This is a genomic window from Kaistella gelatinilytica, assembly GCF_015679325.1.
In the GTDB taxonomy this organism is placed as follows: Bacteria; Bacteroidota; Bacteroidia; order Flavobacteriales; family Weeksellaceae; genus Kaistella; species Kaistella gelatinilytica.
Window position 1 is genome coordinate 346,028 of record NZ_JADPVI010000003.1, and the last position, 47,496, is coordinate 393,523.

46 protein-coding genes (1 of these 46 running past the window's edge) are annotated in these 47,496 nt (G+C 35.9%); 20 read left to right on the forward strand and 26 right to left on the reverse strand.

The window, feature by feature from the left end; genetic code table 11:
* The 4 genes from IV494_RS12455 to IV494_RS12470 form a co-directional block, all read right to left on the reverse strand.
* A protein-coding gene (locus tag IV494_RS12455; protein ID WP_196080460.1) for a protein adenylyltransferase SelO crosses the window boundary here: on the reverse strand, positions 1 to 1,070 show its 5' portion. 475 nt of this gene lie to the left of the window's left edge; 1,070 of the gene's 1,545 nt are visible here — the first part of the coding sequence; the start codon lies at positions 1,068 to 1,070; its stop codon lies beyond the left edge, outside the window.
* A gap of 75 nt (positions 1,071 to 1,145) precedes the next feature.
* Positions 1,146 to 3,524, reverse strand: coding sequence for a penicillin-binding protein 1A (locus IV494_RS12460; RefSeq protein WP_196080461.1), 2,379 nt, complete (start codon positions 3,522 to 3,524; stop codon positions 1,146 to 1,148).
* An 8-nt stretch (positions 3,525 to 3,532) separates the two neighbouring features.
* Entirely contained in the window at positions 3,533 to 4,003 is a 471-nt protein-coding gene (locus IV494_RS12465; RefSeq protein ID WP_394368408.1) for a gliding motility lipoprotein GldH, read from the reverse strand.
* Entirely contained in the window at positions 3,990 to 5,354 is a 1,365-nt protein-coding gene (locus IV494_RS12470) for a PSP1 domain-containing protein (RefSeq protein WP_196080463.1), read from the reverse strand. Before IV494_RS12470 ends, IV494_RS12465 begins: the two co-directional genes overlap by 14 nt.
* A gap of 387 nt (positions 5,355 to 5,741) precedes the next feature.
* On the opposite strand from IV494_RS12470, the gene IV494_RS12475 reads away from it, so the two are divergent.
* The 7 genes from IV494_RS12475 (at position 5,742) to IV494_RS12505 (ending at position 12,208) form a co-directional block, all read left to right on the forward strand.
* On the forward strand, positions 5,742 to 6,980 hold the full coding sequence (locus IV494_RS12475) for an OmpP1/FadL family transporter (RefSeq protein WP_196080464.1): 1,239 nt from the start codon (positions 5,742 to 5,744) through the stop codon (positions 6,978 to 6,980).
* A gap of 15 nt (positions 6,981 to 6,995) precedes the next feature.
* Complete coding sequence (locus tag IV494_RS12480) at positions 6,996 to 8,465, forward strand: SGNH/GDSL hydrolase family protein (protein ID WP_196080465.1); 1,470 nt, start codon at positions 6,996 to 6,998, stop codon at positions 8,463 to 8,465.
* 88 nt (positions 8,466 to 8,553) lie between these two features.
* Complete coding sequence (locus tag IV494_RS12485) at positions 8,554 to 9,492, forward strand: ribose-phosphate pyrophosphokinase (protein ID WP_196080466.1); 939 nt, start codon at positions 8,554 to 8,556, stop codon at positions 9,490 to 9,492.
* 45 nt (positions 9,493 to 9,537) lie between these two features.
* Positions 9,538 to 10,194 (forward strand): 50S ribosomal protein L25/general stress protein Ctc, encoded by a 657-nt coding sequence (locus tag IV494_RS12490; RefSeq protein ID WP_196080467.1) that lies wholly within the window; start codon positions 9,538 to 9,540, stop codon positions 10,192 to 10,194.
* 267 nt (positions 10,195 to 10,461) lie between these two features.
* Positions 10,462 to 11,091, forward strand: coding sequence for an energy transducer TonB (locus IV494_RS12495; protein WP_317193010.1), 630 nt, complete (start codon positions 10,462 to 10,464; stop codon positions 11,089 to 11,091).
* Entirely contained in the window at positions 11,091 to 11,702 is a 612-nt protein-coding gene (locus IV494_RS12500; RefSeq protein WP_196080468.1) for a hypothetical protein, read from the forward strand. Before IV494_RS12495 ends, IV494_RS12500 begins: the two co-directional genes overlap by 1 nt.
* Positions 11,703 to 11,776: 74 nt before the next feature.
* Positions 11,777 to 12,208 (forward strand): nucleoside deaminase, encoded by a 432-nt coding sequence (locus tag IV494_RS12505; protein ID WP_196080469.1) that lies wholly within the window; start codon positions 11,777 to 11,779, stop codon positions 12,206 to 12,208.
* A gap of 142 nt (positions 12,209 to 12,350) precedes the next feature.
* On the opposite strand, the gene IV494_RS12510 is transcribed toward IV494_RS12505, so the two are convergent.
* From IV494_RS12510 to IV494_RS12530, 5 genes are all read right to left on the reverse strand, one after another.
* The gene (locus IV494_RS12510; RefSeq protein ID WP_196080470.1) at positions 12,351 to 13,112 is read right to left on the reverse strand and encodes a type III pantothenate kinase; all 762 of its coding nucleotides are present in this window, start codon (positions 13,110 to 13,112) and stop codon (positions 12,351 to 12,353) included.
* 72 nt (positions 13,113 to 13,184) lie between these two features.
* Entirely contained in the window at positions 13,185 to 13,505 is a 321-nt protein-coding gene (locus IV494_RS12515; protein ID WP_196080471.1) for a hypothetical protein, read from the reverse strand.
* A gap of 79 nt (positions 13,506 to 13,584) precedes the next feature.
* Positions 13,585 to 15,429, reverse strand: coding sequence for a M1 family metallopeptidase (locus tag IV494_RS12520; protein WP_196080472.1), 1,845 nt, complete (start codon positions 15,427 to 15,429; stop codon positions 13,585 to 13,587).
* A gap of 206 nt (positions 15,430 to 15,635) precedes the next feature.
* On the reverse strand, positions 15,636 to 17,315 hold the full coding sequence (locus IV494_RS12525; RefSeq protein WP_196080473.1) for a DUF6909 family protein: 1,680 nt from the start codon (positions 17,313 to 17,315) through the stop codon (positions 15,636 to 15,638).
* Between the two features lie 141 nt (positions 17,316 to 17,456).
* Positions 17,457 to 19,892 (reverse strand): toxin-antitoxin system YwqK family antitoxin, encoded by a 2,436-nt coding sequence (locus IV494_RS12530; RefSeq protein WP_196080474.1) that lies wholly within the window; start codon positions 19,890 to 19,892, stop codon positions 17,457 to 17,459.
* 216 nt (positions 19,893 to 20,108) lie between these two features.
* On the opposite strand from IV494_RS12530, the gene IV494_RS12535 reads away from it, so the two are divergent.
* The gene (locus tag IV494_RS12535; RefSeq protein WP_196080475.1) at positions 20,109 to 22,307 is read left to right on the forward strand and encodes a glutamine synthetase III family protein; all 2,199 of its coding nucleotides are present in this window, start codon (positions 20,109 to 20,111) and stop codon (positions 22,305 to 22,307) included.
* Between the two features lie 311 nt (positions 22,308 to 22,618).
* Positions 22,619 to 23,308 carry a C40 family peptidase gene (locus IV494_RS12540; RefSeq protein ID WP_196080476.1) on the forward strand — a complete coding sequence of 230 codons (690 nt, stop codon included), beginning with the start codon at positions 22,619 to 22,621 and terminating at the stop codon, positions 23,306 to 23,308.
* 378 nt (positions 23,309 to 23,686) lie between these two features.
* On the opposite strand, the gene rodA is transcribed toward IV494_RS12540, so the two are convergent.
* The 5 genes from rodA to IV494_RS12565 are packed head-to-tail and all read right to left on the reverse strand — an operon-like array spanning position 23,687 to position 29,335.
* Positions 23,687 to 24,916, reverse strand: a complete 1,230-nt coding sequence (rodA, locus tag IV494_RS12545) for a rod shape-determining protein RodA (protein WP_039350303.1) — start codon at positions 24,914 to 24,916, stop codon at positions 23,687 to 23,689.
* Entirely contained in the window at positions 24,913 to 26,931 is a 2,019-nt protein-coding gene (locus IV494_RS12550) for a penicillin-binding transpeptidase domain-containing protein (RefSeq protein WP_196080477.1), read from the reverse strand. Before IV494_RS12550 ends, rodA begins: the two co-directional genes overlap by 4 nt.
* Positions 26,928 to 27,434 (reverse strand): hypothetical protein, encoded by a 507-nt coding sequence (locus IV494_RS12555; RefSeq protein ID WP_039350307.1) that lies wholly within the window; start codon positions 27,432 to 27,434, stop codon positions 26,928 to 26,930. Before IV494_RS12555 ends, IV494_RS12550 begins: the two co-directional genes overlap by 4 nt.
* Positions 27,431 to 28,282: a rod shape-determining protein MreC gene (gene mreC / locus IV494_RS12560; RefSeq protein WP_196080478.1), complete on the reverse strand. Its 852-nt coding sequence runs from the start codon at positions 28,280 to 28,282 to the stop codon at positions 27,431 to 27,433. The genes IV494_RS12555 and mreC overlap by 4 nt, the downstream gene beginning before the upstream one ends.
* 27 nt (positions 28,283 to 28,309) lie before the next feature.
* Entirely contained in the window at positions 28,310 to 29,335 is a 1,026-nt protein-coding gene (locus IV494_RS12565) for a rod shape-determining protein (protein ID WP_039350310.1), read from the reverse strand.
* A 248-nt stretch (positions 29,336 to 29,583) separates the two neighbouring features.
* Between IV494_RS12565 and hemA the strand changes: the two genes are divergently transcribed.
* The 4 genes from hemA to hemE are packed head-to-tail and all read left to right on the forward strand — an operon-like array spanning position 29,584 to position 33,518.
* A complete protein-coding gene (gene hemA, locus IV494_RS12570) occupies positions 29,584 to 30,858 on the forward strand; it encodes a glutamyl-tRNA reductase (RefSeq protein WP_039350315.1) in 1,275 nt (424 codons plus the stop codon).
* On the forward strand, positions 30,845 to 31,756 hold the full coding sequence (gene hemC, locus IV494_RS12575) for a hydroxymethylbilane synthase (RefSeq protein ID WP_196080479.1): 912 nt from the start codon (positions 30,845 to 30,847) through the stop codon (positions 31,754 to 31,756). Before hemA ends, hemC begins: the two co-directional genes overlap by 14 nt.
* 33 nt (positions 31,757 to 31,789) lie before the next feature.
* Entirely contained in the window at positions 31,790 to 32,464 is a 675-nt protein-coding gene (locus IV494_RS12580) for a uroporphyrinogen-III synthase (RefSeq protein WP_196080480.1), read from the forward strand.
* 25 nt (positions 32,465 to 32,489) lie between these two features.
* Positions 32,490 to 33,518 carry a uroporphyrinogen decarboxylase gene (gene hemE / locus IV494_RS12585; RefSeq protein WP_196080481.1) on the forward strand — a complete coding sequence of 343 codons (1,029 nt, stop codon included), beginning with the start codon at positions 32,490 to 32,492 and terminating at the stop codon, positions 33,516 to 33,518.
* Positions 33,519 to 33,569: 51 nt separating this feature from the next.
* On the opposite strand, the gene IV494_RS12590 is transcribed toward hemE, so the two are convergent.
* Positions 33,570 to 34,097: a GNAT family N-acetyltransferase gene (locus tag IV494_RS12590; RefSeq protein WP_196080482.1), complete on the reverse strand. Its 528-nt coding sequence runs from the start codon at positions 34,095 to 34,097 to the stop codon at positions 33,570 to 33,572.
* Positions 34,098 to 34,181: 84 nt separating this feature from the next.
* Between IV494_RS12590 and IV494_RS12595 the strand changes: the two genes are divergently transcribed.
* The 4 genes from IV494_RS12595 to IV494_RS12610 all read left to right on the forward strand — a co-directional run bounded on the left by IV494_RS12595 (position 34,182) and on the right by IV494_RS12610 (position 37,671).
* A complete protein-coding gene (locus IV494_RS12595) occupies positions 34,182 to 34,613 on the forward strand; it encodes an META domain-containing protein (protein ID WP_230380136.1) in 432 nt (143 codons plus the stop codon).
* A gap of 101 nt (positions 34,614 to 34,714) precedes the next feature.
* A complete protein-coding gene (gene hflX, locus IV494_RS12600; protein WP_196080483.1) occupies positions 34,715 to 35,947 on the forward strand; it encodes a GTPase HflX in 1,233 nt (410 codons plus the stop codon).
* 97 nt (positions 35,948 to 36,044) lie between these two features.
* A complete protein-coding gene (locus tag IV494_RS12605) occupies positions 36,045 to 36,959 on the forward strand; it encodes a glutaminase (protein ID WP_196080513.1) in 915 nt (304 codons plus the stop codon).
* A gap of 1 nt (position 36,960) precedes the next feature.
* The gene (locus IV494_RS12610; RefSeq protein ID WP_196080484.1) at positions 36,961 to 37,671 is read left to right on the forward strand and encodes a DNA alkylation repair protein; all 711 of its coding nucleotides are present in this window, start codon (positions 36,961 to 36,963) and stop codon (positions 37,669 to 37,671) included.
* Between the two features lie 44 nt (positions 37,672 to 37,715).
* On the opposite strand, the gene IV494_RS12615 is transcribed toward IV494_RS12610, so the two are convergent.
* Entirely contained in the window at positions 37,716 to 38,093 is a 378-nt protein-coding gene (locus tag IV494_RS12615) for a group III truncated hemoglobin (protein ID WP_196080485.1), read from the reverse strand.
* 211 nt (positions 38,094 to 38,304) lie between these two features.
* Here IV494_RS12615 and IV494_RS12620 point away from each other — a divergent pair, with 211 nt between their 5' ends.
* The 3 genes from IV494_RS12620 (at position 38,305) to IV494_RS12630 (ending at position 40,120) form a co-directional block, all read left to right on the forward strand.
* The gene (locus tag IV494_RS12620) at positions 38,305 to 39,249 is read left to right on the forward strand and encodes an ion channel (protein WP_196080486.1); all 945 of its coding nucleotides are present in this window, start codon (positions 38,305 to 38,307) and stop codon (positions 39,247 to 39,249) included.
* Positions 39,249 to 39,740, forward strand: coding sequence for a YkgJ family cysteine cluster protein (locus IV494_RS12625; RefSeq protein WP_196080487.1), 492 nt, complete (start codon positions 39,249 to 39,251; stop codon positions 39,738 to 39,740). The genes IV494_RS12620 and IV494_RS12625 overlap by 1 nt, the downstream gene beginning before the upstream one ends.
* A gap of 110 nt (positions 39,741 to 39,850) precedes the next feature.
* Positions 39,851 to 40,120, forward strand: a complete 270-nt coding sequence (locus IV494_RS12630; RefSeq protein WP_196080488.1) for a hypothetical protein — start codon at positions 39,851 to 39,853, stop codon at positions 40,118 to 40,120.
* 118 nt (positions 40,121 to 40,238) lie between these two features.
* Here IV494_RS12630 and IV494_RS12635 read toward each other — a convergent pair whose 3' ends face one another.
* From IV494_RS12635 to IV494_RS12680, 10 genes are all read right to left on the reverse strand, one after another.
* Entirely contained in the window at positions 40,239 to 40,655 is a 417-nt protein-coding gene (locus tag IV494_RS12635) for a hypothetical protein (protein WP_196080489.1), read from the reverse strand.
* A gap of 166 nt (positions 40,656 to 40,821) precedes the next feature.
* Positions 40,822 to 41,544: a YARHG domain-containing protein gene (locus IV494_RS12640; protein WP_196080490.1), complete on the reverse strand. Its 723-nt coding sequence runs from the start codon at positions 41,542 to 41,544 to the stop codon at positions 40,822 to 40,824.
* A 186-nt stretch (positions 41,545 to 41,730) separates the two neighbouring features.
* Entirely contained in the window at positions 41,731 to 42,396 is a 666-nt protein-coding gene (locus tag IV494_RS12645; protein WP_196080491.1) for a hypothetical protein, read from the reverse strand.
* A gap of 183 nt (positions 42,397 to 42,579) precedes the next feature.
* Positions 42,580 to 42,930: a hypothetical protein gene (locus tag IV494_RS12650; RefSeq protein ID WP_196080492.1), complete on the reverse strand. Its 351-nt coding sequence runs from the start codon at positions 42,928 to 42,930 to the stop codon at positions 42,580 to 42,582.
* A 300-nt stretch (positions 42,931 to 43,230) separates the two neighbouring features.
* Complete coding sequence (locus IV494_RS12655; protein WP_196080493.1) at positions 43,231 to 43,719, reverse strand: hypothetical protein; 489 nt, start codon at positions 43,717 to 43,719, stop codon at positions 43,231 to 43,233.
* Between the two features lie 77 nt (positions 43,720 to 43,796).
* The gene (locus IV494_RS12660) at positions 43,797 to 44,345 is read right to left on the reverse strand and encodes a hypothetical protein (protein ID WP_196080494.1); all 549 of its coding nucleotides are present in this window, start codon (positions 44,343 to 44,345) and stop codon (positions 43,797 to 43,799) included.
* Positions 44,346 to 44,502: 157 nt separating this feature from the next.
* Complete coding sequence (locus IV494_RS12665; protein WP_196080495.1) at positions 44,503 to 44,955, reverse strand: DUF5063 domain-containing protein; 453 nt, start codon at positions 44,953 to 44,955, stop codon at positions 44,503 to 44,505.
* Positions 44,956 to 45,113: 158 nt separating this feature from the next.
* Complete coding sequence (locus IV494_RS12670) at positions 45,114 to 45,821, reverse strand: hypothetical protein (protein ID WP_196080496.1); 708 nt, start codon at positions 45,819 to 45,821, stop codon at positions 45,114 to 45,116.
* A gap of 146 nt (positions 45,822 to 45,967) precedes the next feature.
* Entirely contained in the window at positions 45,968 to 46,624 is a 657-nt protein-coding gene (locus IV494_RS12675; RefSeq protein ID WP_196080497.1) for a hypothetical protein, read from the reverse strand.
* 37 nt (positions 46,625 to 46,661) lie between these two features.
* Positions 46,662 to 47,327, reverse strand: a complete 666-nt coding sequence (locus IV494_RS12680; RefSeq protein WP_196080498.1) for a hypothetical protein — start codon at positions 47,325 to 47,327, stop codon at positions 46,662 to 46,664.
* Positions 47,328 to 47,496 lie beyond the last annotated feature (169 nt).

Consider the following 47,496-nt stretch of genomic DNA (forward strand, 5'->3'; position numbering starts at 1 on the left):
TTTTTCGCCATCATGACGTCATGTTTCGTCCAGAACATTTCGGTGAAATCATTTAGGATTTTTTCTAAGACTTTTTCGTCTTTAATTAAAGGAAATAAAGCATTTGCGAGTTGCCAAAGATTCCATTGCGCAATTTTTCCCTGATTTCCGAAAGCGTATCTCCGACCGGGTAAATCGGTTGTATTTGGTGTGAAATTTAAATCATATTCATCGAGGAAAGAAAATGGCCCGTAATCAATGGTTAAGCTTAAAATTGACATGTTATCGGTATTCATAACGCCATGAACGAAACCGACGCGATACCATTCCACCATTAAATCGTCAGTTCTTTCGGAAATGGTTTGAAATAAATCGGCGTATTTATTTTCACTTTGAGAATCAATTTCAGGGAAATAATTCTCGATGGTAAAGTCGGTGAGTTTTTGTAAAGTCTCAATTTCTTTTTGGGCTGAAATCAGTTCGAAGTGTCCGAAACGCAAAAAGCTTTCGGCTGTTCGAAGCATTACTGCGCCTTTTTCGTATTCCGGATTTCCATCATACATCATATCCCGCATCACATTTTCCCCCGTAAGTGAAAGAGAAAGTGCTCTGGTCGTGGGAATTCCTAAATGATGCATCGCTTCACTCATCAAATATTCACGAACGGAGGAACGCAAAACTGCTCTTCCATCTGCGTGTCGGGAATAAGGAGTTGCGCCGGCTCCTTTCCATTGAATTTCGGTTTTTTTGCCGTCTTTGTTCTGAATTTCTCCGGCGTAGATCGCTCTTCCATCGCCTAATTGTCCCGCCCAGTTTCCGAACTGATGTCCAGCATAAGCGGTAGCGTAAGTTTTTATATTTTCGGGAAGAGAAGCTGCATTAAGAAAGGCAAGATCTTTATCATTTTCTATTTTTCCCAAACCGATCTCTTCGGAAAGTTTTTCATTAAAGGCAATCAGTTCAGGCTTTTCAAAACCCATTATTTCGATCGTGGAAAATAATACTTTCGGAGTTTGTCGCTGTCTTGCATTTCCAGAGAAATCGCCGGGAAACTGTTCTAAAAAAGGCTGGGTAATTTGATCCAAATTCATGGGTCAAAGTTCGGCAAAAAAAACATCCTTCCAAGGGTTTGAAAGGATGTTTTCGATTAATATTGTATATCGGAGTTACTTGTTGAAATCGATATCGTCTCCGGTATTAAGGTTTTCGTTGACGTTTTCTTCTTTGGTCCCCGATGATTTTTTAGGACCCGATGGAGTTGGGGCTTTAGGGTTTTTCAGTTCGTCCAGGGTTTGTAAACCACCGTCATCACCATATCCTCCTAATCCCTGCAGGTCGGAACAACTTCCTGTCCAGTTGGATGGTTTTACAAATTTATCATCCGGCGAAATACCGAGTTCTTTATCTGCCCAGACTTTCTTCATGTAAATTGCCCAGATCGGGAGTGCCATTTTCGCACCCTGACCTTCACCCGTTCCAGCGAAATGCGTGGCTCTGTCTTCCCATCCGACCCAAACTCCGGTGGCGAGATTTGGCGTCATTCCCATAAACCAACCGTCGGAATTGTTTTGAGTAGTTCCTGTTTTGGCAGCAATTTCTGTTGTTTTCGGAACTCCTCTTCTGCTCAGTTCTCCGGAAGCTGTTCCGAACTGAGCAACGCCCTTCATCAAGTCGATCATGGTGTACGCATACAATTCGTTCATGACTTCTTTCATGACGGGTTTTACCTCTTTGATTACTCGTCCGTTGGCATCTTCAATACGCCAGATCATTTCCGGCTTGATATAATTTCCGTAGTTCGCAAAAGTACTGTAAGCTCCAAGCATTTCGAAGATGGTAATGTCAGAAGAACCAAGCGCAATCGCATAATCATTTGGCATTTCCTCAGTTACTCCGAGATCTCTCGCCGTCTGAATTACACTTTTTGGCGTTACCATTTCGATCAGACGAACAGCAACTGGGTTTTTTGACTGGGCAAGTGCGTCTCTTAAGGTTAACATTCCGCCCGAACCTTGTACAGACCAACCTCCTTTGGTATAAGTTGCATTTGAAACTGTTGAACAAGGCGTCATTCCTAATTTCATAATTGCAGTTGCGTAAACAAAAGGTTTAAAGGTAGATCCTACCTGTCTTTTCCCCTGTTTAATATGATCATACTGGAAATGTTGCCAGTTAATTCCGCCGACCCAGGCTTTTATTTCGCCAGTTCCGGGAACCATCGACATTAATCCAGCCTGTGCAATTTGCTTGTGATAACGGATAGAATCCCATGGCGACATCTCAACTTCTTCTTCGCCGCCCCACGTAAATCGGGAGGTTTTGATAGGAGTTTTAAAGTCAAGCATGATCGAATCTTCTGACACCCCGGCATTTTTCAGCTGTTTATATCTTCCGGTTCTTTTCACCGCACTCATCATTACGGATTTAATTTCCTTATCATTTAAAAAATAAAAAGGTCTTTGTTTTCTATTTCTCTGTTCACCATCAAATCTTTTTTGAAGATCTGTTAAATGCTCTCTCATGGCTTCTTCTGCATAACCCTGCATTTTTGAATCAAGGGTGACATAAATTTTAAGACCGTCTTTGAACAGGTTTAAAGTTTTACCGGTTTTCTTTTCGTAATCTTTTAAATAACTGTCAATTTCTTTTCTTAAATAAAATTTGTAGTACGCTGAATAACCATCATCGATGGATTTAATGGGATGATAATCTAAGTCAATAGGCGTTGCTACGGCTTTGTCATAATTTTGCTGATCCAAATAGCCTGTTTTCAGCATCTGCTCCAAAACGACATCTCGGCGTGTTTTCGCTCTCTGCTCGTTCCGCATCGGATTATTTTTCACCGGATTTTCGAGCATTGCGACAAACATTGCTGCTTCCGGAAGCGTTAACTGAGAAGTGCTTTTGTTGAAATAAACTCTGGAGGCCATTTCAATTCCGTTCGCATTATATAGGAAATCAAATTTGTTGAAGTAAAGGGTAATGATCTCTTCTTTGGTATATCTTTTTTCCAAACTTACGGCAACGACCCATTCCTTCAATTTTTGAAAAACGGCCGTTGCTTTATTCTGAGATCTTGATCCCGTAAATAATAATTTAGCAAGCTGTTGAGTAATGGTAGAACCACCACCACGTTTTCCACCAAAGGCTACAGCTCTTGCAACAGACTGCAGATCAATACCGGAGTGTTCTTTGAAACGCTCATCTTCTTTGGCCTGTAAAGCGTAGATTAAATAAGGTGGTAACTGCTTGTAAGTGACAGGTTGTGTTTTTTCTTTTTCAAATTTCCCCAGAAGTTTTCCATCGGAAGAATAAATTTCGGAGGCTACGTAAATATCAGGATTTTCAAGTTCCTTCACATCGGGCATGCTTCCGAAAAAACCTTGAGAGACACCGAAGAATATGGACGAAATTCCTAAGATCAAAATGATTAGACCGATCCAGACTAATCTGACCCACTTTTTCCAACCCGTGTTTTTTACTTTCTTGGGAGGAAGCGGAAACGTTTGCTTCGGTTTGCTTACCGGATTTTGTTTGTTTTCCATAAATGAAATTACGGTTTTGCCGTTTCTATTTTTAGACCAATATCTTCAATTCCCTTTAATTGATCGGCTCTCATCGCCTGAATAATTCCTATGGAATAATCACCATTTTGGGGGAATTTATAATTTAATTTATACTGAAACAATGTTTCTTTGGTATCGCCAAATCCCTTACCGATCCACTCGCCACTTGGTTTTGCTAAAACATAATTTAAAGTATCAATACTTTTCAACTTTGTCTTTGCATCGGAGAAGTTCACAATAAAACGGATGTTGCTGTACGGATAATCATTATTGTTTCTTACAACAAATATAATATTTTTTGGATTTTGGGCATCGTTTACTTTAAAGTCAAATTTTTGCTCTGCTTTTTTATCCCATTTTCCGTTGAGGTTCTTCATATCTACTTTTTCCGAGGAGTTTTTGCAACTCATGAGAAATAGCAAAACGAAAAATACACTCCATATCTTATGCATTGTCATCACGTTTTGGTGGAAACTTCTTTTTAAATTTTTTCGGCTGTTGAGTCTGAGGCTGGTCAGTTTGTGGTTTCTGATTCTGCACAGGTTTATTTTGATTCTGCTGATTCTGAGGCGGTTTATTCTGATTCTGTAGATTTCTCTCCGGATTATTTGGCTTTTTCTCAGGCTGATTCGCAGTCGCTTTATTGTCAGGATTTTGATTCGGTCGTTGACTATTATTATTATTCGGTTTTTTTCTGTTTGAATTTTTCCCCGAATTTTTGTTTTTTCTTTCGAAACGGTCAATCGTGTTTTCCTGAATTAAATCTACAGATCTTACCGGAATGTCATGAACCTTAATATCCTCTAATGGCGAGCTTTTCTCTCCATTTTTGTTTTGAGCGAGCATTTTTTTAACATCCACAACATCTAAATCGTACCATGCCATAGAACGTTCGACATAGGCAAACCACATTTTCTTTTTGAAAACGTCGATCTTAATACAGAACGCTTTACCATTTACGGTATCGATGGTTGAAGAAGAAGGTGGGAAATCACTCAGAGCATCCAGATAACTGTCGAGTTCATAATTCAAACAACATTTCAGCTTTCCACATTGTCCTGCTAATTTCTGAGGATTAATGCTTAATTGCTGATAACGGGCTGCATTCGTATTCACAGAACGGAAATCGGTTAACCAGGTTGAACAGCACAGTTCTCTTCCACAAGAACCAATTCCGCCAACTTTTGCAGCTTCCTGTCGGAAACCGATCTGTTTCATATCGATCTTTGTTCGGAAAGTTCCGGCGAATTCCTTAATTAACTGTCTGAAATCCACTCGGGTATCAGAAGTATAGTAGAAGGTTACTTTTCCGCCATCACCTTGATATTCAACATCGGTAATTTTCATATCGATGTTTAAACCGTACGCAATTTTACGGGCCTGAATTTTCACAGGCTCTTCTTTTGCGCGGGATTCCTGCCAAACCTCAATGTCTTTTTGGTTTGCTAACCGGTAAATTTTCAGAGGATTATCTTCAGTGACGAATTTTTTCTTCATCTGAATTTTAACTAATTCTCCTGTAAGGCTTACTACACCTATATCGTGACCCGGACTTGATTCTACTGTGATGACGCTCCCCATGTGGAGCGGTAAATTGTTTACGTTCTTATAAAAAAATTTACGATCGTTCTTGAATCTTACTTCTACAAAATCCGTTTGAGACGTTGCAGGATTATTGATATTGGAGAGCCAATCGAAAACGCTTAATTTATAGCTATTCCCGCAGGTATTTACACTTTCACATCCACTCCCCGATTTTGTTCCGCAGGAATGGCCAGAATCGCCGGATGTTTTGCATCCACAACTCATATTTTTATATATCTAATTGTTGCAAATTTAGTATAAATTTATTTTGTTTAATTCAATGTAGAAATATTTTAAGCAATAGTTTTTCAAATTTCAATAAATAATATGTTTTCTTACGAAATTATTAAACAATTCGATATTATTATGCAAATCATACAATTTAAAATTGCTTAATTTCTTTGTTTTTACTGAGATTATTTAAATTAAACTAAAACTTTTTACATAATCATCGAATATTAAAAACGACCATAAATACTAATGAAACCGATGGTTTTCGGTTTGATAAATATTAAACAGAGTAAGCAAAATGAAATTTGTTTAAAAAGAATTATGATTTGTTAACAGTTGTTGAAAAAATAATTTTATATTTGGCACATTAATAATGATTATATGAAAAAAATTGTTGTAACAACAGCACTATTGGCAGGGGTTTTATCTTACGCAGGTGGCTTTCGGGTTTCTTTGCAGGGAGTAAAACAATTGGCAATGGCTCACACGAGCGCACATGCAGAAGACGCAAGTGTTACTTTCTTCAATCCGGCAGGTATGTCTTTCATCCCCGCTAAGTTAAGTGTAGCAGCCGGTGGTTTTGGCGCAAAATCGATCGTCACTTATCAGAATTTATCAACACTGCAATCTTACGAAACTAATAATCCAATCGGAACTCCGGTTTATGCTGCTGTAGCATATAAAATTATGGATAATATTTCTGTAGGTTTTAATTTCTCAACTCCCTTTGGAAGTACTATTGAATGGCCAAATGACTGGGCTGGAAGAGAAATCGTACAAAGACTTGAGCTGAAAGCTTATTATTTCCAACCGATGGTTTCCTTCAAACTGGCGCCGTGGGTATCTCTTGGAGGTAGTTACATCTATGCTAGAGGAAGTGTAAACTGGGACAAAGCAGCTACTCAATTAGGTGGAACGCTTAATCTAAAAGATGATAAAGCATCTGGAAGCGGTTTCGGATTAGGATTTTATTTCCGACCAAGTGAAAAACTGGACGTAAGTATCGCATACCGTTCTCCAATTGATATGGAAGCAAAAAATGGAGTAGTAAGTTTTAATATTTCTCCTGCATTATATCCTGCTTTAGGTCTGGATGCTGCCGGTAAAGATTCTTTCAAAGCAACATTGCCTTTGGTAGATGAATATACAATTGGGGTAACTTATAAAGTAACTCCGAAATGGTTAGTTTCCGGAGATTTCAACTACAGTGGATGGGATCGTTATAATAGTCTAACTTTAGATTTTGCTAACGCACCAATTGGTAATCAGCCCACTGATCCAACAGTTTTGGTAAGTCCAAAGAATTTCCAGAGTACACAGACATGGAGATTTGGAACTCAATATCAGGTGAGCGAAATGATTGCTGCCCGTGCAGGATATTATTACGATGAATCGCCTTATACGGACGAAAACTTCCAGGCTGAAACACCATCTTTTGACTCCAACGTTATTACTGCAGGTTTAGGATTTAAATTTGCTAAAGGATTCGGAGTAGATGTTGCAGGTGCACTTGCGCTTCCAAAAAGCAGAGACGTGAAAAACGCTTATAACAACTTCTATGGCCAGGCGAAAGCGAAAGCATATTACTTTGGTTTAGGATTATCTTACAACGCATTTTAAGATTTAAATTTAATTATGAAAAAAATATTAATATCAACAATAGCTGTTTCAGCCTTATTATTTACAGTAGGTTGTAAAACAGACTTTGATACCGATGTAAGTAGCATCGTAGTTACAAAGGGAGATGCCGATTTTACAAAATTTGTATCTGTAGGTAACTCATTAACATCTGGTTATAGAGATGGAGCTTTATATATTGACGGGCAAAATGAATCTTTCCCATCGATGATGGCTAAACAAATGGCATTAGCTGGTGGAGGAGCTTTCAAACAACCTTTAATGGGTGACAATTTAGGCGGAATAAAAGCCGTAGGATTTTTGGACAAACTTGAACTAAAAGTTGTTAATGGAGCTTTAGGTCCAGTTAGAAACGAGGATCCGGCAAAAATAATGGGAACTACAACACTGGCAAATATCTTTAGCGCAGGTCCTTACCAAAACATGGGTGTTCCGGGTGCGAAATCTTTCCATTTGGGTGCAGCAGGTTATGGTAATCCGGCAGGTTTATCTTTAGGACTTGCTAATCCCTATTTTGTGAGATTTGCTTCCAGTGCAACAGCTTCTGTAATCGGTGATGCTGTAGCTCAGGCGCCGACATTTTTCTCTCTTTGGATCGGAAATAACGATGTTCTTTCTTATGCAACAAGTGGTGGAGCGGGTGTTGACCGAACAGGAAACACAAATCCAGCAACTTATGGTGGAAATGATATTACAGATCCAGGTGTAGTAGCATCAGTAATTAGTGGTTACGTAAATGCGTTAACTGCAGGTGGTGCAAAAGGAGTTATTGCAAATATTCCTAACGTAACTTCCATTCCTTATTTTACCAGAGTTCCTGCACTGCCAATTCCAGGTGCTCCAGCAACGGTTGCTGCTCTAAATGCAGGTTACGCACAATATAACGGCGGTTTAGGTCAGGCAAAAGCGGCATCTTTAATTACACAGGCCGAGTACGATCAAAGATTTATCAAATTTACATTAGGCGTTGCGAACGGTGCTGTGATCGTAGATAAAGATCTTACAAACTTATCAGCATTGGGTCTTCCATCTTACAGACAGACTACTGCGAGAGATTATATTTTATTACCAGCTTCAAGCGTGTTAAACCCAACAGCAGGTGGTGGAACTTCCGTTCCGTTAGCTGATGGATATGTACTGACAGAAAAAGAAACTGCGAAAGTTATAACAGCAACTGCAGCATATAATGTAGCCATCAAAGCGATCGCTGATGCAAAAGGTTTAGCGTTTGTTGATGCAAATGCTAAAATGGTACAACTTTCTTCAATGTCAGGAATACAGTATGACGGTGTAAAGTATACTGCTACATTTGTAACAGGAGGAACTTTCTCTCTTGATGGAGTTCACCTTACAGGAAGAGGTTACGCTTTAATAGCGAACGAATTTCTAAGAGTAATTAACCAAAAGTATAAATCAACATTACCAATGGTAGATATCAATTCTTATAGTGGAGTTAAGTTTCCATAATTAAGTTTGAAAATATTCATACATAAAACCACTTGAGATTCCTCGGGTGGTTTTATTTTTTTAAATTTGTGCATCTAAAAAAGTAAAAATGGCTGACCAAGCAAGTTATTTGTTTTCCACGAGGACCAGTAAAGTCTTAGCGGAAAAAATCGCCCACTTCTATGGGCAGGAATTAGGAAAGATTAAAGTACAGGAATTTAGCGACGGCGAGTTTGAGCCCGTTCTCGATGAATCTGTACGCGGCGGAAGAGTTTTTCTCATCGCCTCTACTTTTCCACCAGCAGACAATCTTCTGGAGTTATTACTGATGATTGATGCCGCAAAGCGTGCCTCAGCAAAAAGTATTACAGTCGTTCTTCCTTATTACGGTTTGGCAAGACAGGACCGAAAAGATCAGCCAAGAGCACCGATCGGAGCTAAATTAGTCGCTAATCTGTTAACTGCAGCCGGAGCAACCAGAGTCATGACGATGGATCTTCATGCGGATCAGATTCAGGGATTTTTCGAAATTCCAGTGGATCATCTTTATGCTTCTACTTTATTTATCGACCACATTTTATCATTAAACCTTCCAAATTTAACCATCGCTTCTCCGGATATGGGTGGTGCAAAAAGGGCAAAAAATTACGCCGGTCATCTGGGAGCAGAAGTTGTAATTTGCTATAAAGAAAGAAAAAAAGCCAATGTAGTTGACGAAATGTTCCTTATTGGAGATGTAAAAGACCGAAATGTAATTCTCATCGATGACATGATCGATACCGCCGGAACTTTGTGCAAAGCAGCAGATATTTTAATGGCAAATGGAGCCAAGAGTGTACGAGCAATGGCATCTCACGGAGTTCTTTCTGGGAAAGCCTACGAAAATATCGAGAAATCTGCTCTTTCCGAAGTAATTGTAACCGACAGCATTCCCATTAAAACCGAACTTTCTTCCAAAATAAAAGTACTTTCCTGTGCGGAACTTTTCGCCGATGTGATGCGAATGGTTCACGAACACAAATCAATCAGTGAGAAATTCATTATTTAAAAAAAAATTGGTACATTTGCACCCTTAAAATTTTTATAATACATTATGAAATCTATCACAATTCAAGGTACAAAAAGAGAAAGCGTAGGTAAGAAATCTACAAAAGCTTTGCGCGATGCTGAATTAGTTCCTTGTGTTGTTTACGGAGGTGCCGAAACCCTAAATTTTTCTGCTGAAGAAAGATCTTTCAAAGGTTTGGTTTATACTCCCGAAGCACACACGGTATCAATTGAGGTTGACGGAAAAACAATTCCAGCAATCCTTCAAGACATCCAGTTTCACCCATTAACAGACAAAATCTTACACGCTGATTTCTATCAGATGTCAGATGACAAACCTGTCGTTATGGAAGTTCCTGTAGCACTTACAGGTCGTTCAAAAGGTGTTGTTGCAGGGGGATCTCTAAGACAGTCTTTCAGAAAATTGAAAGTAAAAGCACTTCCTGGTAACTTACCGGATGAAATCGTTGTTGACGTTACTTCTTTGAAAATCGGAGGTAAACTTTACGTAGGCGACATCAAAACCAATAATTTCAGTTTCATGCATCCAGACAACGCCGTAGTTGTTGCTGTTAAGATGTCTAGAACTGCTCTTAAAGGTGGTGCTGCTGGAGACGATGAAGAAGATGAGGCAGAAGCTGCAGAAGTTAAGGATCAATCTCCAGATGTTCCGACTACTGAAGAGAAATCTACTGAAGCATAAAATTTTCTCAGAATTTACAAATTCCCGCTCATTCATTTGAACGGGAATTTTTTATTTCAGGAGCAACCAAAATTTCTCTATTTCCCACAGGTGTTCCTACTTTCACTACTCGCTTCCCGCTCAAATGCAGCGGGAGAGCTCAAACAGACCGTTCAATCAGGGCTAAAATAAAGATTTATTTCTTTTCCGAAAGAATTCAATTGGATTCATCAATTTAAAACACATTCATATATTTTCCTTATTTTTACCAGACCCGAAAACCAGATCGTGTCTAAAAAATTATTATATATCATCCTTTTTTGCACCAGTTACTTTCTGCATGCACAGCAAAACGACGAATTTGTCTCCGCAAAGAAATTCTTTGACTATCAGCGGTTTATGCTCAACAATGAATTCAAAAAGAAATTTGATCTGGAAAAGGAAGTTCCAAAAAAATTGGGCATTAAAAAAGATTTTTCAGAATTCATGATGAAACTCGACAGCATACAAAATACTGCGTTCATCGGAACCCTGATCAAAGTGAAAAACCGCGAAGACTTAGCAAGTCGAACCCATAAAAGTCCATCACCAGTTTCCGCCGAAAATCCTGAAAAAGCCTTCCTGGAAGATCATGCACAATATCCGGGCGGATTTAATACGCTGAGAAAGCAAGTTGCCGATCTGTTTTATACAGAAGCTATTTTGCCCGATCAGAAAGTCATCAAAACCAATGTCGTATTCGTAGTCGAAAAAGATGGAACAATCAGTTCTGTACACGCAGAAGGAGATCATTTCGCCTTCAACCGACAAGCAGAAATTGCCATGTATCTTTTACCGGAGAAATTTTCTCCCGCAATAATCAACGGAACTGCAGTTCGCTACAGATTCCGACTTCCTTTAGCAATGAATTTTGAATAATGATTAGTAAAATAATAGCAGTTGTTTTTTGTGCAACAACAAGTTTCGTCTTCAGTCAGCAAACGAAACAGTTGAAGATCATAAAGCAGAAGTACGATATAGAGGTCGAAAAATACAGTAAGATCTGTGAGGCCGATCTAAAGAAGACCAACTTGTCAGAGGAAAAAAGAAATATTTCTGATCGATGCAGAAATGCGATTTCCCTCATCAATTCTAAAAGAAACCGGGAAAACCTGCAGGAATTAGCACGTATAAAAGCTGAAGGTACGGGAAATAATATCGCTGGTTCTACCGAAGATTTAGAATTTAGTAAACAATCAGAAGAAATTCCTGAATATCCGGGCGGATTTAATCAGTTCAGAAGTGAAGTCGGTAATAATTTTGATACGGAGGCAATCGCAGGCGATGGAGTATTCAGATGTGAGATCACATTTGTCATCGAACGTGACGGATCTATAACAGAAGTTAAAGCTGGCGGAAACAACAGCGATTTCAATACCCAAGCTGAGCTTGCAGTATATTTAGTTGAAAATAAATTTTCAGTAGCAAAATTAAATGGAATTCCTGTGAGATATAGAATGAGACTTCCCTTAAGTTTATCTTTTGAGTAAATACTGATTTCAAAACTTCCATCATCCATCATCCAACACCCAACACCCAACACCCAACATCCAACATTGACGCTATGTTTACCGACGAATATTTCATGAAAATGGCTTTACAGGAAGCTCAAATTGCTTTGGAGAAAGATGAGGTTCCCATCGGTTGCATCATCGTCTCCAACAACAGAATTTTAGCCAAAGCGCATAATCTTACCGAAACATTAAATGACGTTACAGCCCATGCAGAAATGCAGGCGATCACGTCAGCTGCGAATTTTCTGGGTGGGAAATATTTGCAGAATTGTACGCTTTATGTTACTCTCGAACCGTGTGTAATGTGTTGCGGAGCTTTGAACTGGTCTCAGATTTCAAAAGTTGTGATCGGCGCAAGAGATGAGCAAAAAGGTTTTATCAATAAAAATTTACAGCTTCATCCTAAAACCGAAATTGTTTTAGGAGTTATGGAACACGAATGTTCGGTGATCGTAAAAGAATTTTTTAAAAGTAAAAGATAAGTTTTTGGGTCAATTCCTGCGGGTGAATTCTTTCAGGTCAATTTTCTATGAGTGAATTCTTTTGGTATTGGAAAAAATGATTTCACCATTCACCAAATTCACAGCAAAGTAATTCACCATTCACTCAACCATCCCATTTTCTTTACAGATCTTTCCCCAAATAATACAAGCCTTTCAGGGTATGCAATCGATCTGCAATGTGAATTTTCTGTGTTAGTGGCTTATAAACATGGGAAACTCCACCAGTTGCGATGACGAAACAGTCCGCGTTAACTTCTTCATTAATTCGGTCTACGAAACCTTCAACCATTCCCAAATAGCCATAAACCATTCCGCTCTGCATGCAGGAAACCGTGTCTAAACCGAGAACCGATTTGGGTTTTATCAATTCAATTTCCGGGAGCTGCGCCGTGTCGTGAATTAGAGAATTGAGCGCCGTAATTATTCCCGGAGCGATGATCACACCCAGAGTTTCTCCCTTTTCATCAATGCAACTTGCGGTCAAGGCGGTACCGAAATCGAAAATAATTTTCTTTTTATCGGCCGGATAGAGATGATGTGCTGCCACTAAATTTGCGTAAATATCGGTTCCCATCTGTTTCGATTTCGGCTCTACATCAGAAGTGGTATTTCGATCAACAACAATGGGGTTTTTACCATGAATTTTTTTCAAAGCTCGCGTAATGTCATAAGTGAGTTGTGGAACAACGGAGCCAACAATTACTTTGTCAATGTTCAAGGCTTCAATTTTATGATTTTGATACATCATCATAAATTGAGCCTGCATTTCATCACTTGTTCGGTAGGGTTTGGTATTAATGATCCAGGAAATATCGCAGTTATCATTATCGAACAGGCCGAATCTGATATTGGTATTTCCGATGTTGATGACGATAGAATTCATTGATTATGAAATTTTCTGCGGGTTCTGTTAACCGCTATTATAATTGAATGACTGCCATTGTTTTAGCAGTATTTATTCTTCCCAGTTGATTTCCGTATCTTTTAAACTTTCTTTATTTTCGTTTGGTAAACTTTCTATCGTTAACCACAAAAAATATTCGCAGTCCTTTACAAAAGGAATTTGAAGTTTCATTTCAGAATCAATTTTTTTTATTCGATTAAGTTTGTCAATATCGAGAGTGACATTTATTTTATTATTTGTACCAACAAAAAAGTAATCTGTGTCATTTTTCACGATTTTACCGTAATAAATTTTTACGTCATTTTCTTTTTCTACATTTTCGATCAGTAAAGCAATAGATCTATTATTAAAAACCGCGAAATTTTCATTCATTCTAATTTCAGATTTTGAACAAGAAAATAAGAGCAGAAAAATTGAAAAATAATTGAAAATCTTCATTGGTAAGAATCTCTTATTTCACTTCCACCATGTTATCCGCCAAATTCACATCCGCCAATCTTTGAGAAAAATCGATTCCAAGAACTGAGATTTGAGATTTGTTATAAGGTATCGTAAAAGTGTATTCTTTCTGCGTCCACGGCCAGTAATTCAAAGTGGTGAAGTCGCCGTAAATATCTTTGCTTTTCCAAACATGAGTCATATTTAAAGGAATCTGGTAATTCACTACTTTTTTATCTTTTGTCAAAATTGAGAAATCGATCGGCATGGGAACCGTTCCATTATTTATTAAAGTAATCGTCGTAGAAGTTGCATCGTATTTCACGTCTTTAATTCCGTAATCGATTGTTTTAACAGTGTTGATCCAATAATTTTGAAACCATTTCAGATCCATTCCGGAAACTTTTTGTGCAATATGCATCAAATCTCTGTCGGTTGGATGTTTCAGTTTCCAGGTTTGATAAAACTCTTTCATGGTTGAAGATAAATTTTGTTCTCCCATAATGTAGCCAAGCTGAACCAAAAAAAGTTCACCTTTCGTATAAGAAGCCACGGAATAAGCTGAACCATTGTCGTGATGATCGCCAAACCAAACGGCAGGTTCTTCAATTCCTCTCTTTACAAAATTTCTGTAACCGTTCAAAGTACCTACAAATGGATTTGCTGTGGCTTCTTTCGGCGGGAAAAGTTGATGCATGATCAAACTTTCATAATAACTCGTGAAACCCTCATCCATCCAAGGTCGCATACTTTCGTTGTACGCCATAATCTGTTGATTCCAGGAATGGCCGCCTTCGTGAACCATTAATCCAAGAAGTCCTTCCAAACTCGTTCCTTCACCCAAAATCATGGTACACATTCCGTATTCCATTCCGCCGTCGCCACCTTGAATAAAGCTATAAGACGGATAAACATATCTTCCGAAAGTCGCATTCATCAATTGGAAAAATTGCGTAAGATAAGGTTTAGATGTTTCCCAAAGTTTCGTTTTTTCAGATTTTTGATAAACGTAATACACTTTTGGTCCATCGAGAACAGTGAAATTTTCTACCGTATAATCGCGATCTGCAGCCCAGGCAAAATCGAGCATGTTTTTTGCCGTCCAGTGCCAGGTTGCTTTATTTTTATCGTCTGTTTTAATATTTGCTTTGTCGTCGTAACCTTTTACTTCTAAAGGATTTTCTAAAGTTCCACCGGCTCCGACAACGTAATTTTTATCGATTTTAATGTTGACATCGAAATCTGCAAAAGGCGCGTGAAATTCTCTGCCGATATAATCGAAAGTTGCCCAACCGTCGTAATCGTATTCAGCAATTTTCGGATACCATTGTGTTACGGTCATATCAATTCCTTCGCGGTTATTTCTTCCGGCGCGACGAATCTGCATTGGAATTACGGCGTCCCAATCCATCGTAAAAGTCGTCGAAGAATTTGGTTTTATTGGAGTGGCCAATTGCACTTTCATAATGGTTTCCTGAATTTCGAATTTCAGGTCTTTGCCATTCTGTTTGATCCAGTGAATGTTTTGTGCGCCTTCTTCGTTTTTAGGAATAGAAGCTAATCGGGAAATTCCGTCTTTCTGCAATCTCGAATCACCGTTTTTTCCTTGTCCGCCAACTCTTTGATCCATCATCGATCCTGCTTTGAAAGCATTCCAATACAAGTGAAAGTAAACGACTTTCAGTTCGTCGGGAGAATTATTGGTGTAGGTTAAAGTTTGTTTTCCCTGATAAGTGAAGTTTTCGGCGTCAACATCAATATCCATTTTGTATTTGGCGTATTGTTGGTAATAAGCGTTTTGCTGTGCTGAAACCATTCCGAAAACGAAAGCGAAAATTACGAGAAGTCCTTTATTCATTTCTTAAAAATTTTTTGAAATGGAAAGATAGGAATTTTTGAAAAAAGAAAAGCTCTTCCACAAAGGGAAAAGCTTTCTATTAAATTATATTTTTATAATTCGATCCCAGCTACGCCCCGACCTGAGTGGAGCTCATTTTTTGCGTCGGCCAAAGCTTCTGCAAAAAATAGCGGGAACGGAGGGCGGATTAAGGCGCCCAAATACTATCATTTCTTACTTGCTGAAGAGGCTAAAATTTTCTCCAGAATTCTAAATGTGATCAGATAAGTCGGTTTAACACCGGTTAATCCTAAACCACCGGAAGATAGTGTAGAACCTGTTTCCAGAGGATTATCTGAAGCGTAATACGCATACATTACAAAAAGATCTTCGGAAATATGATGACGGATCTTCGAGGCTACCTGAATTGCTTTTTGATAGTGCGCTCCTTCCATTTCCAGACCGATTGCTTTCCAGGAAGTATCCATAAAATATCTAAGAATATCTTTATTTTGAAGTGAAGTTCCCAAAACGGTCACCATTCCACCTTCAAAAGCCTGCAATTCGTCGTCTTCGAAATCTGCTAACTGCAAAGCATTTTCAAAAGCGTAGTTATCGGCAGTTCCTTCGAAAACGTGAGACGTCGGTATCATAATATCGCCTTTTCCTCCCATCAAAATGCCGGCTTTTCCCATGATGGAAATCGATTTCACTTTCATGGTATAAATCTCGCCGTTGTAATCGTAAGGTCGCAATAATTCGTCCATGACTTCAAAAGCCTGCTCACCGAAAGCATAATCGAAAACAAGAATAACGTCGTCGCCTGTAAATTTCAGTCCTGCGAATGGCGTATTTTTCAGATCAGTTTTCGCAAGATCGATGATCTGTACATCGATATTACTTCCGCTCTGATCATCAATATAAATTAAACCTGCATTCTGGGAATGATGAAGAACTTTTTCCTGCAAAGATTTCTTGTTAGAAATTTCTTCATATAATTTATAATCTACCTGCTTTGTCGTTTTTTTTGAGACCGCATCATTGGCATAAAGCATATTCTTTACAGAATGCATATTGGCGGAAATAATGTGTAATGGCCGCATGTGCAGATCATTTTCTGCCAAGACCTGTTTTACTTTATTTGCCCATTTTTCTCCAAAGAAATGGTGACCAACTCTTTCGCGCAGAATGGCGGAGAAATGAACTTCGCGCTCTCTGATTTTTTTATAATCGTTGAAACTTTCGTCACCCAGATGGTAAATAATTTTGAAAAGTCGATCCGGGTTTTTGTCATCACCGAAACTGTTGTAAGCATTGAGTGTTTCAACAAATGTTCTCCCCAAAAGTGAAGAAAGGTGAATCAACGCTACTTCTTTTTCTTTTCTGCTGAATTTTTTCTCTCCTTTTGCTACTTCTTCGATGATTTTCCAGGCGCGTGTCGGTTTGTCATTTTCATCAGAAATAAACGCAAGATTTCGAATTTTGTCGGCTTCTATATATAAGAAGGTAAGGTGAGTCAGAATATCATAAATTTCAGAACGGCCCAAAAGAACTTCAATATTCATCTGGTGTTCGTCGATCCTGTAACAGTTTCGTCGTCTTTTCTTCGGAACAATCACTTCAAAACTACCTTTTTCAAAACCTTCATCGGAAGTTAAGTGAATGAATGAACATTCCTCGATTCCTTCCGGAAGTCGGTCTAAAACGTAGTGAAGTCCGTCGAGTTCTATTTTATTTGGAACGCCCATCGTTCCGTAAATTTCAGGATTAATGGTTGTTAGTAATGATCTTAGGCTTTCTCCGGAGATCCCGGATGGTTTGAAAAAACCGCGATAGAATAAGTGTCGCATAGAAACATAAAGTCGCTCAATTGCTTCAGTCGTTTCTCTTGCACGTGAATTTACCATAGGAGTATCTTTTGGCAAAGATAATACATATTAGCAGTTTTAAAAAATATCTGCCTTTTTATAAGATTATTAATCGTTAATATGCATTATTTTAGGTTTTTAAAAATGTGTTTAATCTGAGAACTATAATTTAAAAAGACCTTAATACCCCTTTCCTAATTTTTTAATTTCTTTTTCTACGTCTTTAAAAGCAATATTTTGAACACTTTTTATCATCTTTCCTTTTTCGAATAACTGCAGATTGTAAATATCATTTTTAAGATCTGTAATCAAAATTCCTTCTTTTGGTTTTCCGGAAGAGTCCATAATTACCGCAGTGATCGTACTTTCATCTTCTGATTGATCCAGAAATGTACCGCTGCTTACCTCCTCTGATAAATGATTGAAAATTTCGGTCGCGGTTTTTAGATGGTCATCAATGGAATTGTAAACGGAGTATGCAAATTTCGATTCGCCGTAATTTTCATTTGGTTTTTCATGCAGGTCGATCGTAGCAGAACTTATTTTGCCGTTTTTGAGAAAGTAGAGCGTAACTCTTTCATAATACTTGTTTGATGCATTTTCGGCGGAAGAATAGTTTCTGGTTTCGATAAGTTTGCCGTCGATCATTAATTTTTTCGTAAATCCTTTGTCTGAGTTTTCGATTTTGATGGTGGCTTTTTTCTTCTCCTGCAGATCACTGATTTCAATGCTGTTTCCCTTTAATTCGAAATGGATCCTGTTGAAATAATTGACTGCAAACAAGTCCCAGTCAAAACTTTGAAGAATGCCGTTTTTTAAGTTTCTTGAAGTGAATTGCCGATTGTTGAGCACATATTCTACACCATCGAAAATTTTTCCGTCTTTGTAAGTTGATTTAATATTATATGGTTGGTAGCGGTAATTATCCATATTCTCCAAATAATTATTGGAGTATTGAAATTTCGGACTTCCATTTTCGAAATAGTCAATTTCCTTAAATTCACTGTCTTCATCGGTCACAAAATAACCTGAGTAAGGTTTTCCGTTTTTATAAATCCCTTCATAAACTTCTCGTGGCTGCTCCTCGATTGTAAAAGACTGATCCAATATTTTTACGAGAACTCCATTTTCATAGAATTTTTTCTTTGAAATATTATTCTCTTCTTTTGAATATTCATCTTTATAAATGGTTTCAGCCTCTATTTTTCCATTTTTATAAAAGGTTGTTTCTTTTTTCCCGATTAACGTTCCGTTGTAAGGTTCATCATTTTTATATTCGAGCGTCGCAATTACTTTTCCATCGTTATTATAGAAGGTAGTCAATCCGTTGAGTTTTTCATTTTGAATGGTGTAGGTTTTTTCAGGATTATCGAGTCTGTAATTAAAAACTTTTTGCAATCCGGTTTGTTTAAAGTTTTCGACATTGATCAATTCATTATTTTGATCAGATGATCGATCAGTAATAAAAGTTCCTTTGTATGGTTTTCCATTTTTATAAATTCCTTTCGCCACGATTTCGTTTTGCTCGTTTTTAGCAATAGATTCTCCCTCTTTTTGTCCATTCAAATAAGTGGAGTTGATCACAAATTCCGCTATTTTCTCATCGAAATTTCCGTTGAAAGGGTCATTTCCTTTGTACGTCCTTTTACTTTTTTGGTTTCCATTCTCGTCAAAAGTTATTTCCTCGCCCTCTTTTATACCTTCCCGATAATTGCTTTCAGAATATATTCCTCCTTTCGGATTGTAGGAAATCGATTTGCCGGATTTCTCCCCTTTTATATAATTGGTAGATGATTGTAAACCGGTTGCAAAATTATTCTGGAGAAAGTATTGGTAATCGGTTCCATCATTGATCTTGCTGCTGTACTTTTTTAAATTATTTTCATTTAAGGTTTGAACTAACTTTCCCGTAATATCATAATTTTTCTGACCGATGAATTTTAAATCACCAGCAATAATAGCATAAACTTTCTCCTGAGCCAGTTTATTTGAATTGCTCCAGAATATTTTTTGCGAAACAGTTTTTTCATAGACTTTCCTGGTTTTTTCAGGGACAGCCGAGTAAGGCATTGGTGGTTCGACTCCAACAGTTTTCTGTAATTGTGGCTCATCGGAATTATTGTTTTCGTAATCCTCCGTGATGATTTCAAAATCTCCACTTTTTGGGGTTCCTTTGAAATAAATTCCTTTCATCAAAACAGTGCCGTCTTTCGCGTAAATTATGGTTTCACCGTCTTTTAGGCCATTTTTGTACTGAACTGTTTTCCGAATTTTACCATTTGCGTGATAGTAAGTGAGCGTGGGATTCTTAGACTTGTTTACATACTGCCGAAAAGTGGTGTCATTTCCATTTTCATCATACCAGGTAATATCTCCAACATAAGCATTCTCATCATTTTTTGAAACGTAGCCTTCAAATTGCGGGGTGCCATTCATATAAAAATCACGGAGTAAATTCAGTTCACCCAAAGTTTTCATCGGCATTTCCCGATAATATGAAGCGTTCGTTTTGTTCGTGACTTTCCATTCTTTATCATAATAGATGGATTCTGAATTTTGGGCAAATGAAAGTTGACAAAGGAAAAAGGTGAGGAGGAAAATAAATTTATGGATCATACGAATAACTTTAATTCAAAAATAAACAATTCAAACGGAATAAAACGAAGTGTCTATTTAATGAATAGGAGGTTAACTTTAAAAAAGCACCTGCATTAAATTAGGGGTTAGTGTTAAAATGTTAATAAAGTTTCAGATTTGTATAAAAAAAAGAGGGGGTAAAATAATTTGTAATCACTTTTTGTTGTAATTTTGCGTTATTAAAATCAAAACCAAATGGCATACTTAAGATTTAAAGCATTAGAAATGCTTTCCTTTAAAGATTACAGAAAAGATAATGCAGTGGTCGTTCCTGCAAAATTATCTGAACTTTTCTGTCAGAATGTATTTTCTGAAGAAACGATGAGGTCCTACTTGACTCAGGAAGCTTTTAAATCAATACAGGATGCGATAAAAAGAGGAACCAAAATACAGCGCGATGTTGCTGATCAAATTGCGGTGGCCATGAAAGACTGGGCATTAAGCAAAGGAGCAACTCATTATACGCACTGGTTTCAACCTTTGACAGGGTCAACTGCTGAAAAGCATGATTCATTTTTTACTCCTTTCGAAACAGACCGTGCAATTGAAAGATTTTCTGGTGGAATGTTGATTCAACAGGAACCAGATGCTTCTTCTTTCCCGAACGGTGGAATCAGAAACACATTTGAAGCGAGAGGTTATACCGCATGGGATCCGACTTCTCCTGCTTTTATTGTGGGAACTACACTTTGTATTCCTTCAATTTTTATTTCATATACGGGTGAAACATTAGATTATAAAGCGCCATTATTAAGAGCTTTAAATGCGGTCGATATGGCGGCAACTGACATCTGTAAATCTTATTTTGATAAAAATGTTACGAAAGTAAGTCCGACCTTAGGGTGGGAACAGGAATATTTTTTGGTTGATTCAGCATTGTATCAGTCAAGACCGGATTTAGTAATTACGGGGAAAACCTTACTGGGACATTCTCCGGCAAAAGGTCAGCAGTTAGATGATCATTATTTTGGATCGATCCCAACGAGAGTAATGAACTTTATGAAAGAACTCGAGATCGAGTGTATGAAGTTAGGAATTCCGGTAACGACACGTCATAATGAAGTGGCACCAAACCAGTTCGAGTTGGCGCCAATGTTTGAAGAAGTAAATGTCGCGGTTGATCACAACTCCTTATTAATGGATATTATGGCGAGAGTCGCGCACAAGCATCACTTTCATATCCTATTCCACGAAAAACCTTTTGCAGGAGTAAATGGAAGTGGGAAACACAATAACTGGAGTATGGCAACAGACACCGGGGAAAATTTATTGAGTCCAGGAAAAAATCCAAAAAAGAATCTGCAGTTTTTGACGTTTTTCGTGAATACCATCAAAGCAGTTCATGATTACGCAGATTTGCTAAGAGCAAGTATTGCTTCCGCAAGTAATGATCATCGATTAGGAGCCAACGAGGCGCCGCCTGCTATTATTTCTGTTTTCATCGGAACCCAATTATTCAGTGTCTTAGAAGAGTTGGAAAAAGTGACCGACGGAAAACTTTCGCCAGAAGAAAAAACAGAACTTAAATTAAATGTGGTCGGTAAAATACCGATGATTTTGTTAGACAATACCGATAGAAACAGAACTTCACCTTTTGCTTTTACCGGAAATAAATTCGAGATCAGAGCAGTTGGCTCGTCTGCAAACTGTGCGGAAGTAATGACGGTAATGAATTCTATTGTTGCGAAACAGTTGCAGGAATTTAAAATTGAAGTGGATGCGTTGATCGACAAAGGCTTGAAAAAAGATGAAGCGATCTTCAATATTTTAAGAGAATATATTAAGGTCTCCAAAAATATTATGTTTGAGGGAGATGGTTACTCAGATGATTGGGCAGTGGAAGCTGAGAAACGTGGATTGAGCAATTTGAAAACGACGCCGGAAGCTTTAAAAAGAGAGATGGATGAGAAATTCGTTGCGCTCTACGAAGATCTGGGAATTTACACCCACCGGGAAATTGAGGCGAGAAACGAAATTAAGTTAGAAAAATATTCTACCGTTGTTTCTATTGAGGCGACTGTTTTAGGAGACATAGCACGAAATCACATTATTCCATGTGCCCTGAATTATCAAAACCGACTCATCGAAAATGTAAAAGGATTGAAAGAAATCTTTGGGGAAAAGGAGTTTAAGAAATTAGCCTGTGAGCAAATGAATATGATCACTGAGATTTCTGAACATGTTTCTATCATTAAAGTTGAGGTTGATCGTTTACTGGGTGCAATAATTACCGGTAAAGCTGCTGGAAATTCTCAGGAGATGGCAGAGATCTTCTGTAATGATGTGAAACCTTTGTTTGAGAAGATCAGAGACTCTTCAGATGCATTGGAAATGATGGTTGATGATGAGCTTTGGCCAATGACGAAATACCGAGAACTCTTGTTTACAAGATAACTGAAAACTGTATCATACTACAAAATCCCGTATAACAGCGGGATTTTCGTTTTTGCCTCATAGAGAATTCATATGCATGTTATAGATGCACTAAATAAATGTTAACAAATCACAAAAAAAATAAAACCGCAATCACTTAAATAAAGGGATTGCGGTTATTTTTCCATTAACATTGTACTTGAAAATGTTAAATTGTGTTAAATACAGTTTATGAAAAAGGTGTTTTCACCCATTCTAAAACTTGAATACCTACTTTTGCTTTGCATTTAAAAACAAATATTACTTTTTTAACACAGAAAATAAATATATATATGAAGAGAAGAGTTCTGTTTTATTTAGTTGGAGTGATTGCTACGATATCTTTGCAATCTTGTGTAACCAACTACGTGGTATCAGCACCACAGACTTATGTTAATGAATACAAATCAGATGCCAAACTTGCATCACTTGATAATAAAAGATTAGAAACTGCAAAAGCGCAATTGTTAAACAGTTTCAAAGATGAGAAGTTCGCAGCAGCAAAGACTTTAGAAGCATCTTTAAAAAATGAAGAAATTTCCAGAACAGTAAGATTTACTCAGAAATTAGACGATATTTTAAAAGAAGCAGAATCTTATTTAGGAACTCCTTACCGTTACGGCGGAATGACAAGAAGCGGAATCGATTGTTCTGCATTTGTACTTTCAGTTTTCGGTGCAGTAACCGGGATGAGTTTGCCAAGAGTAGCAGCATCTCAAGCTCAGGAAGGAGAGAAAATTAATAAGGAAGACCTTCAAAAAGGAGACTTAGTTTTCTTTTCACACGGTAGAGGTAAAATATCTCACGTAGGGATCGTAGAAAACGTAACAGCAGATGGTCAGGTCACATTTATTCACTCAGCAACTTCGAAAGGAGTAATGATATCGTCACTCGATGATTCGTATTGGGGACCGAAATTCAGATTTGCTAAAAGAGTAATGTCTCAAAACATTTTCAACAGTAATTTCGCAAATAACAATTAAAAGTTATATTCTAGATAATTGATTTAAAGCTACCAGAAACGGTAGCTTTTTTGTGCTCTGTGATTAACTAAACCTTACTAGAAATCGCGTTCTGTTTAAAGGACAGTTTAATAATAAATTAATAGGTAATGAAAGTACACACTACATAATTTAAGCAAGCGTACTTTATTTTTCTTTCTCAAGAGACCTTGAACGTATTCCAAGAAGTTTATAATCCTTCCAGATGAAGGAAATTAAAAGTGATGCAGTTTGAAGTATAATTTATTTAGATATTTTATTATAAACTGAAATTTACTACAGAAACTATCACTTAAATTTTTAAAACTTAAGTCTGAATACGATTAAAAGTAAAGTAGAAATTTTAAGCTGACTTTCAGATTAAACCAAACTATTTCGATCGGTATAATTAAGTTTGAAGAAAATAAAAGTCATGATTGAAAATGCTAAAAAAGAAGATCCACCATAACTAAAAAAAGGCAGCGGGATTCCAACCGTAGGGAAAAGTCCCATGACCATTCCGAGATTGATGGCAAAGTGCATTAAAAGGATTGAGGCAAAACAATAACCGAAGACACGATTGAAAGTGGATTTCTGCTTTTCAGATAAATAATAAATTCGCCCGATAAAAAGGGTGTAAAAAATAACAAGTACAGAAGCTCCGAAAAAGCCCCATTCTTCTCCAACAGTGCAGAAAATGTAATCTGTTTCCTGTTCCGGAACAAATTTCCCTTGTGTTACAGAACCTTCCTTGTATCCTTTTCCAAAAAAACCACCTGATCCTATAGCCGTTTTCGAGTATAATAAATTATATCCCGAAGTGTCGCGAAATGCTTTTTCACCTTTGTAAAGAACTTCAATTCTTTCCCGTTGATGTTTAGGCATCTTTTCCAGAATTTTTGGGGAACCGTAAGCCAATCCGCAAAGGAGTACAAATGAACCTATAAAATAGACAACTGAATATATATCCCAGTGAATTTTGTAGTAATTAAATAAAATAATGATCCCGTAAATAACTGCGATGCCTATTATGATGTAAACAGGATCGATTGCCAAGGCTGTCAAAAATACAGCCGCTAAAATTCCACCTACTCCGAAAAACCACCCACTTAAACCTTCCCGAAAAAGTGCGATAAAATAAGCCGTAAATACTAGCAACGAACCTACATCGGGGATTGCTAAAACCACTACTGCCGGAATTCCGATAATGGCTAATGAAGTCCATAAAGATTTTTTTACTTTCAGATTAAAATCTGGTCCGGAAACATAATTGGCAAGCATCAATGAAACCCCAATTTTTGCAAATTCTACAGGCTGCATCGTAATTCCGCCAAATTTATACCAGTTTCTTTGTCCTAAAATTTCGGTCCCAAAAGGAAATAATCCGATCAACAAAAGAACGCCTCCAACATAGATGATACTGGAGAAATTTTCGAAAAATTTGGTTCTCATCATAAAGATCATGAGTCCCACCACAAGAGATATACAGAAAAAAATCAGTTGTTTTTTTCCTAAAGTTTCATCAACACTATAAATATTTGCCACGGCAAAAAGGGATATGGCGAGATAGAGAAAAATGCTGAGCTTATCTAAACCTTCTGTCCACTTCATTTGGTCGGTGTATTAATTTTTGATTTAGAACGCAACGAGTCCATTTTGTAAATAAGTTTAGTTCTTATGGCTTCATTTTTAACAACCTTTAAACTGTCTTTAAGATTTTGAACTAGTGCAGAATCTTTGTTAGGTTCTTTGTACAAACCTTTTCTTTTCAATTCAACAACCCATTGTCTTTTATATTCAGGCATAAAACTGGCGTTCACTAATTTTTTGTACAATTGTTCGCGCTTCAGATCGCCTGTTAAATATTTTTCTGCGATGGCAGTTGCTGCAGGTCCAGCCCAAGTTGCTCCGAAACCGGCATGTTCCATTACGGCTGCAATTACAATTTTAGGATTTTCTGCGGGAGCTGCCAAGACAAAAATCGAGTTATCTTTTCCTTGTGGCACTTGTGCTGTTCCCGTTTTTGCAAGCATGGTAAAATCATTTGATTTCAAACTTCTTGCTGTTCCCGCTAAAACAACCTGTTCCATTCCTTTAATGATCGGTCCGAAATATTTAGGATCTACCAGTGTTTTATGTTTTACTTTGAACCTTGGATCTGGATTTGGTTTTCCATCGATTGATTTTACAATGTGAGGCGTATAATACCACCCTTTATTTACGATCGCAGCTGTTGCATTTGCCATTTGCATTGGGGTAAGTAACACATCTCCTTGTCCCATTCCATTAAAGATAGAACCGTTCATGGTATATGCTGAACTCCAGTCTTTTTTGCCACCACTTCTTTTTTCGTAAAATTCACCACTCGGAATTCTTCCTTTTGAACCTACAGCCAGATCATTATTTAAAAATTCTCCAACCCCAAAACTGCTCATGATTTTTTTCCATTCGTCAACTCCTTTCGTAGGATCTCCCGGATATTTATTCATGATCGCAATAAAAGCGTAGGTAAAATAGCAGTTGCTGGAAACCTGGATAGAGGGAATTAATGGAACTGCACCACCGTGACCTTTCACGCGCAATCCCCGATAATTAAATCCACCACCGCAGGGAAAAATTGTATTTTCATCCATCACACCCATTTGCATTCCTGCCGCTGCAGTAAGCAGTTTAAAGGTAGAACCTGGTGGATAAGCCGCCTGAACAGACCGGTCAAAAGTAGGTCGGCTGTTATAAACCGTGTCCATTTGCAAACGGTAAAGATTTTTAGTTTTTTCCGGACCTATGAAAAGATTTGGATCAATATCAGGACCGGTTGCCATTACTAGAATTTCTCCCGTCTTCGGATCAAGAGCGACAATGGCGCCCTGTTTGTTGACCATCATTTCTTCTGCCATTTTCTGCAGATCGTAATCGATGGTTAAAGTAATGTCTTTCCCCGTAACAACGTCTTTATCTAAAGTACCATTTTTATAGGAACCAATGCTTCTTAAGCGGATGTCTTTCTGAATATACTGCACTCCTTTTATTCCGCGCAGATCATTTTCGTAAGATTTTTCAATACCGGTTTTGCCGATAAAATCTCCGGGTAAATAATACGCCGAATCTTTTTTTAGTTCGCGCTCATTAACTTCATTCGTATAACCCAAAAGATTTCCGGAAGTAGAAACTTCATATTGTCGCTGAGGTCTGGAAACGATATTAAAAGCTGGATATTTAAAAATGATCTCCTGAATTCTTGCAATTTCTTCCCGACTTAAATTTTTCATAAAAGTCATCGGCGTCAATTTCGAGTAATATCTTTCGTTTTTAATGGAGTTGATGATTTTGATAAAATTGGGCTTATCAATTTTCATCAGATTACAAAAATCTAAAGTATCAAAATCAGGTTTCATCAATGCTTGCGTAAAAGAAATTTCATAAGAAGGCTGATTTCCCACCATAATTTTTCCGTTGCGGTCGAAGATAACCCCTCGTTGCGGAATGATGTATTCCGTTTTGATCGAAGTATTTGCTGCATTTAAAGCATATCGGTCTGTGAAAAGCTGTAAATACGAAAGTCTTGCTATGAATATTAAAGCAAGTATTCCTAAGATGGCGGTGATTTTTAAATATTGTGACTTCAAACCTTCTGTTTGATTTTAAATGCTAAAGCGTAGAGAACGATAAATACAAATGAGATCGCACTCGTTGCTAAAATGTTAATGAATATTTCGAATAACCTGCTTAATTTAAAAAACTCAATAGATTGCACGAGAAACTGGTGCAGAAATATACTGGAGAATATAAAAAAGAAGTATTGCGACCACTGTAAAGTTTGAAAAGAAAAGAAATCGGTAGATGTATCGGTAGAAGTTCGGAAGATCAATGTTCTGAAATAAGCGATCATAACCGTTGCGAAGGTATTGATTCCCCATGTGTACATAAAAGCGTCAATTCCTAATCCCAAAATAAAACTTAAAGCTAAAAATTGAAATTTATTTCTAAAGAACGGATAGAACATCACAAAAACAGGATACAAAACCGGTGTATATTTCCCGAAAAGCATAATGCGGTTCAGCACAAAAATTTGTAATGCAATGAGCAAAACAATCATCAGAAGATCTGTAAATAGTGTTCTGCTTATCATTTTTCTTTGTTTATCGTCGCCTGCAAAGTATCTGCAATTTTTTTAACTTCTGCTTTTTTTAGATTTTTTACCACATAGACCTTACTCAGATTTCCCATCTTTTCGCTCAGTTCTACAGAAATATCCCAGAAACCGGTTTTGCTGTCGACCTCATAACCTGCAACTTTACCGATCATAATTCCTTGTGGGAAAATCGCAGACTTACCATCGGTTATGATCGTATCTCCAATTTGTAGGGGAACATATTTTGGAACATCAGACAAATGCATGGTTCGCGAATCTTCACCTCTCCAGGTTAAAGTTCCAAAATAACCAGATTTCTTCAGCGCAGCATTAATTTTAATTTTATTTAAACTTAAAACCGATTGTACCAAAGAATAAGAATCTGTGGTGTTGATCACAATTCCGGCGATTCCGTTTGGTGCCATAACGCCCATCTTGGGCAGAACGCCATCTCTTTTTCCACGGTTGATGGTGAAGTAATTGTCTTTTCGGTTGATGCTGTTGAAAACAATTTCGCCGTCGACAAAAGTGTAGATCTGGCCACCTCCAATGGTATCGTGAACTTTTCTGAATTGTGGTTTTCCGGTAGAGTTATTGCCATAAACCTGCTCCATCAAAGTTTTGTTCTGAGCAACCAACTGTTCGTTGATCTGTTTCAGTTTCAGGTAAGAAGCGCCTTCGTCAATATATCCTGAAACCCAGGAATTAAAAGCCGCAGTTTGTCCCGCAACCCACGACTGTTGCATTGAATTTCTGCTGAAAACCAAAACCAAGGCTATGAGTTGCAGAAATATAAAGAAGACGAATAGGCCGTTCTTCGAAAATAATCTCAGCAAAAATCCCATCGGTTAATGTCGTAAAAAGTTAAAAATTTATTTAATAAGGAAATTGAATTTATCCATATTTTTCAAAGCGATACCTGTACCACGAACTACTGCTCTCAATGGATCTTCAGCTACAAAAACAGGCAATCCAGTTTTCTTGTGAAGTCGATCAGCAAGTCCTCTTAATAAAGCACCACCTCCTGCAAGGTAAATTCCTGTTTTATAGATATCTGCTGCCAATTCTGGCGGCGTAAGAGAAAGTGTTTCCATTACCGCATCTTCGATTCTGATGATGGATTTGTCTAAAGCACGCGCGATTTCTTTGTAGTTCACCATTATTTCTTTTGGTTTACCGGTAATCAAATCACGTCCTTGAACCGGAACATCTTCGATATCTACATCAAGTTCTTCAACGGCGGAACCTACTTCGATCTTTACTCTCTCAGCAGTTCTTTCCCCGATGTATAAATTATGGTGTGTTCTTAAATAGTAAGCAATATCATTGGTGAAAACATCACCTGCAATTTTCACAGACTTATCACAAACAATTCCACCCAAAGCAACAACTGCAATTTCAGTCGTACCACCGCCTATGTCGATGATCATATTACCTTCAGGTTTCTGAACATCAATTCCTACACCGATTGCTGCAGCCATTGGTTCATAAATAAGACGTACTTCTTTTGCGTTTACTTTTTGTGCAGAATCTCTTACCGCTCTTTTTTCAACTTCTGTAATTCCGGAAGGAATACAGATCACAATTTTTAATGAAGGCTGAAAAAGTTTTCCTTTAATGCCCGGAATTTGTTTGATGAACTCCTTGATCATGTGTTCAGAAGCGTGAAAATCAGCAATTACGCCATCTTTCAAAGGTCGGATCGTTTTGATGTCTTCGTGGGTTTTTCCCTGCATGTGTTTGGCTTTTTCCCCAACCGCAATGGGTTTTCCGGTAGAACGCTCAATCGCTACAATAGAAGGTTGATCAATTACAATTTTATTGTTATGTATAATAAGTGTGTTCGCTGTTCCTAGATCAATCGCAATATCTTGCGTGAACATATCAAATAAGCCCATTTTTCGTGATTTTTTTAAGTGTACAAAGATATAAATTTAGAACCGTTCTAAAAACTGCATTTCAACTAATTTAGGTTAAAGTTTTATTAAAGTTCTATTACCTCATCTAATAACTTTTTTATGTTGGAAATATTTCATAATCAGCAGAAAATAGAATGGAAAGAGAATTTTCGATAGACTTTCGTGATAATCTTCATATTGTATTGTAATCTTATATTGAATTTAAAATCTTAAATTTGCGGGTGTTTATGAATCAGGATTTTAACATTCACAAAACTGCTAATTTTGCCGTTCTCAGTATCAGTTTCGAAAAAGCTGATGCGGAAACCCGTGGGAAATTTTCTTTTTTTGATGAAAATATTAAAAACTTTGTCAATGAGATCCACGGGCAAAGTTTAGGTGATGCATTCGTAGTTTCTACCTGCAACAGAACAGAAATTTACACGACTACCCAAAATTATCTGCTTATCGCAGAACTGTATTGCAAGATCATCGGCGTAAGTCTCACCGATTTCATGAAATACGTCAACGTTCTGAAAAGAGAAGAAGCATTAAATCATCTTTTCCGTGTAGCAGCAGGATTAGAAAGTCAGATCATCGGTGATTTCGAAATCATCGGTCAGATCAAAAATGCCTATTACCGTTTCAAAAAAGAAAAGCAAAACTCCAATCCTTTTTTAGAAAGAGCCATTAATTCTGCCATTCAAATTTCCAAAAGAATTAAGAATGAAACCGGGATTTCCAATGGAGCAGCTTCAGTATCTTATGCTGCGGTCCATTATATCTTAAAAAATCAGACTCAGATTTCTGACAAAAATATTTTGTTGCTGGGAGTTGGCGAGATCGGTCAAAATACGGTGGAAAATTTGGTAAAACATGTTTACAAACCGAGAGTAAAAATTGCGAACCGAAGTCTGGCTAAAGCCGAAAAAATAGCCGAAAAATATAAAATTCCACACATTGAGTTTGATAATTTTCAGGAGGAATTGAGCAAAACCGATATTTTAATTGTCGCAACTGGTGCTCAACATCCCATTATCAACAAGTCTCATTTCCCGAACGGAAAAGAAACTTTGGTCATCGATCTATCGATCCCAAATAATGTGGAGAAAAACATTACCGAAAATACCAATGTAAGTTTGGTCGATGTTGATCAGCTCTCTCTTCACATCAGTGAAACGATGATTCAGCGTCAGAAAGAAATTCCGAAAGCTGAAGAGATCATCAAAGAAATGACAAAGGATTTTCTGGAGTGGGAAAAGAAACGAAAAATGGCTCCCAACATTCACCATTTCAAAGCAGTTTTGAAAAATATGGAACGCAATGAAATGCACAACATCCACAAAAAACACAGTTACGTGGAGGTTGATGATATGAAGCTTTCTGATAAAATGATTCAGAAAATTACGAACCGTTTTGCAAAATATATCATCGATAATCCTTGGAAAGCCGAGGAGATCAGCAAGTTAATGCACGAAATTTTAGTCGAACAGCCAAACAACGAATTCAATGAGAAGCATTAAGATAGGCACCAGAAATTCTCCGCTTGCACTTTGGCAGGCAAGAGAAGTTGCCCGAAATCTTCAAAATAAAAATTGCAAAACCGATATCACGCCGATTCTTTCTTCGGGAGATAAAAACCTGACTCAACCTCTTTACACTTTGGGGATTACAGGAATTTTTACCAAAGACTTAGACATTGCACTCCTTAATAAAGAAGTTGACATTGCAGTTCACTCCTTAAAAGATATTCCAACCGAATTGCCCGAAAATATTTCAATTATTGCAGTACTGAAACGCGATTATCCTGAAGATGTTTTGGTTCGAAAAACTGATTCAGCAACAGTAGAAATGAAAGATTTGAAAATTGCGACGAGCAGTTTGAGACGTCGTGCGTTCTGGTTAAGAGAGTTTCCTGATACCCAGTTTTCAGACATTCGTGGCAATGTTCAAACGAGATTAAAAAAGCTCGAAGAAAATGATTTCGATGCGACCATGTTTTCTTTGGCAGCGATCGAAAGAATGGGTTTGAATATTGATTATGAGTTTCTTCCGATCATGATTTCAGCTCCGGCGCAAGGTGTTGTTGCGGTTTGTGCAAGAACCGATGATGCTGAAATGCGAGAAATGTTTGCCGATATCAATCACAGAAACACCCAGATCTGTATCGAAATTGAAAGAAATTTTTTGAATACTTTAGAAGGTGGTTGTACCGCTCCAATTGGTGCTTTAGCCGAAATCAAGGACCAAAATGAAGTCCGTTTTGTTGGCAGAATATGTTCATTAGATGGAAAAAACTGTATTGAAACCGACGAGATATTTCAGTGGAATGACACGGATAATTTCGGAAAGATACTCGCGGAGAAAATCCTCAACAATGGCGGTAAAGCTTTGATGACGGAAATTAAAAATAGATTGTAAAACTTTGCTTTAAGCATTTATAGTAAAAAATAAATGAAAATTCTTTTCACAAAAAAATTGAATGAAGTAGTGATTTCCAATAAATTAGGAGATCAGTTTTCCTGGGATTTTGTGAAAGTTATTGACATTAATCCATTAAAAATACAACCGTTCGAACTGAAAAACAGATCGTTGATTTTTACCAGTGTTAATGCGGTAGATGCTTTTTTCACCAACAATTTTTTCCCCAACGAAAATTTCATCGATAAGAATTTCAATAAAATTTACGCCGTTGGTTTTACGACAAAAATAGCGCTGCGAAAAAACGGTTTTGGTACTTTTAAAGTAGCGAAAAATGCTAAAGAACTTTCAGAATTCATCATCGACAACAGTACGAAAGAAAAATTCCTGCATTTTTGCGGAGATCTTGCTTTAGATGTTCTGGATAAAGCTTTGCCCCTGCAAAATATCTCTTACAAGAAAATTGTGGTTTACGAGACCAAATTACTCTTCCCAAAGGTTTCTGGAAATTACGATGCAGTCTGTTTTTTTAGTCCAAGCGGAGTTCGTAGTTTTGCCCAGTTTAATTCTCTCGATCACATGAGAATATTTTCTATCGGTGATACGACCGCGAATGAGATCAAAAAATTTACAAACAATCCAATTATAACAAGTAAAGAAAGCAATCTTGACGATTTGCTGAAATTAATTTCTGCCCAGAACAAATAGATCTGCGCAGGGAAAATCAAAGAATATGATTAAAAACGATTTATATTTAAAAGCATTAAGAGGAGAAACCGTTGAAAGACCACCGGTTTGGATGATGAGACAAGCGGGAAGGTTTTTACCAGAATTCCGTGCGATGCGTGATGAATATGATTTCTTCACCAGATGTCGTACCCCGGAATTGGCGTCGGATATTACCATGATGCCAATTCGCAGATTCCCTTTAGATGCTGCGATCTTATTCTCCGATATCTTGGTTGTTCCCCAAGCAATGGGAATGGATTTCGAGATGCGGGAAGGAATTGGACCCTGGTTAGAAAAACCGATCCGTACTTTAGAAGATGTTCAAAATATTGAAGTTCCCAATGTTGATGAAACTTTAGGATATGTTTTTGATGCCATCGAAATGACTTTGCATAAATTGGATAATGATATTCCTTTGATCGGTTTTGCCGGTTCACCCTGGACTATTTTATGTTATTGCGTAGAAGGAAAAGGTTCGAAAGCTTGGGACGTTGCGAAAAGTTTCTGTTTCAGAAATCCGGAAGCGGCTCACTTATTATTGCAGAAAATCACAGATACGACCATCGCTTATTTGAAAAGAAAAGTAGAAAAAGGCGTTTCTGCGGTACAGGTGTTCGATTCTTGGGGCGGTTGTTTGTCGCCGGAAGATTACCAGATTTTTTCTTATCAGTATATCAACCAAATTGTAGAAGCATTAAGTCCCTTAACGCACGTTGTCGTTTTTGGAAAAGGATGTTGGTTCGCTTTGGAAGAAATGACTATGTCTAAAGTTTCTGCTCTTGGTGTTGACTGGACGATCACACCGGAATTAGCAAGAAAACTGACGAATCATACGATGACTTTACAGGGGAATTTTGATCCGAACAGATTAAACTCTTCACCGGAAACTATCACAAAAATGGTAACAGAAATGATCAACCGTTTTGGGAAAGACCGCTATATCGCCAATCTTGGACACGGAATTTTACCAAATATTCCGCTGGAAAATGCTGAAGCATTTATTAGAGCAGTAGTTGACTGGAAGCCGAACTAAAATTTTAGTTTTAAAAATAGTAAAGAACGTTGTCTCGGAAGCGTTCTTTTTTTATGCGTTTGTTTTTAAGAGTTCATAATACAGCAATTCTACATCCTCATTGGGAAGTTGAATTGTTTTTAAATATTTTAAACCTAATTTTTTGATCAGATTTTGAGAGGCAATGTTTTCTTTTGAAGTAATTGCTGAAATTCCATTTAAATTAAAATCTGTAAAAGCTATTTCCAAAAGTTTGGAAGCGGATTCGAAACCATAACCTTTCCCCTGAAATTCATCTAGAAAGGAGAAGCCGATATCCTGAACATCCAAACCTTCGCGCTCGAAAATGCCGACTGCTCCGATCTTCTTCTCATCTGATTTCCTTACGATCAAATAATTTCCGTAACCTAATCTTTCTAATTGAGGCAGAAATTTTTCTGTAATATATTTTTCAGCATCTTCAAGGGATCGAATCTTTTTGTCTCCAATAAATTTGATAAATGTTTCAGAATTATAAAGTTCCAAAATAAAAGACGCATCAGATTTTGAGATCGGTTTCAGAAGCAGTCTTTCGGTTTCCATATTTTTGATTTCCTTCATGCATAAGATTATTTAAAAAATTTTTTCTGCTCAAATATAAATAAATCATGGCACGGAAATAGGATAGTAAAGGGAAATTTAAAAATGAAACATATTTTGACAGGCTTTCTAGCCGTATTCGCAATGCTTTTTCTAGCAAACTGTACTTCTCAAATGACCAATTCTGACAATGTAAAAAAAGAATGGATGTTGGTTGAATTTCAGGATTTCAGCAAAGACATGATGGTTGCCAATAAAGCCAACGTTAATTTCACCAGTATCAAAGATGCCGGAAAATTTTCCGCCAATATGGGTTGCAACAATATGTTTGGAACAGCAACTTTTAGTGGAAATGGAATGGTGAAATTTTCTCAAATGGGAAGCACGATGATGTTTTGCGATAAAGCCATGGATCTGGAAGCTGCTTTTGGTAAAGCTTTGCCAACAATGACACATTATAAAATTGAAGGACATTATTTAACGCTTTCCGATAACACTGGAAAATCAATGAAATTTGTAGCTTCAGATTGGGACTAGGAATTTTTTAAAAATATAAGAAGTCTCAGATAAATTTATCTGAGATTTTTTAATGGTGAAAATCAAATTATTATCTTTGTACAAATGCCGCGAGGAAATTTATGTTAGAAAAAAAAGATCATCAATACGAAAAAGCTGTTTTAGTCGGCTTAGTTACTCAAAATCAAGACGAAACGAAACTCATCGAATATATGGATGAGCTTGAGTTTCTGGTTTTAACAGCCGGTGCAACAGTAGACAAAAGATTTATTCAAAAACTCACGCAACCCGATCCGAAAACTTTTATCGGAAGTGGGAAAGCCCAGGAAATAAGAGATTATGTAAAATCAAACGGAATTGGGACCGTAATTTTCGATGACGAACTTTCTCCTTCACAACTGAAGAATCTTGGAAAAGAAATGGAGGAGGTAAAAATCCTGGACAGAACCAATCTAATTCTCGATATTTTTGCCCAAAGAGCGCAGACTTCTTATGCAAGAACGCAGGTAGAACTGGCTCAGTATCAGTATTTGTTACCGAGATTGAGCAAAATGTGGTCTCACCTTGACAAGCAAAAAGGAGGGATCGGAATGCGTGGACCGGGAGAAACTGAAATTGAAACCGATAGAAGGATTATTCGCGACCGAATTGCTTTGCTGAAAGATAAATTGAAAACCATCGACAGGCAAATGGCAACGCAGAGACAAAACCGTGGAAAAATGGTTCGTGTCGCTTTGGTTGGATATACGAATGTTGGGAAATCAACATTAATGAACGCAATTTCGAAGTCTGATGTTTTCGCAGAAAATAAATTATTTGCCACTTTAGATACAACGGTTCGAAAAGTCGTGATCGGAAATTTACCTTTCCTTTTAACGGATACTGTTGGATTTATTCGAAAACTACCAACCCAATTGGTTGAAAGTTTTAAATCAACCTTAGATGAAGTTAGGGAAGCAGATCTGCTGATTCATGTTGTTGATATTGCGCATGAAAGTTTCGAAGATCAGATCAATTCCGTTAACCAGACTTTAATGGAAATCAATGCGCATCAAAAACCGATGATCATTATTTTCAATAAAATTGATGCTTTTGCCTATGAACACAAAGACGAAGACGATTTAACTCCGGAAACGCGTAAAAATATTTCTCTGGACGAATGGAAAAAAACCTGGATGTCGAATTCAAAATATCCTACCGTTTTCATTTCCGCTTTAACAAAGGAAAATTTCCCGGAGATGAAGAAAATGATTTACGATGAAGTTTTGAAAATTCATACTGCACGTTTTCCTTACAATGATTTCTTATTCGAATATCATGATGATGAAGCGGCAGAAATTGAATCAGAAGATTAAAATTCAATGCGATAGCGCACTTAAAAAAATGCTTGATTAATTTTAAGCATTTTTTTTAAAGCTGATTTGTAAACACACCCATTTTTATCGAATGAAAATAGATTATCAAAAAATTATTTCAGAGGTGTACGCCGATATTATTGGCAAAGAAAATTTTGGGAAAGTTCCGGACTATATTCCTGAACTCGCCTGTATCGATGAAAATAAATTTGGCATCAACTTCACCGATTTAGAACACAACAGTTTTGGAATTGGAGATTTTGAAGAAAAATTTTCAATACAAAGTATTTCTAAAGTTTTCGCACTTTCCTATGTCTACGAGAAATTGGGCGAAAAATTGTGGAGTAGAGTTGATGTAGAACCTTCCGGCAATGCGTTTAATTCTTTGGTACAATTGGAAGCCGATCATGGAATTCCCAGAAATCCCTTTATCAACGCAGGAGCTTTGGTTATTTGCGATATTTTATTAGAAATTTGTACTGATCCGAAACAGGAATTGCTCCAGTTTATTCGGGATTTAACCGACGATCATCAGATCTTTTTCAATGAAAAAGTTGCGGCGAGTGAGATGCAGAACAGTTTCAGAAATGCTGCGATGTGTAATTACATGAAATCTTTTGGTAATATTAAAAGTCAACCCGATGCGGTCATTGAATTGTATTGTCATCTTTGTTCCATCGAAATGACGTGTAAACAGTTGAGCAGGAGTTTTTTATATTTAGCAAATGAAGGAAAAACACCTTCAACTGATGAGCAAATTTTATCGTTAAGTAAAGCCAAAAGAATCAATGCGATTTTATTGACCTGCGGATTTTATGATGAATCAGGCGAATTCTCTTTCCTTGTCGGTTTACCTGGAAAAAGTGGCGTTGGTGGCGGAATCGTAGCCATTTATCCGCAACATTACTGCATCACCGTCTGGAGTCCAAAACTTAATGAAAAAGGAAATTCCTACCGCGGAATGAAATTTCTGGAAGAATTTACAACACAAACTGGTGAAAGTATTTTTTAAAATGATTGACGAAATTAAATCTGCGCTTCAAGAGCTTTCAAGTTCAGAAAAGAAAAAGTTTCTTCCTAAATTTTTCAAAGCCGGAAAAGGCGAATATGCAGAAGGTGACCAATTCATCGGCGTTACTGTTCCTAATCAAAGGAAGATCGCCAAAGAATTTGGAGATAAGATTTCTTTAGCAGAATTAGAGAAACTTTTATCCTCGCCGATTCACGAACATCGTCATTGTGCTTTATTGATTCTGGTTTCCATATTTGAAAAGTCAATAAATTCAAAGGAGAGAAAAGAGATTGTAGAATTTTATCTAAAAAATAGAAATCATGTCAACAACTGGGATCTCGTCGACAACTCGTGTTACAAGATTTTAGGAAGATATTGTTATGAAAATCAAGATAATACTATTTTAGTAAATCTTTCCGAGGAAGAAAATTTGTGGAGCAAAAGAATCGCCGTTGTTGCAACAATGTTTCATGTCAAAAAAGGTTCTTTTAGTTTGCTGAAAGAATTGACTTTAAAAAATCTTCATCACGAACACGATTTAATGCACAAAGCAAACGGTTGGCTTTTGCGCGAAATGGGTAAAAAAGATCAGAAAGAACTTCTTGACTTTCTAAATCTTCATTACCAAAAAATGCCACGTACAACCTTGCGTTATGCCATCGAAAAACTTGATGAAGACGTAAGACAGGATTTTCTAAAAGGCAGAATTTAAAGAAATAAATTGCATTAAGACAGCTGATTATCATCTAAACCTAATTATCTTCTCGATACCTCCATTTTATGACCCATCAAATTGGCGATGTTCGTTGCTTTGTAGATCGCTGTTTCCGCCATTTCGCCTGTGAAATTTTCTTCAATCGTTTGCGTCCATAATTGTACCCAGTGTGCAAAATGAAATTTTTCCATCGGCACTTGCGAATTGATGGGGAAATGAACTGCCATTGGATTTCCTTTATAAGAAATTTGCCCAAACAAAAGAGTTTCCCAAAAAGAATACATTTTCGGCAGGTGATGATCCCAATCTACTTTTGCGACATCATTGAAGAAAAATCCTATCGTTTCATCGGTCTGCACTTTATCATAAAATTTATTGACCAAAGTTTCAATATCCTCTCGCGTTTCCAATTTTTTCATACGCCAAAATTAAGAAATTTTAAAGCATTCGTTTATGATCGCAGACAGCGTTATTTTTTTTGGGCGGACAATTCGCGCTATCCACTCCTACACCTCAATCATCGGCTCCACTTCGTTCCGCCGATTCTTTCGGGGGTAACCGTTTCTATCGCGGCCGCAGATTCTGCGAAAAACAAAACCATGTTCCCCGAAATTAAATTAATTTTGCAAAATGGCGAAAACACCCAATAGATTTCCCCGTTTAAAACCCCGCGAAGACAGTGGCTTCAGTTCTACTGCTACAGGAAGATTTATAAACAAAAATGGCAGTCCCAATGTTAAAAGAACGGGCTTATCAAATCCACTCGAAAAATACAGCTGGTATCATACTTTGCTCGATCTGCCCTCCTGGAAATTCATTCTTCTTTTGGTTTTAGCCTATATTTTGGCCAATCTATTTTTTGCATTGGTTTATTATATGATAGGGATCGAGCATCTTACAGGAATCGATAAAAGCACGCCACTAAATGAATTCACCGATGTTTTCTTTTTCAGTTCCCAAACTTTTACCACGGTAGGCTATGGTCGAATTGCACCTGTCGGATTTTTGGCCAGTTTGGTCGCGACTTTTGAAGCTTTTTTAGGATTACTGGGTTTTGCGATTGCGACCGGTTTATTTTACGGAAGATTTTCCCGACCACGGGCATTCCTTAAATTTAGTAAAAATGCTTTAATATCGCCTTATAAAGAGGGTTCTGCTTTAATGTTCAGATTAGCATCTTACAAAAATAATTCGCTCACCGAAGCGCAGGTTACTTTAATAGCGGGAATAACGACTCCTGATTCTCCAACTGAATTTTTCACATTGACTACGGAACTTTCCAGAATAAACTCTTTAACTTTAAACTGGACCGTTGTGCACAAAATAGATGAAAACTCCCCGTTTTTTGGTGATATTCATGACTTCATAAAATCATCGGAGGTAGAAATTTTTGCTCAGATCCGTGCATTTGATGAAGGATTTGCAAATACGGTGGTACAGAGAACGTCTTATACATCTGAGGAGCTTGTGATCGGCGCCAGGTTTCTGCCGATGTTTCGGCCATCTGCAAACCGACAAACTACAATTTTAGAACTGGATAAAATTGATGATATTGAAAAAGTAAATCTTTCGTAATGGATCTGGAAAATTATAAAGTTCAGGCTTTAAAAAAACAAAAGGAACACCAGAAATTTCTGGCAAACCTCAAGAAAAAGCCACCCAAAAATTTAGATTTTGTCGTGCAGGAAACACATGACGAAGTTTTCGCGAAGATCGACTGTCTTTCCTGTGCAAATTGCTGCAAAACGACCGGGCCGCTTTTCACAGAAAAAGACATCGAAAGGATTTCTAAACATTTGCGAATGAAACCGGCAGATTTTGAAACAAAATATTTGCAGACCGATGAAGACCAGGATAAGGTGCTTCAGAACTTACCTTGCTGGTTTCTGAATGAAGACAATACATGTTCTATCTACGAAGTCCGCCCAAAAGCCTGTCGTGAATATCCGCATACCGATCGGAAGAAAATTTATCAGATCAATCATTTGACCATCAAGAATACCTTAATTTGTCCCGCTGCCTTTGAGTTTGTAGAAAGAATTCAAAAAAAAATCGAGAAGAAGTAATTTTTCTAAAAACCTCACAAAGTCTTATAAATTACGTTAAACTTTCGTTTAAAAAATACAGGAGTTTCTTTTTCGGCGTTACAGTACTATTAAAAATAAAAAGTATTATTATGAAAAAGTTATCAATCGCAATCGTATTAGTAGGTTTAAGTGTTTCATTTGCAAAGGCACAAACTACTAATACAAAAAGTAAAGTCAAGACGGAAACTGCAGTAGTTGCTGAAGTGAAAGCAGACACCACTGTTGTTAATCCTGCCGCAGAAGCAACGAAAGTAGAAACCATGAAAATGGAGGAAGCTGAAGTAAAAAAAGAAATGCCTGCTGAGGCGAAACAAAAGGCAAGAATGGAGAAAAAGGAGGCTAAAAAATTAGTTGAGTAAGAAATTAGAAAAGTAAGAAGAAAGAGAAATTCCCGCAGCGATGTGGGAATTTTTGGTTTTGTCTTCTATTCAGCAATAAGCAACCATTAAAGGCAGAACAATTAATAATTAAAGTTTTTCATTGTTTAGTAAAATATGTAATGATTTCGAAGTTGGTTAATCCTAAAAGTAATGAAATCGGAAACATCAAAATATTCCCCATCATTCCCATAAATAGTGCAGCAGGAATATTTTCTAACACTTCATTTACCGGTTCTTCAATTAAAAGCGCAAAAAAATTCCCGGTAAATATAATGATCACACAACTTAAAACAGATAACAAGATTAATTTTAGTCTTCCATAAATTTCAAAATTTGAATATTTAAAGAACAGGACATAAAAAACAATGCAGGCAATTGACATTCCTGCCATTAACGGATAATTAGCACTTTCTCCAAATGAACTTTTTCCACCGAAAAATAAGATGCCATTTCCGATCACTAGATTGGTTAAAACAATTGCTAAACAAACTTTTGTGCCGATTCTATTCATCATTTGGTTTTGTGTCTTTCGGAAAATTTTCGCTAAGATTCTCGGCTTCAAGATGTAGCGGAAATCTATGCAAGAATCTTGAATAGTGAACTACACTTTAATCGAAAAAATGGACTTGAATTTAGCGCTGATCACGCCATATTGCCAAACCGATGTTAGCGGTGGTTTTTTATCCCGCAACGGCTAATCTTATGAAATTTATTTTGTTGTTTTTAATATCAAATTGCCAGTTATATAAATGTTCTCCTTCTGATTGATAATCTGTATAAATGTCTAAATCTTTGATTATTTCTGAACTATTCATAAAATTGTACAGAATAGAAATTCTTTCATTCTCAATTGTTACGCTGTATTCAATAATTACGAATCCATTGTCAACTAGAACTTTATGAATTCCTACATTTTTATACCAATTAATATCATCTAAATCAATTTTTTTCATAACACTTAACAGATATTCAGTGTCATATTTATCTTCTGCTTTGTAATTAAACAATTTTTGTAAATTGACTTTATCATTTTCTAAGACATAATTTTTGAAAATTTTTATTTGATCAACCAATTCTTTCCGGTTATTTTTTAGTTGTTTTGTTTTGTCTTGAAATAATTTAATATTTTTTTTTTCAATTTCATTGTAAACTACACTTTTGTTGTTATTCTTTGATTTGTACCAAGATTTTTCCTCAAAAAAGTCTTGAAATCTACTATTTTCAAATTGGTAACCATTTCTTGCAAATATTTCGTTTGTTAAAAGTCGAATTTCGTCAATACTCAAAAATTTAGTTTGTTCGGATTTAATAAGTTGAGTTGCACAAGTTGAGCAATCTTTTAATGTCTGTGCTTTTACATTTAAACTTAAAAGTGTAAAAAATATAAAGATGTAATTTTTCATTTTTTTTCTTGTCTGTCTGTGGATTTCTGTCGGTCAATAAATTACTGCTGACGGTTGGGTATATCTGTTGGCGGGACTTTTTGTAACAAGTCTTGGTAAATATAACAAATTGAACAATTTGCAAAAATGTTTAGGATAGGAACTTCCGCACCGATAATAGAAATACCTTGTTGTGCGATTGTGCTTTTAACGATTGTTTTTTTTCAATTCATCGAATTTTTCTTTGTAAAATCTTTTATCAGCATCTGTTGATGTATAGTTCAATTTCGGTAATTTTATGATGTGTTCTATTCTATTCCTGGTCAAATTGAGGAATTCAGCGTAGAATATTTCAGCGTAAAATTTTTTAATTTCATTTCTATTTATAATTATAAAACATAAGCTTCGATTTAATTTATCATTTTGAATACCAATTATGTAATCTTTCGATTCCCATTCATTTTCAGAAAAATAAGCATCTTTATTATTTAACTTAATTGGGGTATAATCACTTCGCTTGTTAAACATATCAAAAATTGATTTAATATTGTTTTCTGTAATATTACCTGGACTTTCAGCAGCCCATCCTTTAAAACCAATAACTTTGTTATTTTCATTAAAATATAAATCAAAATAGTCCAATTTAACACCATTTGTAAAAGGTTGCCATCCAGCTTTTATATTTTCCTCATTCAATACAATTCTAGAGTGCAATGTATCAGTGTAGGTATAATATCTCAAGTTATATACTTCTTTATTTTTAGTTAAGAAGTTATAAGGTTCATTGAGAATATGGAGATTAATTTCTTCCTTTGTTTGACCGTTGCATGAAACTATTATGGAAAAAATTCCTAGTAGTAAAAATATTCTCATTAAATTTTTATTTTCAAATTTTAGGCACATTTTAGTATAACTTATCGCAAAATGTTTCGATATTTCAGTTGGCGGGCACTTTTTATAAAAAGTCTTTGTAAATATAACAAAATGGACAATTAGCAAAAATGTTTAGGATAGAATTTTCGAGCAGCTAAAATAAATACCTCGTTTTACACAGTATTATTTTTTAATGTAGTAGGTGTAAATCTCTTTTTTTAATGCTTTTTTTCTTGCTTTTCTATTGATAATGTTTCCTCGATCATCAATACGTCCAACTAGATTTCCATTTTTGTCAACTTGTTTTATAAGTCGTAAACGTTGCTGTCCGTTAACTTTACGCACGGAAAAATACAATATCTCTTTATCGATTTGAAGTGACGGAAAAGCGGAAAAAGATGTAGTTGTAAATTTGTTATTTTTTAAATCAATACGAGATATAATTTCTTTTGAATCATTCAGAAAGCTGATCTGATCAAGATCGATCGCTATGAATTTTGTAAACTTAATATTAGAATTATAATTTGAATCCAATTTTTATTTTAAGATCCAGGTGCCGATTAATCCGTTTACCATTTCATTTCTAACATCATTATTCATAACATCATTTTTATTCTGTGATAATGAGAAAAATGATATAAATAGTAATAAAAACGATAAGGTTAAATTGGAAACTTTCAATTGATGCAGTGTTTTGTAATGTTGAATTTGGCGGGGACTTTTTATAGCAGGTTTTTGTAAATATAACAAATTGAACAATTAGCAAAAATCTTTATGATAGGAACTTCCGCCCCGCTAATAGAAATACCTTGTTGCCTGAAGGTCTTTTAATGATTAGTTATTTCCGCAATTATTTTTTCTAAATATAATTCCATTAACCAACTTGTATTCATATTTATTACTTAAAAATTTTTTCACTTTTTTTAATCCAAGAATAATCAATTTAGTTTTCGTCATTTTAATTGGAAATTCTGAGTTGGGTTCAGAATCGTTTTTTCCAAGATATAATTTACCATCTCTTTGGATTATAACTCCAGATTCCTGATTTTCTTTTTTTTCAATTTTACCATAATTTGGTGAACTGAAATTTTGAGATTTCCATATGTAATTACGGTTTGGAAATACTTCAATTTGTAATTTCGTTCTTATCCCGTCATTTTCTTTAGATTCAAAGCAGTATGAAGTAGAAGTGTTTTGACAATAATTCTGGATTGATAATAAAATGAATATTAATTTTACAAAGGCTTTCATAGACTTTCTGCTAACGGTTGGGTATTTCTGTTGGCGGGGACTTTTATTAACAAGTCTTTGTAAATATAACAAATTGAACAATTAGCGAAAATCTTTATGATAGGAACTTCCGACCCGCTAATACTAATACCGTGTTACCAGCAGTTTTTTTATTTACTTACGTTTTGATTATATAACATTTTTCCAATTCCATTCTGAAAAATAATAAAAATTAAACCAACTAAAACTTTTAATGACGCTGAAAATATATCAGAACTTATTCCTATAGTTTTTATATCGTCTGAAATATTTTGGTTCATATTTCTAATTTTAATCAACGTAAATAATTTATTGATAAGTTCAGGAATCGATTCAAAAAGTAATAGAATACCAATTGCTAAAATTGCAACTTGTAATAAACTTTCAGAATTTAATTTTTCGAAATTTATCTTCTCGTTTAGAAAGTTCTTAGGCTTTAATCTTCCAATAATTATGTCGGGATTTATTATAAGAACATAAAATACTGCAACAATAAATATCACGAGAATTATTAGATAAATCCAAGTTTGCATAATTCCATTTTTACTATCGAATGGAAAAAATATCTCAGAATTTATTAAATAAGTTAACTGTTGAGGGAAAAAGTTAAAGATTAAAGTGAAGACTGAATATAATCCGAAAACTCTAAATATTATTCGAAGTAGATTTTTTATTTTCATTTTTATTTTTTAAAATTGCTGGTAACGGTTGGGTATTTCTGTTGGCGGGATAAAAATACGAAAACTTTGTACTTGCTAAAATCTTAATTAATCGCTAAAATCTTCGATGAAAACTTCAGACCCGCTTGTATAAATACCTTGTTATGTGACGTATTTTTTACTTTTTATTTTGTATAAAGTTTAAAAGATCGAGAACATGTTGTTTTGTGTGATTGTTAAAAATCATTTCAAAAAAACAAAGTCCGTCAGACAAACTATTATTTTCAATTCTCTCTTTTATGTCTAAAAGGTCAATAATTATGTCGGTCAAATCATCAAGTGCATCTCCAGTTGCATTTTCATCCATGTTGTAAATGTCACTAATGTCAAGTACGGTTTTATAAAGTCCGAAATCTTTAAAATTACTTGTAACATTTTGTCTGATTTTAGAGTATTCAATTTTGTAACAGTCTGGAAAATCTCTATCATCAAATTTATATTCTATGTCAAAATATAGGTCATAAATTTTTACAAGATTTCTCTCCAACAATTTACCATTATCGGTTTCAGTCCAGTTTGGATTTAGACCATATTTTACAATATCGTTAATTGTTGGAATTAGTTCTGTCATTTCGGTGTCGCTCTATTATGGCACATAACGGTTGGGTATTTCTGTTGGCGGGGACTTTTTATAACAAGTCTTTGTAAATATAACAAATTGAACAATTAGCGAAAATCCTTATGATAGGAACTTCCGCCCCGCTAATAGAAATACCCTGTTATCTACAGTTATTGTTTTTGAATCCATTTAATATTCACTACTGACTCTTTCCAAGTCTCGGCCAATGCACCATCGAATTTTCTGCCTGTATATTTTTCTAAATCTTTTAAAATATTCCATGCTCTTTTATCCCCGATAATTGAAAGTGCTTCAAGTCGACCAATGATTTGTTCCCAATCAGAATTAAAACCTTCTCCTTGTTTTAGAGAGTGTAAAAAGTCATCGGCTTGTTTTTTACTGATTGTGTATGGTTGGATTTTCGACTTTAATTCTGAAACGTATAATTCATCTCCATTTGGTTTGATAGTTTGTTCTCCGATTTGAATTAATGTCCAACTCCAATCATCTCCAACGGGTAAATATCTCAAATCTTGAATCTCCAATTCATTTTCTTTTTCAACGATCCTGCACATTTTTACTGCTCCATATTGCACATAAGATTTTCCGTCATCACAATCGAAAATATTAAATTCAGAAATGATAAATCCTTCTTCGTGCATTTCATTATCAATAAAACCACAAATACTTACAGATCTGTTATTTTTAAACAAGTACGTTAACTTCGGTTCATCATTTTTTAATGAGCCAATTCCGTCAAAACACTTACAACTTTCCGTTAAACTAAGTTTAATATTGTCTTTAGAGTTTGGTTTTGAATTTTCTTCACACGATAATTGGAAAGTAGCGATAATTATGAGTGCGATAAATTGTTTCATAATTGTAGATAACGGTTGGGTATTTATGCAGGGGGGATAAAAATACGAAAACTTTATCCTTACTAAAAACTTAATTAATCGCTAAAATCTTCTATGAAAACTTCAGACCCATTTGTATAAATACCTTGTTATCTACAGGTTTTGTATTATGACTTGACGCCTTTTTCAATTCTATTAAGTATTTCGTCGTAAACTTCGTTTCCAAAAATACCTTTCATAATTTTAGTGAAATCCAAGTCAACGGATACTATTTTGTAAATTTTATCTAAGTACGAATTTTTAATTATAAAGAAATATTCATTTTCAGTTTCTACTAATGAAATAAATTCGGTCTCGTTATTTAATTCTCTAACTTTTATTTTACTAAAATTTGAATCTTGACAGAGTTTTTGAATTACTTGTCTAAAGTTTTCATCTTCTTGATTGAGTGTTATTTTATTTTTTTTAATTAAAGGCTTAAAATCTGTGTATATATCGTAATTTTCACTATTTACTAACGCGTAATTTTCCTCATATTTTTTTAAATCAAAATCTTCAAGTTTAAATATTGACGTTAATACTTTTCTAAACAAATCTGGTAGAATGGTAATTGCATTTTGATGTTCCCATCTGATAATAGAAATATGTTTATTTGTTATCTGATCTGTTACATGTAAATCAAAATATCCAGATCTATTCCCAAACGAAATTGTATGATGAAAGGCTTTGTTTTTCGAACTTCCAAAAACCAATTTATTACCTCTAAAAGTTAGCCATAAATCATCAGATATTTTAATCTTTTCTATTTGGGGATGTTCATTCATAAACTTGTAGAAATACCGTGTTATCTGTAGCACTTTTCTAGTTTATTCCTACTGGAAAAGCGAATACATAATTTATTTTTTTTCCGTCACTTTCTGCGGGGATCCAGTTTCCAGTAGTTTTATAAAGTGCGACTTTCGCTAAAGTATTTAAATTTTCATTATCACCTTTCGCATCGAGTTTTCTGATGTCACCGTTAACATCAATTACAAATGTTAGAATTGTTTTTAAACGGACATCTTGTAAATTATAGAAATAGGGAAGGTTTTCTATTTTAAAAAGTTTTGCAAAATCATTTCTAAATCCACCTATTCCTCCATTTTTATATTCAATTTGTTTTTCAATAGTTGTCGGAATTTCCGCCTTGCCTTTTGTTAGTCCTTCGACTTTTTCACCTTTTTCGGCTCTTTCTATTTTTTGAATTGTTTCTGAAACTTTTTTAAGTTCAGTGAAACTCATTTTGCTTCCTTCTATCAAACTGTCTTTTTTATAATATTGTCCAAGAATCTTATTATATTCCAAAATTCTTTCATTGTTAAATTCTGATAAAATTGGAAGATACTTTTTAGGTCGTTTGTTTTGTGTTTTTATTTCTTCAATTTTTTTATCAAATATATTGTCAACATTTTTTAGATCTTCAAGTTGAGCAGATAAAAAACTGAAATTTAGAAGTAAAAGAGTGGAGATTAAAATTTTATCTTTCATTTGTACGGTATTTTTTTTGTGTTGCAGATAACGTTTTGCGTATTGGCGATGGTGCGGCTAAAAATACAAACTTTTTGTATTATAAATTAATCTTCGGAACATCAAAAATAGTTAAACTTGCGATTCTTCCGCACTATTGCCAATACGATGTTATCTGCATTCTATTTTA

Excerpts from the sequence above, each read along its gene's own strand:
- IV494_RS12670 (WP_196080496.1), bottom strand. The coding sequence starts at position 45,821 with ATGAAACAATTTATCGCACTCATAATTATCGCTACTTTCCAATTATCG.
- hemA (WP_039350315.1), top strand. The coding sequence starts at position 29,584 with ATGAATCAGGATTTTAACATTCACAAAACTGCTAATTTTGCCGTTCTC.
- IV494_RS12470 (WP_196080463.1), bottom strand. The coding sequence starts at position 5,354 with ATGAGTTGTGGATGCAAAACATCCGGCGATTCTGGCCATTCCTGCGGA.
- IV494_RS12490 (WP_196080467.1), top strand. The coding sequence starts at position 9,538 with ATGAAATCTATCACAATTCAAGGTACAAAAAGAGAAAGCGTAGGTAAG.
- IV494_RS12505 (WP_196080469.1), top strand. The coding sequence starts at position 11,777 with ATGTTTACCGACGAATATTTCATGAAAATGGCTTTACAGGAAGCTCAA.
- IV494_RS12565 (WP_039350310.1), bottom strand. The coding sequence starts at position 29,335 with ATGGGCTTATTTGATATGTTCACGCAAGATATTGCGATTGATCTAGGA.
- IV494_RS12595 (WP_230380136.1), top strand. The coding sequence starts at position 34,182 with ATGAAACATATTTTGACAGGCTTTCTAGCCGTATTCGCAATGCTTTTT.
- IV494_RS12630 (WP_196080488.1), top strand. The coding sequence starts at position 39,851 with ATGAAAAAGTTATCAATCGCAATCGTATTAGTAGGTTTAAGTGTTTCA.
- hemC (WP_196080479.1), top strand. The coding sequence starts at position 30,845 with ATGAGAAGCATTAAGATAGGCACCAGAAATTCTCCGCTTGCACTTTGG.
- mreC (WP_196080478.1), bottom strand. The coding sequence starts at position 28,282 with ATGGGATTTTTGCTGAGATTATTTTCGAAGAACGGCCTATTCGTCTTC.
- hflX (WP_196080483.1), top strand. The coding sequence starts at position 34,715 with ATGTTAGAAAAAAAAGATCATCAATACGAAAAAGCTGTTTTAGTCGGC.
- IV494_RS12625 (WP_196080487.1), top strand. The coding sequence starts at position 39,249 with ATGGATCTGGAAAATTATAAAGTTCAGGCTTTAAAAAAACAAAAGGAA.
- IV494_RS12465 (WP_394368408.1), bottom strand. The coding sequence starts at position 4,003 with ATGACAATGCATAAGATATGGAGTGTATTTTTCGTTTTGCTATTTCTC.
- rodA (WP_039350303.1), bottom strand. The coding sequence starts at position 24,916 with ATGAAGTGGACAGAAGGTTTAGATAAGCTCAGCATTTTTCTCTATCTC.
- IV494_RS12515 (WP_196080471.1), bottom strand. The coding sequence starts at position 13,505 with ATGAATGAAAATTTCGCGGTTTTTAATAATAGATCTATTGCTTTACTG.
- IV494_RS12555 (WP_039350307.1), bottom strand. The coding sequence starts at position 27,434 with ATGATAAGCAGAACACTATTTACAGATCTTCTGATGATTGTTTTGCTC.
- IV494_RS12635 (WP_196080489.1), bottom strand. The coding sequence starts at position 40,655 with ATGATGAATAGAATCGGCACAAAAGTTTGTTTAGCAATTGTTTTAACC.
- IV494_RS12520 (WP_196080472.1), bottom strand. The coding sequence starts at position 15,429 with ATGAATAAAGGACTTCTCGTAATTTTCGCTTTCGTTTTCGGAATGGTT.
- IV494_RS12645 (WP_196080491.1), bottom strand. The coding sequence starts at position 42,396 with ATGAGAATATTTTTACTACTAGGAATTTTTTCCATAATAGTTTCATGC.
- IV494_RS12610 (WP_196080484.1), top strand. The coding sequence starts at position 36,961 with ATGATTGACGAAATTAAATCTGCGCTTCAAGAGCTTTCAAGTTCAGAA.
- IV494_RS12480 (WP_196080465.1), top strand. The coding sequence starts at position 6,996 with ATGAAAAAAATATTAATATCAACAATAGCTGTTTCAGCCTTATTATTT.
- IV494_RS12510 (WP_196080470.1), bottom strand. The coding sequence starts at position 13,112 with ATGAATTCTATCGTCATCAACATCGGAAATACCAATATCAGATTCGGC.
- IV494_RS12500 (WP_196080468.1), top strand. The coding sequence starts at position 11,091 with ATGATTAGTAAAATAATAGCAGTTGTTTTTTGTGCAACAACAAGTTTC.
- IV494_RS12680 (WP_196080498.1), bottom strand. The coding sequence starts at position 47,327 with ATGAAAGATAAAATTTTAATCTCCACTCTTTTACTTCTAAATTTCAGT.
- IV494_RS12485 (WP_196080466.1), top strand. The coding sequence starts at position 8,554 with ATGGCTGACCAAGCAAGTTATTTGTTTTCCACGAGGACCAGTAAAGTC.
- hemE (WP_196080481.1), top strand. The coding sequence starts at position 32,490 with ATGATTAAAAACGATTTATATTTAAAAGCATTAAGAGGAGAAACCGTT.
- IV494_RS12660 (WP_196080494.1), bottom strand. The coding sequence starts at position 44,345 with ATGAAAATAAAAAATCTACTTCGAATAATATTTAGAGTTTTCGGATTA.
- IV494_RS12530 (WP_196080474.1), bottom strand. The coding sequence starts at position 19,892 with ATGATCCATAAATTTATTTTCCTCCTCACCTTTTTCCTTTGTCAACTT.
- IV494_RS12475 (WP_196080464.1), top strand. The coding sequence starts at position 5,742 with ATGAAAAAAATTGTTGTAACAACAGCACTATTGGCAGGGGTTTTATCT.
- IV494_RS12580 (WP_196080480.1), top strand. The coding sequence starts at position 31,790 with ATGAAAATTCTTTTCACAAAAAAATTGAATGAAGTAGTGATTTCCAAT.
- IV494_RS12640 (WP_196080490.1), bottom strand. The coding sequence starts at position 41,544 with ATGAAAAATTACATCTTTATATTTTTTACACTTTTAAGTTTAAATGTA.
- IV494_RS12460 (WP_196080461.1), bottom strand. The coding sequence starts at position 3,524 with ATGGAAAACAAACAAAATCCGGTAAGCAAACCGAAGCAAACGTTTCCG.
- IV494_RS12540 (WP_196080476.1), top strand. The coding sequence starts at position 22,619 with ATGAAGAGAAGAGTTCTGTTTTATTTAGTTGGAGTGATTGCTACGATA.
- IV494_RS12665 (WP_196080495.1), bottom strand. The coding sequence starts at position 44,955 with ATGACAGAACTAATTCCAACAATTAACGATATTGTAAAATATGGTCTA.
- IV494_RS12590 (WP_196080482.1), bottom strand. The coding sequence starts at position 34,097 with ATGAAGGAAATCAAAAATATGGAAACCGAAAGACTGCTTCTGAAACCG.
- IV494_RS12620 (WP_196080486.1), top strand. The coding sequence starts at position 38,305 with ATGGCGAAAACACCCAATAGATTTCCCCGTTTAAAACCCCGCGAAGAC.
- IV494_RS12675 (WP_196080497.1), bottom strand. The coding sequence starts at position 46,624 with ATGAATGAACATCCCCAAATAGAAAAGATTAAAATATCTGATGATTTA.
- IV494_RS12525 (WP_196080473.1), bottom strand. The coding sequence starts at position 17,315 with ATGGTAAATTCACGTGCAAGAGAAACGACTGAAGCAATTGAGCGACTT.
- IV494_RS12535 (WP_196080475.1), top strand. The coding sequence starts at position 20,109 with ATGGCATACTTAAGATTTAAAGCATTAGAAATGCTTTCCTTTAAAGAT.
- IV494_RS12615 (WP_196080485.1), bottom strand. The coding sequence starts at position 38,093 with ATGAAAAAATTGGAAACGCGAGAGGATATTGAAACTTTGGTCAATAAA.